53 protein-coding genes and 1 pseudogene (1 of these 54 cut by a window edge) are annotated in these 55,621 nt (G+C 72.5%); 34 read left to right on the top strand and 20 right to left on the bottom strand.

From position 1 onward, the window contains the following. The 4 genes from ADY59_RS05050 to ADY59_RS05035 all read right to left on the bottom strand — a co-directional run. Positions 1–16, bottom strand: the beginning of a protein-coding gene (locus ADY59_RS05050) for a (2Fe-2S)-binding protein (protein WP_049558267.1). 464 nt of this gene lie to the left of the window's left edge; the window shows 16 of its 480 coding nt (coding positions 1–16); it begins with the start codon at positions 14–16; the stop codon falls past the left edge of the window. Beyond that, positions 17–2,293: a molybdopterin cofactor-binding domain-containing protein gene (locus tag ADY59_RS05045; RefSeq protein WP_049558264.1), complete on the bottom strand. Its 2,277-nt coding sequence runs from the start codon at positions 2,291–2,293 to the stop codon at positions 17–19. Beyond that, positions 2,290–3,504, bottom strand: a complete 1,215-nt coding sequence (locus tag ADY59_RS05040) for an oxygenase MpaB family protein (RefSeq protein ID WP_049558261.1) — start codon at positions 3,502–3,504, stop codon at positions 2,290–2,292. The genes ADY59_RS05045 and ADY59_RS05040 overlap by 4 nt, the downstream gene beginning before the upstream one ends. 64 nt (positions 3,505–3,568) lie before the next feature. Beyond that, complete coding sequence (locus tag ADY59_RS05035; protein WP_049558260.1) at positions 3,569–4,792, bottom strand: oxygenase MpaB family protein; 1,224 nt, start codon at positions 4,790–4,792, stop codon at positions 3,569–3,571. A gap of 172 nt (positions 4,793–4,964) precedes the next feature. Between ADY59_RS05035 and ADY59_RS05030 the strand changes: the two genes are divergently transcribed. From ADY59_RS05030 to ADY59_RS05020, 3 genes are all read left to right on the top strand, one after another. Next, on the top strand, positions 4,965–5,609 hold the full coding sequence (locus ADY59_RS05030) for a TetR/AcrR family transcriptional regulator (RefSeq protein ID WP_197093447.1): 645 nt from the start codon (positions 4,965–4,967) through the stop codon (positions 5,607–5,609). 82 nt (positions 5,610–5,691) lie between these two features. Next, positions 5,692–6,717, top strand: a complete 1,026-nt coding sequence (locus tag ADY59_RS05025; protein WP_049558257.1) for a sigma-70 family RNA polymerase sigma factor — start codon at positions 5,692–5,694, stop codon at positions 6,715–6,717. Positions 6,718–6,785: 68 nt separating this feature from the next. After that, positions 6,786–8,213, top strand: a complete 1,428-nt coding sequence (locus ADY59_RS05020; RefSeq protein ID WP_197093440.1) for a DHA2 family efflux MFS transporter permease subunit — start codon at positions 6,786–6,788, stop codon at positions 8,211–8,213. Positions 8,214–8,250: 37 nt separating this feature from the next. Here the strand turns inward: ADY59_RS05020 and ADY59_RS05015 are convergent, their stop codons facing one another. Continuing rightward, positions 8,251–8,619 carry a winged helix-turn-helix transcriptional regulator gene (locus ADY59_RS05015; RefSeq protein ID WP_049558253.1) on the bottom strand — a complete coding sequence of 123 codons (369 nt, stop codon included), beginning with the start codon at positions 8,617–8,619 and terminating at the stop codon, positions 8,251–8,253. A 71-nt stretch (positions 8,620–8,690) separates the two neighbouring features. Between ADY59_RS05015 and ADY59_RS05010 the strand changes: the two genes are divergently transcribed. Both ADY59_RS05010 and ADY59_RS05005 read left to right on the top strand, forming a co-directional pair. After that, the gene (locus tag ADY59_RS05010; protein WP_049558251.1) at positions 8,691–9,659 is read left to right on the top strand and encodes an NADPH:quinone oxidoreductase family protein; all 969 of its coding nucleotides are present in this window, start codon (positions 8,691–8,693) and stop codon (positions 9,657–9,659) included. A gap of 35 nt (positions 9,660–9,694) precedes the next feature. Continuing rightward, on the top strand, positions 9,695–10,894 hold the full coding sequence (locus ADY59_RS05005) for an MFS transporter (protein WP_049558248.1): 1,200 nt from the start codon (positions 9,695–9,697) through the stop codon (positions 10,892–10,894). Here the strand turns inward: ADY59_RS05005 and ADY59_RS05000 are convergent. Continuing rightward, a complete protein-coding gene (locus ADY59_RS05000) occupies positions 10,866–11,288 on the bottom strand; it encodes a DUF6463 family protein (RefSeq protein WP_231618551.1) in 423 nt (140 codons plus the stop codon). The genes ADY59_RS05005 and ADY59_RS05000 overlap by 29 nt on opposite strands. Positions 11,289–11,452: 164 nt before the next feature. Between ADY59_RS05000 and ADY59_RS04995 the strand changes: the two genes are divergently transcribed. Next, a complete protein-coding gene (locus tag ADY59_RS04995; RefSeq protein ID WP_049558242.1) occupies positions 11,453–12,643 on the top strand; it encodes an erythromycin esterase family protein in 1,191 nt (396 codons plus the stop codon). 12 nt (positions 12,644–12,655) lie between these two features. Here the strand turns inward: ADY59_RS04995 and ADY59_RS04990 are convergent, their stop codons facing one another. Continuing rightward, on the bottom strand, positions 12,656–12,976 hold the full coding sequence (locus tag ADY59_RS04990; protein ID WP_049558240.1) for a DMT family transporter: 321 nt from the start codon (positions 12,974–12,976) through the stop codon (positions 12,656–12,658). Continuing rightward, positions 12,976–13,623: an FMN-dependent NADH-azoreductase gene (locus tag ADY59_RS04985; RefSeq protein WP_049558237.1), complete on the bottom strand. Its 648-nt coding sequence runs from the start codon at positions 13,621–13,623 to the stop codon at positions 12,976–12,978. The genes ADY59_RS04990 and ADY59_RS04985 overlap by 1 nt, the downstream gene beginning before the upstream one ends. Before the next feature lie 99 nt (positions 13,624–13,722). On the opposite strand from ADY59_RS04985, the gene ADY59_RS04980 reads away from it, so the two are divergent. Beyond that, on the top strand, positions 13,723–14,334 hold the full coding sequence (locus tag ADY59_RS04980; RefSeq protein ID WP_049558236.1) for a TetR/AcrR family transcriptional regulator: 612 nt from the start codon (positions 13,723–13,725) through the stop codon (positions 14,332–14,334). Between the two features lie 6 nt (positions 14,335–14,340). Here ADY59_RS04980 and ADY59_RS04975 read toward each other — a convergent pair whose 3' ends face one another. Genes ADY59_RS04975 through ADY59_RS04965 form a run of 3 tightly spaced genes read right to left on the bottom strand, consistent with a single transcriptional unit; the run spans position 14,341 to position 17,103 of the window. Next, on the bottom strand, positions 14,341–14,736 hold the full coding sequence (locus tag ADY59_RS04975) for an antibiotic biosynthesis monooxygenase family protein (protein WP_049558233.1): 396 nt from the start codon (positions 14,734–14,736) through the stop codon (positions 14,341–14,343). 15 nt (positions 14,737–14,751) lie between these two features. Continuing rightward, positions 14,752–16,158, bottom strand: a complete 1,407-nt coding sequence (locus ADY59_RS04970; RefSeq protein ID WP_049558230.1) for an MDR family MFS transporter — start codon at positions 16,156–16,158, stop codon at positions 14,752–14,754. A 3-nt stretch (positions 16,159–16,161) separates the two neighbouring features. Then, the gene (locus ADY59_RS04965) at positions 16,162–17,103 is read right to left on the bottom strand and encodes an NAD(P)/FAD-dependent oxidoreductase (RefSeq protein WP_049558228.1); all 942 of its coding nucleotides are present in this window, start codon (positions 17,101–17,103) and stop codon (positions 16,162–16,164) included. Positions 17,104–17,156: 53 nt separating this feature from the next. On the opposite strand from ADY59_RS04965, the gene ADY59_RS04960 reads away from it, so the two are divergent. Then, complete coding sequence (locus tag ADY59_RS04960) at positions 17,157–17,585, top strand: helix-turn-helix domain-containing protein (protein ID WP_049558226.1); 429 nt, start codon at positions 17,157–17,159, stop codon at positions 17,583–17,585. Positions 17,586–17,592: 7 nt separating this feature from the next. Here ADY59_RS04960 and ADY59_RS04955 read toward each other — a convergent pair whose 3' ends face one another. Then, the gene (locus ADY59_RS04955; protein WP_049558224.1) at positions 17,593–18,504 is read right to left on the bottom strand and encodes a VOC family protein; all 912 of its coding nucleotides are present in this window, start codon (positions 18,502–18,504) and stop codon (positions 17,593–17,595) included. A 76-nt stretch (positions 18,505–18,580) separates the two neighbouring features. Here ADY59_RS04955 and ADY59_RS04950 point away from each other — a divergent pair, with 76 nt between their 5' ends. Next, positions 18,581–19,159, top strand: coding sequence for a TetR family transcriptional regulator (locus ADY59_RS04950; RefSeq protein ID WP_049558221.1), 579 nt, complete (start codon positions 18,581–18,583; stop codon positions 19,157–19,159). 92 nt (positions 19,160–19,251) lie between these two features. Then, positions 19,252–20,091: an alpha/beta fold hydrolase gene (locus ADY59_RS04945; RefSeq protein ID WP_049558219.1), complete on the top strand. Its 840-nt coding sequence runs from the start codon at positions 19,252–19,254 to the stop codon at positions 20,089–20,091. 12 nt (positions 20,092–20,103) lie between these two features. On the opposite strand, the gene ADY59_RS04940 is transcribed toward ADY59_RS04945, so the two are convergent. Both ADY59_RS04940 and ADY59_RS04935 read right to left on the bottom strand, forming a co-directional pair. Continuing rightward, positions 20,104–20,814: a DJ-1/PfpI family protein gene (locus ADY59_RS04940; protein ID WP_049558216.1), complete on the bottom strand. Its 711-nt coding sequence runs from the start codon at positions 20,812–20,814 to the stop codon at positions 20,104–20,106. Between the two features lie 79 nt (positions 20,815–20,893). Continuing rightward, positions 20,894–21,859, bottom strand: a complete 966-nt coding sequence (locus ADY59_RS04935) for a GlxA family transcriptional regulator (protein ID WP_049558429.1) — start codon at positions 21,857–21,859, stop codon at positions 20,894–20,896. A gap of 90 nt (positions 21,860–21,949) precedes the next feature. Here ADY59_RS04935 and ADY59_RS04930 point away from each other — a divergent pair, with 90 nt between their 5' ends. From ADY59_RS04930 to ADY59_RS04910, 6 genes are all read left to right on the top strand, one after another. Continuing rightward, the gene (locus ADY59_RS04930) at positions 21,950–23,182 is read left to right on the top strand and encodes an MFS transporter (RefSeq protein ID WP_049558214.1); all 1,233 of its coding nucleotides are present in this window, start codon (positions 21,950–21,952) and stop codon (positions 23,180–23,182) included. Continuing rightward, complete coding sequence (locus tag ADY59_RS04925; RefSeq protein ID WP_049558212.1) at positions 23,179–23,478, top strand: antibiotic biosynthesis monooxygenase family protein; 300 nt, start codon at positions 23,179–23,181, stop codon at positions 23,476–23,478. Before ADY59_RS04930 ends, ADY59_RS04925 begins: the two co-directional genes overlap by 4 nt. A 256-nt stretch (positions 23,479–23,734) precedes the next feature. Next, positions 23,735–24,007 (top strand): hypothetical protein, encoded by a 273-nt coding sequence (locus ADY59_RS04920; RefSeq protein WP_049558205.1) that lies wholly within the window; start codon positions 23,735–23,737, stop codon positions 24,005–24,007. 13 nt (positions 24,008–24,020) lie between these two features. Continuing rightward, on the top strand, positions 24,021–24,173 hold the full coding sequence (locus ADY59_RS53885) for a phosphodiester glycosidase family protein (RefSeq protein ID WP_082309865.1): 153 nt from the start codon (positions 24,021–24,023) through the stop codon (positions 24,171–24,173). Positions 24,174–24,194: 21 nt separating this feature from the next. Then, a complete protein-coding gene (locus ADY59_RS04915; protein ID WP_156325306.1) occupies positions 24,195–24,461 on the top strand; it encodes a hypothetical protein in 267 nt (88 codons plus the stop codon). Positions 24,462–24,561: 100 nt separating this feature from the next. Then, positions 24,562–25,812 (top strand): PP2C family protein-serine/threonine phosphatase, encoded by a 1,251-nt coding sequence (locus ADY59_RS04910; protein WP_082309864.1) that lies wholly within the window; start codon positions 24,562–24,564, stop codon positions 25,810–25,812. A 105-nt stretch (positions 25,813–25,917) separates the two neighbouring features. On the opposite strand, the gene ADY59_RS04905 is transcribed toward ADY59_RS04910, so the two are convergent. Further along, positions 25,918–26,376 carry an Lrp/AsnC family transcriptional regulator gene (locus ADY59_RS04905; protein ID WP_049558202.1) on the bottom strand — a complete coding sequence of 153 codons (459 nt, stop codon included), beginning with the start codon at positions 26,374–26,376 and terminating at the stop codon, positions 25,918–25,920. A gap of 144 nt (positions 26,377–26,520) precedes the next feature. On the opposite strand from ADY59_RS04905, the gene ADY59_RS04900 reads away from it, so the two are divergent. The 7 genes from ADY59_RS04900 (at position 26,521) to ADY59_RS04870 (ending at position 38,519) form a co-directional block, all read left to right on the top strand. After that, entirely contained in the window at positions 26,521–27,327 is an 807-nt protein-coding gene (locus ADY59_RS04900; protein WP_231618550.1) for an LLM class flavin-dependent oxidoreductase, read from the top strand. Beyond that, a complete protein-coding gene (locus tag ADY59_RS04895; RefSeq protein WP_049558200.1) occupies positions 27,324–27,749 on the top strand; it encodes a nucleoside deaminase in 426 nt (141 codons plus the stop codon). The genes ADY59_RS04900 and ADY59_RS04895 overlap by 4 nt, the downstream gene beginning before the upstream one ends. Positions 27,750–27,964: 215 nt before the next feature. Then, complete coding sequence (locus tag ADY59_RS04890; protein ID WP_082309863.1) at positions 27,965–30,883, top strand: helix-turn-helix transcriptional regulator; 2,919 nt, start codon at positions 27,965–27,967, stop codon at positions 30,881–30,883. A 250-nt stretch (positions 30,884–31,133) separates the two neighbouring features. Further along, positions 31,134–33,584 carry a hypothetical protein gene (locus ADY59_RS04885; protein WP_049558193.1) on the top strand — a complete coding sequence of 817 codons (2,451 nt, stop codon included), beginning with the start codon at positions 31,134–31,136 and terminating at the stop codon, positions 33,582–33,584. Positions 33,585–33,599: 15 nt separating this feature from the next. Beyond that, positions 33,600–34,781 carry a S8 family serine peptidase gene (locus ADY59_RS04880; RefSeq protein ID WP_049558191.1) on the top strand — a complete coding sequence of 394 codons (1,182 nt, stop codon included), beginning with the start codon at positions 33,600–33,602 and terminating at the stop codon, positions 34,779–34,781. Positions 34,782–34,789: 8 nt separating this feature from the next. Next, positions 34,790–36,010: a hypothetical protein gene (locus tag ADY59_RS04875; RefSeq protein ID WP_156325305.1), complete on the top strand. Its 1,221-nt coding sequence runs from the start codon at positions 34,790–34,792 to the stop codon at positions 36,008–36,010. A 1-nt stretch (position 36,011) separates the two neighbouring features. Then, entirely contained in the window at positions 36,012–38,519 is a 2,508-nt protein-coding gene (locus ADY59_RS04870; RefSeq protein WP_053174437.1) for a S8 family serine peptidase, read from the top strand. Here ADY59_RS04870 and ADY59_RS48370 read toward each other — a convergent pair. Then, the gene (locus ADY59_RS48370; RefSeq protein WP_049558181.1) at positions 38,457–38,744 is read right to left on the bottom strand and encodes a hypothetical protein; all 288 of its coding nucleotides are present in this window, start codon (positions 38,742–38,744) and stop codon (positions 38,457–38,459) included. The genes ADY59_RS04870 and ADY59_RS48370 overlap by 63 nt on opposite strands. Before the next feature lie 562 nt (positions 38,745–39,306). Between ADY59_RS48370 and ADY59_RS04860 the strand changes: the two genes are divergently transcribed. The 6 genes from ADY59_RS04860 to ADY59_RS04835 are packed head-to-tail and all read left to right on the top strand — an operon-like array spanning position 39,307 to position 46,690. Then, positions 39,307–40,338: an ABC transporter substrate-binding protein gene (locus ADY59_RS04860; RefSeq protein WP_156325304.1), complete on the top strand. Its 1,032-nt coding sequence runs from the start codon at positions 39,307–39,309 to the stop codon at positions 40,336–40,338. Positions 40,339–40,347: 9 nt separating this feature from the next. Beyond that, positions 40,348–41,376 carry a FecCD family ABC transporter permease gene (locus ADY59_RS04855; protein WP_049558179.1) on the top strand — a complete coding sequence of 343 codons (1,029 nt, stop codon included), beginning with the start codon at positions 40,348–40,350 and terminating at the stop codon, positions 41,374–41,376. Positions 41,377–41,378: 2 nt separating this feature from the next. Further along, positions 41,379–42,431, top strand: coding sequence for a FecCD family ABC transporter permease (locus tag ADY59_RS04850; protein ID WP_197093439.1), 1,053 nt, complete (start codon positions 41,379–41,381; stop codon positions 42,429–42,431). Next, positions 42,428–43,201 (top strand): ABC transporter ATP-binding protein, encoded by a 774-nt coding sequence (locus ADY59_RS04845; RefSeq protein ID WP_049558178.1) that lies wholly within the window; start codon positions 42,428–42,430, stop codon positions 43,199–43,201. The genes ADY59_RS04850 and ADY59_RS04845 overlap by 4 nt, the downstream gene beginning before the upstream one ends. Next, positions 43,198–45,000, top strand: a complete 1,803-nt coding sequence (locus ADY59_RS04840; protein WP_049558177.1) for an ABC transporter ATP-binding protein — start codon at positions 43,198–43,200, stop codon at positions 44,998–45,000. Before ADY59_RS04845 ends, ADY59_RS04840 begins: the two co-directional genes overlap by 4 nt. A gap of 10 nt (positions 45,001–45,010) precedes the next feature. Further along, complete coding sequence (locus tag ADY59_RS04835) at positions 45,011–46,690, top strand: ABC transporter ATP-binding protein (RefSeq protein WP_049558175.1); 1,680 nt, start codon at positions 45,011–45,013, stop codon at positions 46,688–46,690. Positions 46,691–46,694: 4 nt separating this feature from the next. Here ADY59_RS04835 and ADY59_RS04830 read toward each other — a convergent pair whose 3' ends face one another. Beyond that, complete coding sequence (locus ADY59_RS04830) at positions 46,695–47,834, bottom strand: alpha/beta hydrolase family protein (protein ID WP_049558172.1); 1,140 nt, start codon at positions 47,832–47,834, stop codon at positions 46,695–46,697. 447 nt (positions 47,835–48,281) lie between these two features. On the opposite strand from ADY59_RS04830, the gene ADY59_RS04825 reads away from it, so the two are divergent. Beyond that, complete coding sequence (locus tag ADY59_RS04825; protein ID WP_049558169.1) at positions 48,282–51,095, top strand: AfsR/SARP family transcriptional regulator; 2,814 nt, start codon at positions 48,282–48,284, stop codon at positions 51,093–51,095. Positions 51,096–51,191: 96 nt separating this feature from the next. Here the strand turns inward: ADY59_RS04825 and ADY59_RS04820 are convergent, their stop codons facing one another. Beyond that, positions 51,192–51,467 carry a TniB family NTP-binding protein gene (locus tag ADY59_RS04820; RefSeq protein WP_197093438.1) on the bottom strand — a complete coding sequence of 92 codons (276 nt, stop codon included), beginning with the start codon at positions 51,465–51,467 and terminating at the stop codon, positions 51,192–51,194. Between the two features lie 10 nt (positions 51,468–51,477). Then, a complete protein-coding gene (locus tag ADY59_RS52310; RefSeq protein ID WP_231618548.1) occupies positions 51,478–51,834 on the bottom strand; it encodes a hypothetical protein in 357 nt (118 codons plus the stop codon). Positions 51,835–51,992: 158 nt separating this feature from the next. Here ADY59_RS52310 and ADY59_RS52305 point away from each other — a divergent pair, with 158 nt between their 5' ends. Further along, positions 51,993–52,367: a hypothetical protein gene (locus ADY59_RS52305; RefSeq protein WP_231618547.1), complete on the top strand. Its 375-nt coding sequence runs from the start codon at positions 51,993–51,995 to the stop codon at positions 52,365–52,367. Here the strand turns inward: ADY59_RS52305 and ADY59_RS53880 are convergent. After that, positions 52,286–52,450: pseudogene (locus tag ADY59_RS53880) on the bottom strand (DNA-binding domain-containing protein); the annotation flags it as partial. The gene ADY59_RS52305 and the pseudogene ADY59_RS53880 sit on opposite strands and share 82 nt — an antisense overlap. Here ADY59_RS53880 and ADY59_RS53220 point away from each other — a divergent pair. From ADY59_RS53220 to ADY59_RS04805, 3 genes are all read left to right on the top strand, one after another. Further along, entirely contained in the window at positions 52,413–52,547 is a 135-nt protein-coding gene (locus tag ADY59_RS53220) for a hypothetical protein (protein ID WP_269433550.1), read from the top strand. The pseudogene ADY59_RS53880 and the gene ADY59_RS53220 overlap by 38 nt on opposite strands. 355 nt (positions 52,548–52,902) lie before the next feature. Further along, positions 52,903–53,739, top strand: coding sequence for a permease-like cell division protein FtsX (locus tag ADY59_RS04810; RefSeq protein WP_049558164.1), 837 nt, complete (start codon positions 52,903–52,905; stop codon positions 53,737–53,739). A 162-nt stretch (positions 53,740–53,901) separates the two neighbouring features. After that, the gene (locus tag ADY59_RS04805; protein ID WP_049558163.1) at positions 53,902–55,515 is read left to right on the top strand and encodes a pectate lyase family protein; all 1,614 of its coding nucleotides are present in this window, start codon (positions 53,902–53,904) and stop codon (positions 55,513–55,515) included. Positions 55,516–55,621 lie beyond the last annotated feature (106 nt).

Here is a 55,621-nt window from a genome sequence, read left to right as displayed (position 1 = left end):
AGGTGTGCTCGGGCACTCAGGTCTCCTTCGTTCGGCGGGCGCGGTCCAGGCCGTCGGCCGGGGACGGGGGAATCGGGGGGATCGTCGGCTTGGGGGTGAAGGAGAGCGTGCCGTGGTTGATCGGGAAGCTGGACGGCATGGTCCCGGTCGCGCGGCCGTACGCGCAGGCGACCGCGGCCATCGACGCGGCGACGCCCAGCTCTCCCGCGCCGCCGGGCCGGTCGGAGGTGCTGGGCATGACGATGATCCGCAGGTCGGGCGGGGTGTTCCACTGCCGGGTGTAGAAGTAGTTGTCCCAGCTCGCCTCCAGGAAGTGGCCGTCGCGCAGGTGCAGGCTGGAGGTCAGGGCCAGCGCGATGCCGTCCATGACGCCGCCCATCATCTGCGCCTCCAGGCCCCGAGGGTTGACGGCGAGGCCGACGTCCACGGCGAAGACGGCCTTGGTGACGCGGGGCCCGGTCACGCCGTCGCGGATCGGCCGGTCGACGGTCTCCGGACGGCAGTCGATCTCCACCAGCGCGGCGCTGACGGCCTTGTACTCGCTGTGGAAGGCGATGCCCTGCGCGGTGCCCTCGGGCATCGGCCGGCCCCATTCGCCGGCCTCGGCCACCTTCGCCAGCACCGCCCGGGAGCGGTCGTCGCGCAGGAAGTCGTGCCGGAACCGGCGGGGGTCCTTGCCCATCCGCGCCGCGAGCTGGTCGACGATGAGCTCGCGGGCGCAGGTGACGTCGGGGGAGTAGACGTTGCGCATGCTGCCGGTGTTGAAGCCCTTGTCCGTCTCGCTGAGCAACCGGCTGCTGATGCCGAACTCGTACGGCATCGTCTGGCTGAGCTGGAAGAACGTCTGCGAGAACCCGATGTCGCCCACCGGCAGCCGCGCGGCCATGGCGGTGATGATCTCGCCGAGCCCGTGCCCGAGGTCGGTGGAGACGCTGGTGTGCCGCTGCTTGTAGCTCAGCACGGTGTCGCCGACGTAGGAGACGCGGACCCGCGAGATGGCCATCGGGTGGGTGCGGCCCTGGCGGGAGTCGTCGGCGCGGTGCCACATGAGCTTGACCGGCTTGCCCACCCGCTGCGACACCTCGGCGGCCTCCAGGGCCGCGTCGAAGAACAGCTTGCGCCCGAAGGAGCCGCCGCCCTCGGTGACGTGCACGGTGACCCGGCCGGGCGGCAGCCCCAGCTTGGCGGCGATGGCCTGCTGGGCGACGATCGGCGACTTCATCGCCGACCAGATCTCGGCGCGGCCGGTCCGCACGTCGGCGATGGCGCAGTTGGGTTCGAGCGCGCTGTTGCTGCGGAAGTAGAAGGTGAACGCGCCTTCGACGACCGGGGTCGGCGGCCGGATCCCCAGCGGCAGCTCCGCGGCCCGCAGTTCGCGGAGCACGGACTCGTCGGACTTCCCTTCCGCGGTGCCGGGCCTCCAGGAGACCCGCAGGGCGCGTACGGCGTCGACGCACTGGCCGAACGTCGCGGCGCGGACCGCGACGCCGGTGGAGATCACCACCACGTCGGTGACGCCCGGCATGGCGCGGACCTCGGCGAGGTTGGCCACCGAGCCGACCTCGCCGTTGATGGTCGGCGGGCGGCACACCATCGTCGGCTTCGCGTCCGGGACGTCCAGGTCCATGGCGAACTTCTTGCGCCCGGTCACCGCGTCCAGCGCGTCGATCCGGTTGTGCGGCCTGCCGATGACGGTGAAGCTCTCGCGCGCCGTGAGCTCGACGGCCACCCGCCGGGTCCGGGCGCTCGCGGCCTTCCCGGCGAGCGCGCCGATGTCGATGCCGTCGCCGCCCGGGCCGCTGATCACCCCGGCCTTCAGCGTCAGGTCGGCGACCGCCGAGCCGAGCTCGGCCGCCGCGGCCTCCAGCAGGCGCAGCCGGGCGACGGCGGCGGCCACCCGGATCGGGGTGTAGGTCGCGATGGTGGTGTTCGACCCGCCGGTGAGCTGGTTGAACACCAGCTCGGGGCGGGCGTCGGCGAGCGTGACCCGCACGCGTTCCAGTGGTACGGCCAGCTCTTCGGCGATGAGCATGGCCGTCGAGGTGGTGATGCCCTGGCCCACCTCGGCCCGCGGCAACGCGAACGACACCGTGCCGTCCCCGTCGACCTCGACCGAGATCAGGTTCGCGGTCGGCAGCGCCGCGGCGGTCATCAGGTCGTTGAGGTCCAGCAGGTCGGTGATCTCCGGCGACGGGAGCCCGGGGCCGGCCACCGGGCCGAGTTCGGCGGCCGTCAACAGCGTCGGGGCCGCCAGCACGTACCCGAGGAAGTGCCGCCGTCCGATGGCCGTCATGCGCCGGGGCGGTTGGTCGTGGGGATCTCGATCTTGGTTTCCGCGCCCTTGGTGAGAAAGAACATGATGTACCGCCGGGCGGCCTCGTCGATGACCCAGGCGACCTCGGGCACCAGCGGCAGCGGCACGAGGCCCTCGCGGAACCTCACCAGCCTCGGCCAGGCGGCCCTGATCAGGGGGTCCCACACCGGCTCGCGCTCGATGCCGTCCCAGTCGGCCACCTGGTCGCCGACCAGGTAGCGGGCCAGCGCGTTGCACAGGGGCCGGCTGACGCTCGCGGGGCTGGTCTGCTCGGCGAGCTGGTCCAGCAGGATGTCGGTCAGCGCCACGCCCTCGGGCGTCGGCCCGCTGTTGCGGGGCAGGACCTGGTCCGACTGGGCCTCGGCGGCGGCCCAGGTGGCGGGGATGTACTCGTCCCTGATGCCGAGCAGGTGCGCGGTCACCTGCCACACGTGCAGGTACGCCTCCGACTCGGCGGCGGTGATCGGCACCTTCCAGTCGCGCATCCTGCGCATCGCGAAGGTCGGCAACGTGTGCCAGGTGACCAGCATGTCCTCCTGGCTGATCGGGATGTCGCCGGTCCAGTGCGGCGACTGCTGGAGCAGGTGCCGGACCGCCGCGTGCACCAGCCGGGTCTTGACCGACTCGACCACGCAGGAGCCGCCGGGCCGGTAGGCGTTCAGGGAGCCGACGGCGAACCCCAGGATGCTGGTCTTGGCGACGCGATCCTCCATGTCGGCGCCGCCCTTGGAGTAGTAGACGGCGCGCGCCTCCTTGGGGATGGCGGTGCTCAGCATGCCGCCGCCCACGCCGTTGAGCAGGTTGAGGTAGAGCCCCCTGGCCTTGTTGAACTCGGCGGCCGTGGCCAGCTTGCCGTGGTCCGCCCACGACGGCAGCTGACGGGCCCGCTCCATGAAGTCGCGCAGGTCCGCCGGCAGCCCTTCGGGCAGCGGCTGGTCGTTGCGGTTCCAGTCCCACAGCAGGCGGTTGACCTCGGGGACCGCGCCGCGCTGGATCAGCGAGGCGACCAGCGGGTCGGCCTCCTCGTCCCACACCCAGCGCGGGTCGGCGCCCGCGCCGGTGCCCCCGACGGAGCCTTCGGGTGACCACGTCCACGGGCTCGCCTCGGCCGGGGACGCCATCCCCAGCGCGCCGAACGCGCCCAGGGCCCCGCCCGAGATCAACATCCTGCGCCTGCTCAGCTCCGCCATGCCGGGCACTCCTTTCCGGGTCGTGCCCCGGCCCGCGCGCGAGCGGGCCGGGGCGGAGTCGCGATCAGGACGGGCGGTTGGTGTCGGGGATCTCGATGCTGATCGGCCGCGCCTCCGACAGGAAGAGCAGGGCCGCCTTGCGGAGGAACTCGTCGAACAGCCAGTACGCCTCCGGCGCCGCCGGGAAGGGCAGCAGGCCCTCGCGGACGGCGATGAAGGGCTTCCAGCTCACCCTGAGGAGCGGGTCCCAGACGAGCTCCCTGCGGATCTTCAGCCAGCCGGCGATCTCGTCACCCAGCATGAAGCGGGTGAACGCGCCGAGGATGGGCTTGCTGAGGATGCCGCCGTCGACGCTGGAGCCCAGATTGAGCAGGATGTCGGCGAGCTTGACGCCCTCGGGGGTCGGCGCCAGCACCGGGTCCAGGACCTGGCCGGCCTGGGAGTTCGCCTCGGCCCACGACGCGGGGATGTACTCGTCCCTGATGCCGAGCATGTGCGCGCACAGTTGCCACGAGTGCAGGAAGGCGTCGGACTCGGCGGCCGGGATCGGCACCCCCCACCCGGTCATCTTCTGCATGACGGTCGTGGGCAGGCTGTGCCAGGTCACCATCATGTCCCGCTGGCTGATCGGGATCTCCTCGTCGGCGACCTGCGACCAGTGCGGTGACCGCGGCAGCAGGTGCCGCACCGCCGCGTGCACCAGCCGGGTCTTGACACAGGTCACGATCATCTCGCCGCCGGGGTCGTAGGCGTCGCGCGACATGATGTCGTAGCCGAGTTTGGCGGTCTTGGAGATGCGGTCCTTCATGTCCGCGCCGCCCTGGGAGTAGTAGACCGCGCGCGCCTCCTTGGGGATGACCGTGCTCATCATGCCGCTGGCCAGCCCGTACAGCAGGCCGAGGTAGAGCCCGCGCTTCTTGTTGAACTCGATCACCGTGGTGAGCTTGCCCCGGTCGGCCCAGGGCGGGAGCCGGCGGGCGCGCTCCATGAAGTCGCGCAGGTCCGCCGGCAGGCCGGCGGGTAACGGCTGGTCGTTCTTGGTCCAGGTCCGTAACAGCTCGTTGACCCGGGGCACGTCGCCGCGGTCGAGCACCGAGGCGACCAGCGGGTCGGCCTCCTCGTCCCACACCCATCTCGGGTCGACGCCCGCGCCCGTGCCTCCGACGGAGCCCTTGGGCGACCACGTCCACGGCACCTGCGCGTGCGCGGGGGCCGCGACGGTCAGCGCGCCGAGCGCGCCCAGCGCCCCGCCCGCCTTGAGCACGTTGCGCCTGCTGAGTTCGTCCACGCCTTCGTTCCTCCTCCCTCGATCGAGGCCGAGAGCACCTCCTGATACGATGAAACAGAACTTGAGTCTGCGTATCATCACAGCACAGTGTTCTGGTCATCACAAGACCCAGGTGATGGGGGCAGAATCAGTCACGGGAGGGGTGATCGTGGAATCTGCGCTGTCCGTGCTCATGACGCCGTCGGACTCCGAGTCGTTGCTGGAGCGCGCCTACACCGACGCCGTCGAACGGGTCGGCGCCGTGGACGAGACCCGCGCGCGCATCCTCGACGCGGCCTACGAGCAGTTCTGCCGCATGGGCATCCGCCGATCGACGATGGAGGACGTGGCCCGCCGGGCCGGGGTCTCGCGGATCACCGTCTACCGGCGCTTCGCCACCAAGGACGCCCTGGTCGAACATGTCGTACGACGGGAGTTCCGCCGCTACTTCGACCAGTTCCTCATCGACATCGAACACGCCCGCACCGCCGCCGACCGGGTGGTCCTGGGCTTCGTGAGCTCGTTGCGCGCCATCCGGCGCAACCCGCTGATCGGCGGCCTGATCGCCGCCGAGCCGGACCTGGTCGTGCCCTCCATGATCAGTGACGGCGGGCAGACCCTCGCCACCGTGCGCCAGTTCGTCGCGGGCCAGCTCCGCCGCGAGCAGCGCGCCGGCCACGTGTCCGCCGGCCTCGACACCGACCTCGTGGCCGAGCTGATGGTACGGGTCTCCGCCTCCTTCCTGGCGACCCCCAGCCAGCTCGTCGACCTCGACGACGACGCCCAGCTCGCCGCCGTGGCCAGGCAGTTCCTCGTGCCCATGCTCTCCCCGGCCTGACGTCTTCCCGGCGACCGACCACTTTCCGGCGTCGGCGGTGTCTGTCCCTTCGAGAGGCGCCGTGGGGAGAGAAGGAGCCACCATGCGAGGGAGCCCGTCGGCCGGAGATCTGCTGGCGCTGGCGCGGAGCGGGGACGGTGAGGCGTTCCGCGAGCTGGTCGAGCCGTACCGGCGTGAGCTCCAGGTGCACTGCTACCGCATCCTGGGGTCGGTGCAGGACGCCGAGGACCTGCTGCAGGAGACACTGCTGGCGGCCTGGCGCGCGATCGGCGGCTACGAGGAACGCGCGTCCGTGCGCACCTGGCTCTACCGCATCGCGACCAACCGCTGCCTCAACGCCCTGCGGGGCGGCGGCAGGCGTCCGCACGGCTACCCGGCCTACCGACCGGAGGTCCCGTTGCCCGAGCCGTCGCACCACCGGGCCGAGCCGAGCTGGCTGGAGCCGTACCCGGACATGCTGCTCGACGAGATCGCCGACCAGGTGCCCGGGCCGGAGGCGCGCTACGAGCTCAGGGAGTCGGTGTCGCTGGCGTTCCTGGCGGCGCTGCAGCAACTGCCGCCCAGGCAGCGGGCCGTGCTGGTGCTGCGGGACGTGCTGGGGTTCCGGGCCGGCGAGGTGGCGGGCATCCTCGACACGACCGAGAACGCGGTGGCCATGGCGCTGAAACGGGCCCGGGCCGCGCTGGCACGCGAGCTGCCCGGCCGGGAGGGCGCGCCGCTGCCGAACTCCCCGCGGGAACGCCGCCTCGTGGACGCGTTCGCGCGGGCGTTCGAGGCGGGCGATGTCGACGCGATCGTGGCGCTGCTGACCGACGACGCGTGGCTGACCATGCCGCCGCTCCCGCTGGAGTACCAGGGCCCGGACGTCATCCGGAGCTTCCTGGAGACCATCGCCATGCGCCGGGGCACCGGGCGCGTGCTGATCCCGACGCGGGCCAACGGCCAGCCGGCGTTCGGCTGCTACATCCGCGACCGGCGGACGCCGATCATGCACGCGCACGGCGTGCTCGTGCTGACCCTGGCCGGCGACCGGATCTCCATGGTGACCCGCTTCCTGGACAACTCGCTGCTGACGACGTTCGGGCTGCCGCGCTCGCTGCGCGTCTGACCGGTTCCCGACTCCCGGGTGGAGCGGCGGCGGAGCCATGCCACAAATCTTCCGAGCAAGGAGAAGCAATGAGTGCCGACGGAGAACGGATGACGTCCAAGCAGGCCTGGGTACTGGGGCTCGCTTCGCTGGCGTCGTTCATGATGTCCCTGGACGCCCTGGTGGTGACGACCGCGCTGAGCACGATCCGGCAGGATCTGACGGCCTCGATCGAAGCGCTCGAATGGAGCGTCAACGCCTACAGCCTGACGTTCGCCGTCCTGCTGCTGACCGGGGCGGCGCTGGGGGACCGGTTCGGCCGGCGACGCGTCTTCGTCACCGGCCTGGCGGTGTTCACGGTCGCGTCGGTGGCCTGCGCGCTGTCGCCGGACATCGGCACGCTGATCGCGTCGCGGGCGCTGCAGGGCGTGGGGGGCGCGATGGTGCTGCCGCTGTCGCTCACCCTGATCACCGCGATGTTCCCGCCGGAGCGGCGGGGCAAGGCGATGGGGCTGTATCTGGGCATCACCGGCCTGGCGACGCTCAGCGGCCCGTTCGTCGGCGGCGTCATCGCCGAGGGGCTGGCCTGGCAGTGGATCTTCTGGCTGAACCTGCCGATCGGGCTGATCGCGATCGCGCTCACCACCCGGCGCGTCGAGGAGGGCTTCGGCCCGAACAACCGGCTCGACCTGGGCGGGGCCGGGCTGGTGACCCTGGGCGCGTTCGGTGTCGTGTGGGGCCTGGTGCGGGGGAACGCGGCGGGCTGGGGCAGCGCCGAAGTGCTGGGCGCGCTGGTGCTCGGCGTCGCCCTGCTGATCGCGTTCGTGCTGTGGGAGCGACGGGCGGACGCGCCGATGCTGCCGATGCGGTTCTTCCGGCTGCGCGGCTTCGCCACGGCCAACCCGGCGAACTTCCTGGTCTTCGCCTCGCTCTACGGCACGATGTTCTTCCTGGCGCAGTACTTCCAGACCGTGCACGGCGACGGGCCGCTCGGCGCGGGACTGCGGCTGATGCCGTGGACCGCGACGCTGATGGTGTGCGCGCCGATCGCCGGCCGGCTGGCCGACAGGGTCGGCGAGCGGAAGCTCGTCGTCGGCGGGCTGCTGCTGCAGACGCTCGGCATGGGGTGGATCGCCGTCGCCGCCGGGCCCGGCACCGGCTACCTCGAACTGCTGCCCGCGCTGATCGCCGGCGGGGCCGGGCTGAGCATGGCCATGCCGGCGGCGCAGAAGGCGGTGGTCGGCGCGGTGCGGCCGCAGGAGATCGGCCAGGCGTCCGGCGCGTTCATGATGTTGCGGATCTTCGGCGGGGTGTTCGGCGTCGCGGTCTCGGTCGCCGTCTTCGCCGCCGCCGGGGGGTACGCGTCGGCCGCGGAGTTCAGCGCCGGTTTCACGGCGGCGATGGGCGCGGTCACCGGGCTCGCCTTCGCCGGCCTGCTCATCGCGCTCGGCATGCCGGGCAGGCGACCGGCCGCCGCGGCGGGCCCGGCCGCCGCGCCGCAGGAAGCCGTTCGATGACGACCTACGGGAGGACGCCCCCGCGGGTGAGGTGCGTTCAGGAGATTCCCATGCGGTCCTGAGCTTCGAGGACCGCGTCGGCGTTCGCCTCGGCCCAGCGGCTGAGCATGGTGACCGGTTCCAGCAGGGTTTCGCCGAGTGCCGTCAGGGAGTACTCGACCCGGGGCGGCACCTCCGCGAAAGCGTGCCGCTGAATGAGCCCGTGATGCTGAAGCCTGCGCAGCGTCTGCGTCAGCATCTTGGAGCTGATGCCGCCGATGAGCGCTTTGAGCTCGCCATGGCGGCGCGGGCCCCTGCCGAGCGCGTAGACGGTGACGACCGCCCATTTGTCGGCGATGACCTCGACGGCCAACCTGGCGGGGCAATCGGCGAGGAAAACGTCGCCGGGCCGGTCGAAGGAACTCATGGGAACCAAGGTACCCGGAGGTTCCTGTCGGACTTTTACCGTGATGTTGTCGCGAAATACGGAGGAGACATATGCGCGTCCTTGCCCCCCGCCGGCCCGGCGGGCCCGACCAGCTCACACTGTTGCAGTTGCCCGACCCTGTGCTCGCCGACGGGGAAGTCCGGGTGTCGGTTTCGGCGATCGGCCTCAATTTCGCCGAACTCGTCCAGCTCGCCGGCGACTTCCAGATTCCCGCTCCCGAGCCGCCCGTGCCCGGGTTCGAGGTCGCGGGCACCGTCGCCGAGATCGGGCCCGGCGTCACCGGGCTCACCGCCGGGCAGCGGGTCATCGCCCTGGTCGCCTGGGGCGCCTACGCCGACCAGCTCGTCGTCGACGCCGGCCGGGTCCTTCCCGTTCCCGACGCCATGGACGACCTGACCGCCGCGGCCTTCCCCGTCGCCTACGCGACCGCGCACGTGTCGCTGGTGCATCGCGGCCTGCTGCGAGCGGGGGAGAGCGTGGTGGTCACCGGAGCCACGGGCAACGTGGGACGGGCGGCCCTGCAGGTGGCCCGCGCCGTCGGCGCCCGGGTGATCGCCGTCGACCGCTCCGGCGCCCTCCCGGCCGAGGCGGCCGATCACCTGGTGCCCCCGGCGGACCTGGCCCGGGCGGTCCGGGAGGTGACCGGCGGGCGGGGCGCCGATCTCGCGCTCGACCTCGTGGGCGGGGAGCTCACGGCCGACCTGATCGGCGGCCTCGCCTGGGAGGGGCGGCTGGTGACCACCGGGTTCGCGAGCGGCGACGTTCCCCGCGTCAGCCTGCTCGACGTGCTCCTGGGCAACATCTCGATCATCGGCGAGGACATCGCCGGTTACGCGGTCCGGGATGCCGGGACCGCCATGCGGGCCCTGCGTCAGTGCCTGGAGTGGTACTCCCAGGGGCTCGTGACCCCGCGCGAGCCCGTCGCGTACCCGTTCGGCAAGGCCCCGGAGGCCCTGGGCGCCATCGCCGCGAACACGGCTGCGGGCAAACTGGTGCTGGATGTGGGGACCCACGGTTGAGGCCGGTGCCGTGATCCGAGAGGATCGGCAGCCGGATGAACCTCTTTCGCAACCGTAACTTCAACATCTTCCTGACCGTCCAGGCGCTGTCGGTGGCGGGCGACTCGTTCTCGGCGCTCGCCATCCCGCTGCTGGTCCTGCACGCGACCGGCTCCGTCGTGCAGATGGGCGTCCTCACCGGGCTGTCCGGCGCCGCGTCGCTCGTCACGGGCGTGTTCGCCGGATACCTCGCCGATCGCCTGGACCGCCGTACCCTGCTCATCGCCTGTGACCTGGCGCGGGCCGCGCTCTACGCCGCCATCCCGATCGTGTGGATCTCCGGCCCGCAGATCTGGCTGCTGTACGTGATCGTCCCCGTGGGCGCCGCGCTGGGCATGATCTTCCAGGTCACGTACGTCACCGTGGTGCCCAGCCTGGTCGAACCCGGTCAGATCACCCAGGCCAACGGCCGCCTGTACGCCATCTACGCCGCGGGCGGCATCGGCGGCCCGGCACTGGTCGGAGTGATCTCCCAGGCGTACGGCCCGGTGGTCGCGATCGGCCTCGACGCCGCCACCTTCGTGGTGTCGGCGCTCGGCCTCATGCTGGTCCGGCTGCGGCCGGCCGCGGCGCCGCAGGACCGGGGCGGCCTGCTCGAAGGCGCCAGGTTCCTGTGGCGGCAGCCGGTGCTGCGCTCGCTGACGATCCTGCTGACGTTCTTCATCTTCCTGACGGCCGGGGTGGACGACATCGTCATCTACCACCTCAAGCACGACCTGTCCCAGAACGACGACGCCGTCGGTCTCGTCCTGGCCTGCGCGGCCGTCGGCACCATCCTGGGCGCCCCGCTGATCGCCCGCATCCGCAAGGCGATCGGGTTCGGCCACACCTGGGTGAGCGCCACCACGCTGTCCGGGCTGGCGATGGGCGGCGTCGGGCTGGCCACCGGCGTGCCGGTGATCGCCGTCCTCATGGCGCTGTTCGTGTTCGGCACGGCCGTGGCGGGGATCTGCTCGCAGTCCTTCCGCCAGGAGATCACCCCCAGCCACCTCCTGGGCCGGGTCACCGCCGCCTTCTGGACCATCCACTACGTGCTCGGCCCGGCCGGCGCCGCGCTCCTCACCCTCGGCGCCGCCCGGTTCGGCGTCGCCACCGTGGCGGTCATCGCCGGAGCGGGCTGCGTGCTCGTCTCACTGTCGGGCCTCCTGACCCCGATCCGCCGGCCGCTCACGCCCGGGAACCCCGCCGGGCGGTGACGCCGGCCGCGATGAGCAGCCCGGCGGGGACGACCGCCAGGAGGAATCCGCTCGGCCCGATCAGGGTGACGCCCAGCGCTCCCCAGGCCAGGATCGCCCAGCCGACGTACGCGGGAACGGCGTGCCCGAGCCGCCCTGCCCGCGCGACGAGCAGCCCCAGCAGCACCAGCACCACGACGAACCCGCCGGGCAGCGCCCAGAACGTGACCAGCGAGTCACTCACCCCGGAACGGTCGCGCAGTTCCCCGGCGAACCAGCTGGACCAGGGGGCGATGGGGGCGAACACGAGGGTGTGCCCGGCGGCGATCAGGATCATCATCCGGCCGGCCCAGACCGTGAGCCGGGCCGTGGGTGTGGCCGATGCGGGTGGGCGGGTCGCAGGTGTGACGTTCATGGGGCCATCGTGTCCGCGCCGCCCCCGGTCGACTTCCCCCGGTGGAGCGAGGCGGCTCCCCCGGACGGGGGAGTGCTACCGGCTGTTTTGAAGGTTCCGCGCGTAAGAACTGCTGGATCGGCAGGAAAGTCTCAACAAAGAACTTCAACGATATTGTCGAAGGCATGGCTACCACCCACGCCTTCGAGGCTGCCGCCGTCCTGGGGCTGCTCCCGGCCCGGCCGAGGATCCTCGCCCTGGGCGAGCCCACCCACGGCGAGGATGCGCTGCTCGACCTCCGCAACGGGCTCTTCCGGCAGCTCGTGGAGCAGGCGGGCCACCGGTGGATCGCGATCGAGAGCGACTGCCTGAAGGCCCTGGTCGTGGACGACTACGTCACCTGGGGCACCGGCACCCTCGACGAGGTCATGGAGCGCGGCTTCTCCCACGGCTTCGGCGAGTCCGCCGCCAACCGGGAGCTCGTCCGCTGGATGCGCGCGTACAACGAGGCCAGGCCCGTGTCCGAGCGGCTGCGCTTCGCCGGGATCGACGGCCCGCTGGAGATGAGCGGGCCCGGTGCGCCCCGGGAGGCGCTCACCGCGCTGCACGGCTATCTGGCCGCCCGGGTCGACGCCGACCTGCTGCCCTGCACCGTGCGGACGCTCGACCGCCTGCTCGGCGACGACGGCCGGTGGACCGACCCGGCCACGCTGCTGGACCCGTCCCGATCCATCGGGCGGTCGGCCGGGGCCGGGGAGCTGCTGCTGCTCGCGGAGGACCTGGTGGCGCTGCTCGGCGCGCGGACGCCGCACCTGATCGAGACGTCCTCCCGGGACGACTGGCACCGGGCCCGCCTGTACGGGCGCACCGCCACCGGCCTGCTGCGCTACCACTACTGGATGGCCGACACCTCGCCGGGCCGCATGCCACGGCTGATGGGCCAGCGGGACACGATGATGGCCGCCAACCTGCTCGCCGTCGCCGAGCGGGGCCCGGGGCTGGTCCACGCCCACAACCGCCATCTGCAGCGGGAGTTGAGCACGATGGAGCTGGCCGGCACGCACCTGGAGTGGTGGAGCGCCGGCGCGATCGTGAGCGCCTGCCTCGGCGAGGCGTACGCCTTCGTGGCCACGGGCGTCGGCACGATCCGGCACCGGGGGGTCGGCGCCCCGCCCGCCGGCACCGTCGAAGGGCACCTGTACGCGCTTCCCGCGGACCACTGCCTCGTCGACCCCCGGCAACTGGCCGCCGCCGTCGGGGAGGCGGTCCCCCGCGTGTCGCCCTGGTTCGGCTATTTCCCGCTGGACCCGGCCCACCTGACGAGGGCCGACGGCATCGCGTTCGTCAAGGACCTCCCGCGGGAGCAGGTCACCTGAGCAGGAGCGGGGTCACTCGGGGCTGGTGACGCGGGCCAGGACGATGCCGGCGACGATGAGCGTCAGCGCGATCAGGCGGCCGGCCGACAGCGGGTCCTTGTGGACGACGATCCCCAGGGCGATCGCGCCGACCGCGCCGATGCCGGTGAAGACCGCGTACGCGGTGCCGACCGGGAGGGTCCGCATCGCGTACGACAGCAGCCAGACCGCGACCGCCATCAGGGCCAGGGAGAGCAGGGTCGGCAGCGGCCTGGTGAAGTTCTGCGTGGGCTTGATGCTCTGCGCCCAGGCGATCTCGACCAGCCCGGCCAGCCCGAGGACGAACCAGTTCATCAGTACTCCTTGCCGAGGTCGTGCGCGTTCCGCAGCGCGGCGGCGTACAGCTCGTCGTGCGTGGGGCGCAGGTGGGCGAGATGCGGGTCGATCCGGGAGTTGGACAGGTCGGCGGTGACGAAGGCGGTGTCCTCGACGGCGAAGTGGCCGGCGAAGAAGTCGCGCAGGAACCGCTCCTGGTAGTCGAACCTGGCCTTGGGGGCGCCGGGGGAGTAGGCCCCGCCGCGGGCGGTGGCGACCACGAAGCGCCGCCCGGCGAGCGACATCCGCGGGAAGGTCACCTGGTCGAGCCACGCCTTCAGCGACGACGGGACCGAGTAGTTGTACATCGGGGTCGCGATCAGCACCACGTCGGCGGCCACCAGCTCGGCCAGCAGCGGCTCGACGATCGCCCAGGCGGCGGCCTGCTCCGGGGTCCGGACGGCGTCCTTGTAGCGGTCGATCTCGGTGACGCCGTTCGCCAGCACGTAGTCGCACAGCTCGGTCCACGCCTCGCCGATGTGCGGCACCGGCTCGGCCGCCAGGTCGCGGCGGACATGCGTGCCGCCGGGGTGGGCGGCGCGCCACGACGCGGCGAAGGCGTCACCCACCTCGCGGCTGATCGAACGGCGGCGGGCACTCGCGTCGAGGTGCAGCAACATGGCCATGACAGAACTCCTCAGAACTGGACATCGTGCCCGCTTGAGACGGTAGCAACGATGTGGACATGTTGTCCACTTCGCTTCCCGTCGATTAGAGTCGCCGCCATGAAGCCGCGTACCGACCTGCTCACCGGACGTCCCGCCGACGAGGAGGGGCGTCCGCGCGAGCGGGCGGACGCGGCCCGCAACCGGGCCAAGGTGCTCGCCGCCGCCGCCGGGCTGTTCGCCGCCCGTGACCCGCGCGGCGTGACGATGGACGACATCGCCAAGGCCGCGGGCGTGGGCCGGGGGACGCTCTACCGCCGCTACCCCGACACGGTCTCGATCGCGCGGGCGCTGCTGGACGAGCACGAGCGCGCGCTGCAGGAGCGGCTGCTGCGGGGTGAGCCGCCGCTCGGGCCGGGCGCGCCTCCGGGGGAGCGGCTGGCCGCCTTCTACGGCGCGATGGTCGACCTGCTCGAAGGGCACATCGCGCTCGTCCTGGGGGCCGAGCAGGGCGCGGCGCGCTTCGCCGCCGGCGCGTACGGGTTCTGGCGCGCGCACGTGCGGGCGCTGCTGGCCGAGGCGGGGGTCCCGGACCCGGAGGCGCTCGTCGACATCCTGCTCGCCCCGCTGGGCCCGGACGTCTACGCCGAGCAGCGCGCGCGTGGTCTCGCCCCGGAGCGGATCGCCGCGGCGCTGGCCCGCCTGGCCCGGGGGGTCGTCGCGCCGGGCTGACCGGGCCTAGTCGCTCATCGCGCGCCACAGGGCGGCCCGGTCCAGGGTTTCCAGTATCCAGGTGCGGGAGTGGAGCGCGCCCCGGTGGCGGTAGTCGCGCATGATCCGCACGTGCTCGGGGAGCCGTACGAACGCCCGGAGATCGTCCTCGCTCCGCCACACCGACAGCGAGCCGGCCCGGCGGCCACCCAGGTCGGCCCAGAGCCACATGCCGACCGCGCCGGGCAGGACCGGCCACAGGCGGCTCAGCGACCAGCCGCGACGGGCGATGCCGGGCAGGTCGAGCAGCCGCTGTGCCCGGTAGTCGGTCAGGGTGGCCACCAGCGGCCCCGGGCTGTCGCTCGCCGGGCCGGTGATCCAGCGTGACCTGAAGCCGGGCGGTCGCCGGTCGTCGTTCGTCATGACGGCCAAACTATATTAACGACCGATCGGTTGCATAGTTGGGGTGTCGACGGCCCGGGGTAGCAGGGCCAGCAGCGCCACGAGGACGGCCGCGGCCGGCGCGCCCCAGAACAGCACGTCGGGGATGGCCTCGGCCGTCGCCTGCGGGCCCGGGGCCACACCCTGGAGTTCGCGCGTGAGCAGGCTGCCGGACACCGCCACGCCGAACGAGAGCCCCAGGCCGCGCACGGACACCACGGCGGACGTGGTGGCCGCCAGGTCCGCGGGGGAGACGGCGTTCTGCGCGACCACCACGAGGTTCTGCATCAGCAGCCCGAAACCGGCCCCCAGCACGCCCATCCCCACGGCGAGCAGGACATACGACGTGCCCGGTCCGGCACCGCCCAGCAGGACGAACCCCAGCACCGCGACGAGCGACCCGGCCAGCAGGTACGGCTTCACCCGCCGGCCGCCCCCGGCCACGAAGGACACCACCATGAACGTCAGGACGTACGGGTTGAGCGCCAGGCCCGCCGTGGTCGCCCCCATCCCGTACGCGGCCTGCAGGAAGGTGGGCAGGTAGACGATCGACCCGACCAGCAGCGCGCCGAGCAGCGCGGTCGCGGGCAGCACGACGCGCAGGACCGGGTCGGCGAACAGTCTCGGCGGCAGCAGCGGGTTCGCCGCGCGCCGCTCCCGCCACACGAACAGCGCCGCCAGGGCCACCGCCGCCCCGGCCGGCGCGAGGATCACAGGGGAGTGCCACGCGTGGGCGCGGCCGCCCCACTCGGCCACCAGGAGGAGGCTCACCGTCGCGCCCGCGATCAGGGCGGCCCCGGTCAGGTCGACCCTGCCGTCCCCGCCGGTCCGGGGCAGCCGCAGCGCGTACGCGGTGAGCGCCAGGCCGATCAGGCCCAGCGGCAGGTTGACGTAGAAGATCCAGCGCCAGCCCCAGGCGTCCGTGATCGCGCCGCCGACGAGCGGCCCGCCCACGCCGGCCAGCGCGAAGACGCCGCCGGTGAGGCCCTGGACCCGGCCGCGCAGCCGCTGCGGGTACAGCTCCGACAGCGCGATCGTCGGCAGCACGAAGAGCGCGCCCGCGCCGACGCCCTGCAAAGTCCTGGCGGCGATCAGCTCGGGCATCGTCCGGGCCAGGCCGCACAGCGCGGAGCCGGCGAGGAAGACGGTGACCGCCGTGACGAAGACCGCCCGCCGGCCGAACCGGTCGCTGAGGCGTCCGTACAGCGCGCCGGTCGCCGTCGAGGCCAGCACGTAGGAGGTGATGATCCAGCCGATCGCGTCCATGCCGCCCAGGTCGGCGGCGATGCCGGGCAGCGCGATGGCCACCACGGTCTGGTCCAGGACCGACAGCAGCATGCCGATCAGCAGGCCGGCCGTGGCGAGCGGCACGTTGCTCCGGCTCGCCGTGGTGACGTCCGCCATCGCTCAGCCCCTCGCCCGGGCGAACGGGTCGGGCAGGCCGAAGTCGGCGCCCACCAGGTCCTGGTCGATGACCGCCCCGGCCAGCATGCCGCTCGCCGCGGCCCAGACGACCGCGGACATCGGCATCGGCATCGTGGCCCGCCGCGCCATGTCGCCGGCCGCGTACACGCCGGGCACGCCGGTCCTGCCGAACTCGTCCACCTCCACGCAGCCGTCGGCGAAGGACCCGCAGCCGAGGCGATCGGCCAGGTCGGAGCGCCGGCGCGGCACGTTGACGACGAACACCGCGTCCCCGGCCAGGGGTGGTCCGCCCTCGAACGCGATCCGCTCCAGCCGGCCGTCCGTCCCTTCCAGCCGGGCGACGGGCTCGCAGCGCACGCCCACGCCGTTCGCCGTCAGCGTCGCCCGCGCCTCCGGGCCGAGCGGCCCGCCGCCGGTGCAGAGCGTGACCTCGGCGGCGAAGCGGCTCAGCTGCAGCGCCAGCCGCACCCGGGCCGCGTCCGCCCCGAGCACCGCGACGCGCCTGCCGGTGCACTCGTAGCCGTGGCAGTAGGGGCAGTGGAAGGCGGAACGGCCCCACAGCGCGTCCACCCCGCGCGGCCCGGGGAGCTCGTCGGCCAGCCCGGTGGCCAGCAGCAGCCGCCGGGCGTCCACGGTGCCGCCGCCGGCCAGCTCCAGACGGAAGCCATCGGCGGTCGTGCCCGCACCGGCGACCGTGTCCGTACGCGCCTGGACCGTCGGGTACGAGGCCAGTTCCGCCCGGCCGAGTTCGCGCAGCTCGGCCGGGGGCGTGCCGTCGCGGGTCAGGAAGTTGTGGACGTTCTCGGCGCGGGCGTTGCGGCCCTGGCCGGCGTCGATCAGCAGCACCGTGCGGTGCATCCGGCCCAGGGTCAGGCCCGCGGCCATCCCGGCCGGGCCTCCGCCGGCAATGACGGCGTCGTACATGTCTGCCTCCGTGATCGCTTGACGTGGAGGCAAGTCTGCAAGTTAATGTCAACATGAAGTCAAGCGATTCCATCCGGATCGGGGAGCTCGCCGAGCGGTTCGACCTCGCCCCGCACGTCCTGCGGCACTGGGAGGCGATGGGATTGCTGGCGCCCGCCGCCAGGGTCAACGGCCGGCGCCGCTACACCCGCGACCACCTGATCCGCGTCCTGACGATCATCCGCGCGAAGTCGGCGGGCATGAGCCTGGAGCAGATCCGGGAGATCCTCGCCGCCACCGGCCAGGCCGGGCGTCAAGCGCTGCTCCGGCGGCACCACGCGGAACTGGAACGGCGGCTTCAGGAAATATCGGCATCCAAGGCGCTGATCGAACACCTCATGCGGTGCACGGCCGACGACTTCTCCCAATGCCCTGCGTACCGGCGCATCGCGGAGAGCACCACCGGCCTCCCCGGCCCGCACCAGGACGGCTGCGTGATCTGAGAGCGCCTCAGCCGTGCCGGCGGAAGACGATCGCGGTGCCGAGGGCGGCTCCGGAAGGCACGACGATCTCTCCGGAGCCGGTCCGGGCGAGCGGGACGTCGTTGCCGCGCAGGAACCGCTCGGTGGCGGCGACGTCGCGCACCGACACCGTGTAGGCGGCGAACGCCGGCAGCGCCGCCGGGCGCTCGCCGGGCAGCAGGCCGTCGAGCGCCGACGCGGGCACGACGGTGACGCCCGCGGCCCCCGGCGCCGTCCGGCCGAAGTAGCCGCCGTAGCGCCGCTCCACCTCGGGCAACGCCTCGTCGGCGACGCACAGCACGCAGCCGGTCAGGCCGGTCGCCCCGTTGGGGTGGCCCGGGTGCCGCTGGTCGCCGACCGGCGCGTTCTGGGCGAACCCGACCCTGCCCTCCGGCACGCGCCCCGGCGGCAGGCCGGGATCGGAGATCTCCAGGTAGCGGGCGGGCTCCATCCGGGTCCCCGTGGCGGTCTCGACGGGCCGCTGGACGTCGTGCACGCCGCCGTGCACGACGCCGCCGCCCGTCAGCCGCGCGGCGACGGCGTCGATGTCCGGCGTGTCGAGGATCATGATGTGCAGGCCCTCGAACCGCTGGAGAAAGGCCGTGATGTTCGCGGCGGTGGCGCGGATCGCGGCCACCAGTCCCGGCAGCTTGTCGCCGGGCACCCGCAGCGGGATCGGGCGGGCCCCGGCGGGCACGCGCCCGACCGCCACCAGCTCGATGAAGGCGCCGGGGAAGTACACATGGGTGTTGACCAGCCCGAACGGCTCGGCCATCCCCGGCAGGACGGGACAGGCGGGCTCCGACACGGTGAAGCCGAGCCTTCGATAGCGCTCCATCGCCTGCTCCAGGTCCCGCACGAGGTGCCCCACATGATGCAGGCCGTCGACGTCGCCACCCATGAGGGGCCTCCTGAAATGAGATAACACCCTTATTTGATAGCAAGCTATCATTTGGTGGCGCGGTAAAGTCCGATGCATGAGTGACGGCGGGTTGCGCGAGCGCAAGAAGGCCAGGACCAGGGAGACGATCCTGCGCGAGGCGTTCCGGCTCTTCCGGGAGCGTGGCTACAACGCCACCACCGTCGAGCAGATCGCCGAGGCCGCCGAGATCTCTCCCGCGACCTTCTTCCGCTATTTCCCGACGAAAGAGCATCTGGTCACCCTCGACCGGTTCCCGCCTCTTTTCGAAGCCCTGGCCGCACAGCCGCCCGGCGCACCGGTCACCGTGCTGCGCGGCGCGTTCCGGGCGGCGTTCGCCGAGCTGTCCGCCGAGGAGATCACCGCAGGGCACGCGCGGGAGGTGTTCGCCGCCACCGTGCCCGAGCTGCTGGTGGCCAACCTGCGCAGGAGCCCCGGCCTGATCCGCGAGGTCCGCGAGCTCGTGGCCGCCAAGGCCGGCTGCGGCGCCGACGACCCGCGCGTACGCGACGCCGTCGGCGCGGTCTTCGGCGTCGTCGCCATGGTCTGGCTGGAATGGGCACATGACGGGCAGATGGACGGGCCCGCCGAGGTCGACAGCGCACTGGCACACCTGGAGTCCGGCCTCGGCCTCTAGGTGATCCCCGCAGATCGCGGCGCGGACGTGTCACAGCCGCTCGCGCCCGGGCGTCTCCGAGAGCGGCACACGTCCGACGTCGAGGAGTATCGATGCGTACCCCATTGCTGTTCGTTCACGGTTTCTGGCACGGCACCTGGTGCTGGAGCGAGGTCCTGGCCCGCGTGGCGGAGACCGGCCGCCCGGCCCTGGCCGTCGACCTGCCGGGGCACGGGCTGCGCGCCCGGCGGCCCCGATCGGTCACCGGACGCCCCTTCGACCCCGACCACCTGGCGACGGAGCCGTCGCCCGTGGCGGGGGTCGGCCTCGACGAGGCGGGTGAGGCGCTCGTCTCACAGCTGAAGCGGCTGGGGCGCGGCGGTCCGGTGACGGTCGTGGCGCACAGCATGGGCGGCACGGTGCTGACCAGGGCCGCCGAGCAGGCGCCCGAGCTGGTGGCGCACGCGGTCTACCTGGCCGCCTTCATGCCGGCGTCCGGGGTTTCCGCGTTCGCCTGCGCCGAGATGCCGGAGAACGCGGGGGAGCTCATCGCGCCGTCGGTGCGCGCCGACCCCGCCGTCGTCGGCGCGTTGCGGCTGGACCTCGGCTCGGCCGACGCCGCCTACCGGCAGCAGCTCCGGGAGGCGTTCTACGGCGACGTCAGCCCGGAGGCCGCCGACGCCGCGATCGGCCTGATGACGCCCGACGCCCCGGCCAGGATCGCCCTCGGCACCACCACGCTGACCCGGCAGGGCTGGGGCGGCGTCCCGCGGACGTACGTCGGCTGCTCGCGCGACATGACCATCCGGCCGCCCCTGCAGCGCAGATTCGTGGCCGAGGCCGACGCCGCCTTCCCGGGCAACCCGACCTCGACCGTCACGCTGGACGCCGCCCACTCGCCGTTCCTGTCGCAGCCCGGCCGGGTCGCCGAGATCGTCGGCGGGCTGGGCTGACCCGGCGAAGTCTCAGCCGTCGTCGCCCAGGCGGGCGATCAGCCGCTCGGCGAGCGGGGTCGCGCCCAGGGCCTCGCGCACCCAGCGCCGGGTGACGACGGCGTACGCCGCCCGGGGCGCCCGGTCCCAGTCCAGCGCCCCGAGCGGCGGCTCCGGGTCGTACTCCAGGCCGAACTGCACGGCGCGCGCGGTCTGCTCGCCGGAGAGCTCCGCGGCCAGGTGCAGCGCCATGTCGATGCCGGCGGAGACGCCGGCGGCGGTGAGCACCGGCCCGTCCGCCACCCACCGCTCGCGGGTGGGCACCGCGCCGAACTCCGCCAGCGCGTCCAGCATCGCCCAGTGCGAGGTGGCCCGGCGCCCTTCGAGCAGCCCGGCGGCCCCCAGGATGAAGGAGCCGGTGCACACCGAGGCCACCGTCCGGGCGCCGGCCGCGGCCCCGCGCACGTAGGCCAGCAGGGTCTCGTCGGCCGTCGCGCGCATCGTCGCCTCCTCGCCGCCCGGCACCACGAGCACGTCCGGCGCGGGCACCTCGCCGAAGGTGTGGCCCGCCTGTACGCGCAGCGGGGTGTCGGTCTCCGCGGCCTCCAGCCGCTCGGCGACCACGACCACCCGGAACTCCGGGCGGATCGCCGCGAGCGTGGAGAGCACCTGCAGCGGGCCCACCAGGTCCAGGATGGTGCAGCCGGGGTAGAGCACGAACGCGATCGTCTTCTCGGTTGCCATACCGGCATCCTGACCGCCCGGCCCCGGCCGCGTCCGCGTCGTGTCCGGAATCCCGCGATACGTGTCCGGCCCGCCGGGCTCAGGGCCCGACGGCCTGCCGCCCCCGGGCGGGGCTGGTCCCGTAGCGGTCGCGGAAGGCCTCGCGCAACGTCTCGGTCGAGCCGAAGCCGCAGCGCCGGGCGATCGTGTCCAGCGGCAGATCGCTGGAGGACAGTAACTGCGCGACCGCCTCGGTACGCGCCGCGCGGACGTACCGGCCGGGCGTGGTGTCCAGCTGGCCGCTGAACAGCCTGCGCAGATGCCGCACGCTGATCCCGGCGCGGGCGGCGAGCGAGGCCGCCGACAGGTCGGCGTCGAGGTTGCCGGTGATGTACCCGACCAGGTCCCGCACCACCCGGTTGCCGGGCGGCGAGGTGGACAGGAACATGCTGATCTGCGCCTGGTTCCCCGGCCGGTGCAGGTAGGTCACCAGCGTCTGCGCCACCTGCCTGGCCAGCGTCGGGCCGTGATCGTCGGCGATCAGGCTGAGGCTCAGGTCGAGCCCGCTGGTCACCCCGGCCGACGTGTGCAGCCGGCCGTCCGAGATGTACAGCGGCACCGGGTCGAAGGTGACGGCGGGGAAGCGCCCGGCGATCTCGGCGGCGTGCCGCCAGTGGGTCGCCACCCGCCTGCCGTCGAGGAGCCCGGTGGCGGCGAGCACCGAGACGCCGGTGCAGATCGACACGATGCGCCTGCTGCCCCGCGCGATCCGCCGTACCTCGTCCACGACGCGCCGGTCCTCGCGGGCGGCCACGTGCCCGTGCCCGCCGGCGACGATCAGCGTGTCGACCGGGCCCGTCACCCGTTCCAGCTCCCGCTGCGCCACCAGCGTGATCCCGCACGAGCTGCGGATGGCGGTCCCCCGCACGGTGGCGAGCTCGACGGTGTATGCCGGTTTCGCGCCCGCCCGGTTGGCCGAGGCGAACGCGTCGCCCGGGGAGGCCACGTCGAGCAGTTCGACGTCGGGATAGCCGACGATCACGACACGGCGCTTCACGGTACTCATCTGGCGTGTGTCCTCCATAACGGACCTAACACTCAGGATTGCGGACATCTGCCGCGTCCGCGAACCGCCGCCGCGCCCACAATGAGCCGCATGTCAGGGGGAGAGACGCCGCGGGCCGGATACCCGCTGCTGGCGGCGCTGTACACCACGCAATTCCTGGGCACCGCGTTCTTCGGCACCGCCCTCGCGGCCATCCTGCGCGAGCGCGGCGCCGGCCTGGAGGAACTGGGTCTCCTCCAGGCCGTGTGGATGCTCACGGCGCTGCGGATGCTGTGGGCGCCGCTGGTCGACCGCTTCGGCTCCGCCCGGCGGGGGCACTACCGATCCTGGCTGCTGATCCTGCAACCGGCGCTGGCGCTGACCCTGCTGACCCTGATCGCGCTCGACCCGGTCGACGACCTCGGCCTCGTCCTGTTCGCCGCGGCGGCCACCGGGGTGCTCTCGGCCACCCAGGACATCGCCGTCGACGCGCTCGTGGTGCGGCTGCTGCGCGCCGACCAGCGCGGGATGGCGAACGGGATCCAGGTCGCCGGCGGCTACGTCGGCAGCGTCGTCGGCGGAGGCGTCTCCCTGCTCGTCTACGCCGAGTTCGGCTGGGCGCCGGCCCTGCTCACGCTGGCGGCCCTGACCGCGTGGCCGGCCTTCCAGGTGCTGCGGATGTCCGAGGGGCCGGGCCCCGCCCCGCGTCCCGGCCTGCGGCAGCGGTACGCCGAGCTGCTCGTCGTGTTCACCGAACGCGACAGGGCGCGGTGGACGCTCCTCGTGCAGCCGTGCTTCCTCGCAGGGATCTTCGCGGCGTACGCCCTGGTCGGCCCCATGCTGGTGGACGCGGGCTGGTCGCTGTCGTCGATCGGCCTCGTCACCAGCCTGCTCGGCGACACGGTGGCGATCCTGGGCGCGCTGCTGGCCGGCGCCCTGCTCGCGCGGCTCGGCACGCGCGCCTGCCTGATCCTGTCCGGCCTCGCCCTGCTGGTGAGCGTGCTGGCGCTGCTGCCGCCGGCCTCCGGCCCGGCCTGGCCGCCGATGACCGGCGCGGCGATCCTGCTCTTCAAGGCCGCCTACGCGGCGGCGGCCACGGTCGTCTCGGCCGAGACGATGCGGCTGTCGCGCCCGGCCACGGCGGGCGCGGACTACAGCGCCATGTCGAGCGCCGGCTCCGTGGTCGCGTTCGGCGTGGGCGCGGTCACGCTGACGGTGGCCGCCGCCGTGGGCTACCCGATCGCCCTGGCCGGGGCCGCGGCGCTCATCGGAGCCGGGATGCTCACCTGCCTGCTGGTCGCCAATAGTGTCGTCACCGGACCACGACCGAGGAGGACCCCATGAGCACCGCCGTCGAACTGACCCGCTTCAAGGTGCGCCCCGACCGGGAGGAGGAGATGCTGGCGGCGCGCCCCGGCATGCTGGCCGACTTCCGCGCCGACCGGGAGGGCTTCCTCGGCGCCCGCCTGGTGCGGCTGCCCGGCGACGAATGGCTGGACGTCGTCGAATGGCGCTCCGCGGCGGACTTCGCCGCCTCGCGGGCCAAAGGCGCCAACCTGCCGGGCATCGCCGCCTTCTTCGACACCATCGCGGAGTTGGTCAGCGCCGAAGAGGGCGTCGTGGCTGACGCCGGCCTGTGACGGTGACCGTCGCCCACACCGGGCGAATCAGTGACAATCCCTGAAACTCAGCGAACGGCACGAGCCGCGCGTCGAGGAGGTCGTCGCGCCCGCCTTCGCCGACCGCCCCGCGGGCACGCTCGGCTGGATCGTCCGCGCCGGGCCGTACGCCACGAGCGCGGAGGCGTCCGGACGCGCTCACCCGCGTCCGGGCGCCCGGGCTCGCCGGCGGCACGGTCGGCACCGACGTCGGCCCGGCGCTGAACGGCATCCAGAAGTGACCGACCGCGCCGCGCCCAACACCTCGCGCGCCGCCTGGCTGCTCGCGCACGCCGAGCCGGGTAAGCGGCTGCGGGTGAGCGAGCGGGTCGAGGACCGCAGGGGCCGCCGGGTCCCGCTCGCCCGGGACACCACGATCCTCCAGGTCGGCCCGACGCTCGTACGGGACGGCCGGATCCCGGTGAACGCCGCGGCCGGCGGCCTCATCCGCAAGGGCGACGACCAGAGGTTCACCTACAACTGGCCCCTGCGCAGCAACCCCGGTCCATGATCGGCGGGAGGCGATGAACCTGGACGGCGGCGGTTCCAGCGTCATGATGACCTCCGGCGCCATCGTGAACCGGCCCTCCGACGCGGCCGGGCAGTGGGCACGCGCGTGGTGCGGAAGCCGTCGGCGACGGGCCGATGCAGGACGGGCGGAGTCGCGCCGGAGCTGATCATGGGTCACGATGGCCACTATGAGCAACGATGACGCCGCGCGTGCCGAACTGGAGGAATGGAGCGAGTTCATCGGCCGGATTCGTTACGACGGTCCAGGCCCTGGCGAAGCCGGCGACGAGCGGTTGGCCGACGAGGCGGTGTCCAGCGAGTTCTCCAGCTGGGGACGGCTCGACGGCTCCGCCGAGATGAACAACTTGATCTGCCGCGCCTTGGAGATCGGCTATCTGCGTGCCCTTCAGGACGTGCGTGAGCGACGCGTTCCCGGGTTGGGGCCCACGGACTGACATCGGCACGAACATTCGCGCATCGTGCCAGGATGCGGATGACAGACAGCGCTGATCGTCACGCCTGTCAGGAAAGCCCGCCGGGCAGGAAGGTGGGCGGATGCTAGAGAGCGGTGACCGGATGCTGGGTGGCTTGCTGGAGGCCGCTCACCTGGCCGCGATGGAGGAGTTGCCTGCCCTGGTGGCCGAGCATGCGCGACCGGCCGGGTTCTCCCAGACGATGATCTACGTGGCCGACCTTCAGCAGCAGTTCCTGGTGCCGCTGCCCGGGCAGCATGGCGTGGCGGGCGGGGAACTCGGCCGGATCCGGGTCGATTCCACCATGGCCGGGCGTGCCTTCCGTGCCTTCGAGGTCGTGGAATCCCGCTACGTGAGGGACCTCATCGCGGGCGAGACGGCCGTGCCGCTCGTCGCGGAGGGGATGCGGCGGCTGTGGCTGCCCCTGCTGGACGGCACCGAGCGGGTCGGCGTGCTCGGGGTGACCGTCCCACAGGGCGGGCCGGACATCGAGTCCCAGGCCAAGCACCTGGCGTCGCTGATCGCGGTGCTGGTGGTCAGCAAGCGCCCGCACAGTGACTCGTACGCCCGCCTGGTCCGCACCGAGCCGATGACCTTGTCGGCCGAGGTGCTGTGGAACCTGCTGCCGCCCGGCGTCTTCGCCAACAACGACGTGGTGGTCAGCGCGGGGCTGGAGCCCGCTTACCAGGTGGGCGGGGACGCCTACGACTACGCGATCGACGGCGACACCCTGCATGTGTCGATCTTCGATGCGATGGGGCACGACACCTCGGCCGGGCTGACCGCCACCATCGCGATGGGAGCCGGCCGCAGGAGCCGGCGGAAGGGAATGAATCTGACGGCGGCCGCCGAGGCGATCGACGTGGCGATCGCCGAGCAGTTCACCGGCCGCTTCGCCACCGGCATCCTGGCCGACCTGGATGTGCGCACCGGGCGGCTGAGCTGGGTCAACCGAGGGCACCATCCGCCGTTGGTGATCCGCCAGGGCCGGATGGTGGCCAGCCTGGGCGCCGGCAGCGTCCCCGATCCGCCGATGGGGTTGCGGCTGGACCTGAACACAGGGCTGCAGCATTATCAACTGGAACCCGGTGACCGGCTGTTGTTCTACACCGACGGCGTCATCGAGGCCCAGAGCCCCGCAGGAGAGCAGTTCGGGCTGGAGCGTTTCATCCACTTCATCGTCCGCCGGGAGGCCGACGGCATACCTGCTCCCGAAACGCTGCGCCGGCTGATCCAGGCCATCCTGGACCACCAGCACGGCCGGCTCCAGGACGACGCCACCGTGCTGACGGCCGAGTGGCGCAGCTCCCGCCGCAGCCAGCTGACCTTGTGACGACGCCGGAAGCGAGGTCGCCGAGGCCCCGGAGATCCCGTACGGCACTGCCCGCCAGGGCAATTCCGCCGGGACCCTGGCGGTCGGCGCGCGCTGACGGTCCGGTCAGGCCGGGGGTTCGGGCCTCGTCGCGCCCCGGTAGGGGAGCGGCTGGCTGTAGACCAGGCTGGTGGTCGTGCTCCCGTACGCGCAGATCTCGTCCACCAGGGTTTCCAGCCGGGCCATCGAGGCCGTCGACACCTTCAGCAGGTAGCAGTCCTCGCCGGTGATGCGCAGGCACTCCACGATCTCGGGACGCTCGTGGACGAACCGGCGGAACGGCTCGTGCCGGCGGTCGTGGTACTTCATCCGGATCACGGCGAGCACGGGCAGGCCGACCTTCTCCAGGTCCACCGTGGCCTGGTAGCCGGTGATGACGCCCGCCGCCTCCAGCCGCCTGACCCGCTCGGTCGCCGCGGAGGAGCTGAGGCTGACCCGGCGGCCGAGCTCGGTGAGCGGGATCCGCCCGTCCTTCTGCAGCTCGGTCAGGATCGCCCAGTCCGTCGCGTCGAGGCTCTCGGTCATCTCCCCAAATTACCGGCAAATGCCCGGTCGAAGCCGCCCAACGCAGGCAGGACTCTCTTCTCGCCCCAACGGCCGCTGGATAGCCTGTGAGCTGTGAATATCGGGGTGAACGTACCGAATTTCGGCCCAGGGACCACACCTGACATGCTCCGCCAGTGGGCGCGGACGGTGGAGGGGCTCGGCTTCGACCTGTTGATGGTCTCCGACCACGTGGTGATAACACCTGACGTGGCCGAGCAGTATCCGGCGCCGTTCTACGAACCGTTCACCACGCTGTCGTGGCTGGCCGGGATCACCGACCGGATCCGGCTGGGCACCACCGTGCTCATCATGCCGTACCGGCACCCGCTGCTCACGGCGCGGATGGCCGCCAACCTCAACCAGCTCAGCGGCGGACGGCTGATCCTCGGCGTGGGCGTCGGCTGGGCGCGGCAGGAGTACGCGGCCCTCGGCGTGCCGTTCGAGCGGCGCGGCCGGCTCACCGACGAATACCTGCGCGCCATGCGCGAGGCGTGGGCGGACGACGCCGACTACCGCAGCGGCGACATCCCGCTGTGGATCGGCGGCAACAGCGACGCCGGGCTGCGCCGTGCCGTCCGCATGGGCGACGCCTGGCACCCGCTGCGCTTCACGCTGCCGTACCTGCGCGAGGCGCTCGACCGGCTGGCGGCGATCGCGGACGAGGAAGGCCGCCCGATGCCCGCGCTGGCGCCGCGCATTCTCCTCAACCTCACCGAGACCCCGGTCACCGGGCCGGAGCGTCGCGCCGGCGAGGGCACGATCGAGCAGATACTCGACGACGTCGACCAGCTCCGCCGGCTCGGCGCGGGCACCGTCGTGCTCGACCCGTTCGTCGGCGATGCCCGGGAGACCGAACGACCCGAGGCCGCCTGGCAGGCGCTCGCCACCGTGGCCACCCACCTGAAGAACCCCCGATCGGAGCAGTCATGACCATGGATGACGAGAAGCACCTGCGCAGGGCCATCGAGCTCGCCGTCGGCGCCCGGGCGTCGGGAGACGCGCCCTTCGGTTCGCTGCTCGTCGGCCCCGACGGCGCCGTCCTGGCCGAGGACCACAACACCGTGCTCCGCGACGGCGACATCACCGCCCACCCCGAGCTGAAGCTGGCCAGGTGGGCGGCCCACAAGCTGGCCCCGGAGACGGCCGCCGGCACCACGATGTACACCAGCTGCCAGCCGTGCGGCATGTGCCAGGGCGCGATCGAGCGCTCGGGCCTGGGCCGCGTGGTGTTCGCGCTGTCGAACGAGCAGCTCGGCGAGCTCAAGCGGACGGTCACGACCACGACGCCGATCCTCGACGGCCCCGCCCTCTACGACGAGGCCAGCGCGGCCGTGGCCGGCTATTACGTCTGACCGGGCTCGCCGAACGCGCCCGCCCGCCTGCCCGCGCTGGTGTACCTGGACGCCATGGTGCCCGGCGACGGCGACTCCTGCTGGAACCTGCTCACCGACCGGGAGCGGCGAGCCGCCCTTCACCCCGGTGTGCCGGCGGCGCCGCCGCAGGAGTCGTCACAGGGTCGCCGCTTCCGCAGGGAAGATAGTCACGTGCCGAAACATGCGATATATGCATGTACAGAATGGATGATGCCCAAGCGACAGAAGGTGTAGCGCCGGGCGCCGAGGGTCCGGCGTTCATCGGCCGGGGCGCCGCCATGGCGACGGTGGTCGACACGCTCGACCGGCCCGCCGCGCTCATCCTGGTCGAGGGCGAGGCGGGCATCGGCAAGTCCCGCCTGATCGACGAGTGTCTCGCCACCCCGGCGCTGTCCGGCCTGCAGGTGCTGATGGCGGTGTGCCCGGATCTGCGGGAGCCCTTCCCGCTCGGCGCCGTGGTCGACGGGCTGCGGCACTTCCACGATCGGCTGGGCGGGCTCGCGCTGAGCCCGCTGGCCGGCGCGCTGCGACCGCTGTTCCCGGAGTGGAGCACGGTGCTGCCGCCCGCGCTGGAGTCGCTCGCCGATCCGCAGGAGACCCGCCACCGGCTGTTCCGCGCGCTCACCGAACTGATCGACGCCCTCGGCATCGACGTGCTGGTCGTCGAGGACGCGCACTGGGCGGACGCCGCGACCCTCGACTGGCTGCTCATGCTCTGCGCGTCGGGCGCGGGCAGGCGTTCGATCGTGGCCACCTACCGCCCGGCGGACGTCAGCGACCGATCGCCGCTGTTACGCCTGACCTCGCGCCTGCCCAGGAAGATGACCCAGGTGCGCGTCTCCCTGGAACCCCTGGACGTGCCGCAGACGCGGGCGTTCGTGGCGTCGATGTTCGCGGACACGCAGGTGTCGGAGACGTTCGCGGCGTTCCTGCACGAGCACACCGGCGGCATCCCGCTGGCCGTGGAGGAGACCGTAAGGCTGCTGCGTGACCGGCGCGACATCTTCCGGGACGCGACCGGGTGGCGGCGGCGGGTCGTGAAGGAGCTCCAGGTGCCGCCCACGGTGCGGGACTCGGTCCTGGAACGCGTCGCCCGGCTCTCCCCGGCCACGCGGGCGGTGCTGGAGGCGGCCGCGGTCCTGGAGACGCCCGCGGGCGAGTGCCTGATAGCCGCGGTGGCCGGCCTGGACGAGCACGCCGCGCGCGGCAGCCTGGCCGAAGCCCTCGCCTGCGGCCTGATGCGCGAGACCGCGCGCGGCGCCTTCACCTTCCGCCACGTGCTGGCCTCGCGCGCGGTGGCGACCGCGATCCCGGTCCCGCTGCGGCGCCTGCTGCACCGGCGGGCGGCCGAGTCGCTCCGCGACTCCGAACACCCTCCCGCCGTACGGCTGTGCCGCCACTTCCGGGAGGCCGGCGACGTGGGGGAGTGGAGCCGCTACGCCGAGGCCAGCGCCGGACTCGCCCTCGAATCGGGTGACGACCAGACCGGCGTCGCCCTGCTCCACGAACTGCTGACCACGGCGGAGCATCCCGTGGACCGGCGGGTGCGCCTGGCCCGCAAGCTCGGCCGGGCGGCGACGCTGACCGCCGAGCCGCTGTTCGAGCTGGGCGAGCTGGTCTGCGAAGCGCTGAAACAGGTGCTCGCCGACCCCGGCCTGCCCGAGGAGGAGCGCGGGGAGATCAGGCTGCGCCTGGGCCAGGTGGTCCTGCATCTCGGCAGGTTCGAGGAAGGCATGGCCGACGTGGAGACGGCGGTGTCGGAGCTGGAGCACCGCCCCGAGCTGGCCGTGCAGGCGATGCTCCTGCTCGCCGTCCCCTTCACCGCGGCCTGGCCGGCCGCCCGGCACCTGGCCTGGATGGACCGCGCCGTGGCCCGGATCCGGCACGTACGGGATCCGATCGAGCGCACGACCTTCCGCACCGGCCACGTCCTGTCGCTGCTCATGCTCGGCGAGCAGGAGGGCTGGCGGGTCGCGCAGACGATCCCGCTGACGGCGGAGACCCAGGTGGAACGCCGGGAGATCGTCAGGGCGCGGCTGATCGTGGCCCAGACCGCGCTGCTCTGGGGGCGTTACGCGGAGGCGCGCGAGGGCCTGGCCGCCATCGACGCCATCGTGAGGGAGATCGGCTACCGGCGGGTCGCCGACAACGTGCGGATCGGGCAGGCGCGGCTGGCCTGGCACACCGGCGACTGGCAGGGCCTGGACGAGATCGTGAAGGACGTCGCCACCTCGGAGTCGGCCGACACGGTGGTCCGTCTGGAGGCCAGGGTCATCCAGGGGCAGCTCGACCTCGCGTCCGGCATGCTGCCACGGGCCCGGAACCGGCTCCGGCTGGTGCTGGAGGCGAACACGCCGCGTGGCAGCGCGGATCCGTACGTGCTGCCCAACGCCGCGCTGGCCAGGATCGCCCTGTCCGAGGGCGACCACCGGGCCGCGATCGAGCTCACCGGGCCGATCGTGCGCATGATCGCCCACAAGGGGGTCTGGCTGTGGGCCACCGACGTCATGCCCGTCCACCTGGACGCCCTCATCGCCGCCGGACGGGCCGGTGAGGCGCACGCGCTCGTGTCCGCCTTCGCCGAGGGGCTGGCCGGCCGGGACGCCGCCGCCCCGGCCGCGTCCCTGGCCACCTGCCGGGCGATCGTCGCCGAGGACGCGGAGATGCCGTTCGCCGAGGCCGCACGGGCCTGGGCGGCCCTGCCGCAGCCGTACGACGAACTCCTGACCCTGGAGCGCCAGGGGCGGTTCCTGCTCGGCGCGGGGGCGGCCGGACGGGGGCTGGAAATCCTCGCGGACGCGCAGCACCGGCTGCGGGACCTCGGCGCGCGCTGGGACGCCGACCGGGTCGCCGGCCTGCTCCGCGGGCACGGCGTGGAGGTGGCCCGCACCTGGCGCGGCGGCCGCAAGGGCTACGGCGACCAGCTGTCGCCCCGCGAGATGGAGATCGTGAACCTGCTCGTGCGCGGCTGGACCAACAAGAGGATCGCCGAGCAGCTGCAGCTGTCGCCGCGCACGGTGGAGCGGCACCTGAGCGCAGCCATGCGCAAGACCGGCGTCGAGTCGCGCACCGCGCTGGTCATGGCTGTGTCGGGCGGCCAGGAACCGACATAGGTAAGTAACCCCGTACCGGCATTAAATGGGTGATCTGCCGACTCGCAGCGGTGGTCGCGCCACGCTGATGCTGATCTCTGTGGAAGACGATCAGCCAGAGCCCGAGCCCCCGGTGGAAGCTCCCGAGGAGCCTCCCCAGGAGGAACCGCCGCCCATGGGCGAGCACGAACCGCTGTAACCACCGCGCGGATCCTTACCCCCTCACGTTCGCGTGCCCGCCTGGTGGCACGGGACAGAAAGCCGGGAATCCATGAGATTTCTCAGAAACCAGCCTGCCCGGGCGGCCGCGGCCGGCGCGGCGCTCGCCCTGGCGGCAGTGACGGGCGGGGGAGGGGCGGGCACCGCCGCCGACCTGGCCACCCCACCGGATGTCCGGATCGACGCCCCGCAGAGCCCGCCCGGCGACCGCGCCGACCACGCCGACCACGCCGACCACGCCGACCACGCCGACCACGGCGCCCCCGGCAGGACGAGGACGTCCACGGTGACGCTGCTGACAGGTGACCGCTTCCGCGTCGAGACGGCGGAGGACGGCACCCAGCAGGTCAACCTGCTGCCGGAGGCCCGCGACGCCGCCGGTGGCACGTTCTCCCAGTTCAGCTTCGGCGGCGACACGTACGTGGTGCCGTCGGAGGCGGTGCCGTACGTCGGCGGGACGATCGACCTGAGCCTGTTCAACGTCAGCTACCTGGTGCGTGCCGAGCTGGACGACGAGCGCAGCGAGACCCTGCCGGTGAAGGTCACGGCCACCGCGGCGAAGGCGGAGAAACTACCCGCGACCAGTGTCTCGGCCATGGCCGGCGACGTCGCCAAGGCGAAGGTGACCAAGAAGGACGCCGACGGCCTCGGCAAGCTGCTGGCCCAGCGGTGGCGCGGCTCGGACGGCGCCGCGACCGGCACCCTCCCCGGGGTGGAGCGGATCGAGCTCGCGGTGCCCAAGGGCGCGCCCCAGCCGCCCGCCGCGCCGCTGGGGGCGGGCACCGTCAAGACGTCGGGCAAGGGAGTGCGCTTCCACCGGCTGACCATCGACGCGATCGGCCGCGACGGCAAGCCGGGGGTCATGCTCGGCGCGGTGACCAACGTCGCCGACGGGCAACTGGCCAACTTCGGCTTCGCCTACCCGGGCGAGGGCAAGAAGTCGTTCATGGTGCCCGAGGGCACCTACAACATCATGGCCAGCGTCCTCACCGGCCCGGCCACCGACCTCAGCTCCCAGATGGCACTGGTGACGAAGCCCGAGGTGCGGGTCAGCGGCTCGACGACCGTCGTCCTGGACGCCCGCGCCGCCGTGCCCTACCGGGCGAACCTGGAGACCCCGCCGCAGGCGGACCTGCAGCGGCTCGACGCGTTCACCTTCCTGCGCACCACCGCCGCGGGCGACCAGAGCGGCGTGAAGCCGGCCGGCCTGCTCTACGGCCTCCTCTGGAAGACGATCTCCTACCCGCCGAACGGCAACCCCGGCCTGTTCGCCATCCCGACCCGGCCGGTGACCAAGGGCCGCTTCGACTTCCTGGCGATGACCTCGCTGGCCGAGAACGCGGTCTCCGGTCCGGAGATGGGCTCCACCTACGAGCTGCTGTTCCCGTACGGCGGCGCGGTCCCCGCCTCGATGACCCATACGGTCAAGGCCGCCGACCTGACCACGGTGCGGTCGGTCCTGCACGACGCGCCGTCGGACAGCGGGTCCGAGGGCCCGGTCAACCGGCACAACTTCGCCTACCTGCCGTGGGGATGGACCGATTTCGGCTACGGCGGCCAGCCGGTCAAGGGCGAGCGCACCGACTACGTCTACAGCAGCCGCCCCGACCAGGTGATCTGGCAGAGCATCATGGGCCCCGACCGAGGCGCGCGGCTCCACGGCCCGCGCAGGAAGCTCCTGCCCGGTCAGGTGGTCAAGGAGGAGTGGAACCGCGGCCCGGACGTGCCGTCGAACGCCGCCACCTACGTCCAGCGCGCGCAGCACGGCATGCTCGGCACCGCCGACTCGGAGGTGCGGGATCCGCTGCGCCAGGTGTGCGTCGCCTGCAGGCAGGGTGACCTGGGCATGGTCTACCTCCAGGGGTTCGGCGACTCGGATCCGCTGCACTTCACCGAATGGGGGTGGACCTCCTCCGAGCTGTCGTTCCACCGGGACGGCAGGCCGGCCTTCGGCACGGGATACCAGAAGTACGCACCGGGCCCGGAGTCGCTCCCCCTGCTGCCGCACCCGGCGGAGTACCGGCTGAAGTGGACCACGGCCCATGAGGCGACTCCCGACTCGCCGGGCACCACGGAGTGGACGTTCCGCTCCGGGCCTCAGGACGCCGCGGCGGCCCTGCCGGACAGCGTGCAGTGCGCGGACCCGTCGATGCCGTGCTCGTTCCTGCCGCTGCTGTTCGTGCACTGGGACCTGGCCCTGGACCACGACTCGCGGGCCGACGCCGGCCGGTCGTTCGACGTGGGATTCCGGGTGTCGCGCCAGGAGCACCAGGCCGCGCCCGCCGGCGTGACGGCCACGGCCGAGGTTTCCTACGACGACGGCCAGACCTGGTCGGAGCCGAAGGCGGCCACGCGGAAGGCGGACGGCACGTTCACCGCGCCGATCACGCACCCGGACTACGCCGAGGCGGTCCGGTGGGTGTCGCTGCGCGTCAAGGCGCACGACGCGGACGGCAGCACCGTCACCCAGACCAACATCCGCGCCTACCGGCTCAACAGCTGACCGGGAGAGACGAACATGCGCACCAAACGGATCATGACGCTGACGGGCCTGGTGGCCGCCCTGCTCACCGTGCTCGCCCCCGCCGCCATCGGCGCACCGGAGCCGGCCACCCGGGCCATCTGCCCGGAGGGCGCCGACCCGGCCGCCTGCCTGCTGCGGGTGGCCGTCGACGGCGCCGGCCGCACCCTGGGCCCCGCCGAGGCCGCGAAGGTCACCTCGGGACCGCTGACCGCCAAGGATTTGCAGGAGGCCTACCGGCTGCCGTCCGACCTCCTCGGCGGCGGCCGGACCGTCGCCGTCGTCGTGCCGTTCGACATCGCCTCGGCGGAGCAGGACCTGGCCGTCTACAGGAAGACCAACGGCCTGCCCGCCTGCGACGAGGTCTTCCCCTGCTTCAGGAAGGTCAACCAGCGCGGCGGTGACACGCCGCCGCCGGGCAACTCCGGCTACGCGGTGCACGCCGCGGCCGGTCTGGACCTGGCCTCGGCCGCCTGCCCCAACTGCAAGCTGCTGCTGGTGCAGGCGGACGACGCCACCTTCGCCAACCTCGCCCTGGCCGTGGACCAGGCCGTCGCCCAGGGCGCGGACGCCGTCGTCCCCATGTGGGGAGTCCCGGAGTTCGAGGAGCAGGCCGCGCACGCGGCGTACTTCAAGCACCGGGGCGTCGCGATCACCTCGGCGTCGGGGAGCGGCTTCAACACCGACGGACGGTCACTGGTCCCGGCGGCCTACCCCACGGTGATCGCGGTGGGCGGGACCGAGCTGTGGCGTGACCCGGCCACCGAACGAGGCTGGAGCGAGAGCGTCTGGCGGGAGACCGGCTCGGGCTGCTCCCTCTACGAGACGCGCCCGTCCTGGCAGCGCAGCGGCGCCTGCGGGGACCAGCGGACCGTGGCCGACGTGGCGTCGGTGAGCTCGTCCCACACCCCGGTCCAGATCTACACCAGCGCGCTCGGCGGCTGGGCCGCGGCCTCCGGCACCCCGCTGTCGGCGGCGTTCGTCGCCGGCGTGTACGGCCTGGCCGGCACCGACTCGACCACCTCCGCAGGCCGGCGCCTGTACCGCGGCTCGCGCTACCTGTTCGACGTCACCACCGGAGCCAACGGCGCCTGCGCCGGCAGCAACGTGTGCGCGGGCAGTCCCGGCTACGACGGGCCCAGCGGCATGGGCACCCCCAACGGCACCGGCGCCTTCTAGGAGAATCCATGCGACCATCACGACTTCTTCGCGGGCGCCTCCGGCGCGCCACCACCATGGCCGGGCTCACCGCGCTGCTCAGCACCGCCGTCACGACGGCCACCCTCGCCCCGGCCAGTGCGGGCCCCGGCTGCGCTCCGGCCTGGAGCGTCATGCCGGCGGCGGCCGTCGACGCCGAGGCCGTCGACGTCACCGTCGTCGCCCCCGGCGATGTCAGGTTCACCGAGAACCTCTCCTTCGCCGGCGTCCGGACGCTGCGCTGGGACGGCCGGACGCTGGCCGAGGACGGCCCGCAGATCGCCGTGCCGCCGCGCACCTCCGCCTCGTTCAGCGCGGGTCACAGCTCCTTCGACTCGGCCGGCAGCGGCTGGGCCGACGTCCAGATGCACGGCTCGGGCGCCGCCGACGGAGCGAGCATGATCGCCCGGTGGTCCGGCGGCCGGTGGACGCTCACCCCGACCGCGACGACCGACCCGGCCGCCGGCGCGCCCAGGCTGAGCGACATCGCCTCGCTGACGCCGGACCTGGCGTGGGCGGTCGGCACCATCCACGGCGCCGGGTACCAGGCCCTGATCGAACGCTGGGACGGCACGGAATGGACGGTGGCCGACCATCCCGCCGCCGATCTTCCGACCGCCGAGCTGAGCGCCGTCGAGGCCGTGTCGGCCACCGACGTGTGGGCGGTCGGCTACTCGCGGAGCGAAGGCGCCTACCACCCCCTGGTGCTGCACCACGACGGCACCGCCTGGACGGAGAGCCCGCTGCCGGACATCGGGCCGAGCGGCTACCTCAAGACGATCAGCGCGACCGGGCCCGACGACGTGTGGATCGGCGGATTCTCCGGTGACGAGTTCAGGTCCGCGCCGCTCCTGCTGCACTGGGACGGGCGGAGCTGGAGCTCGATGCCCACCCCCGCGCCCGGACCGCTGGGCACGGAGATCATGCGCCTGTACGCCGCGGCGCCCGGCGACCTCTGGGCCATCGGGACCGACACCGCGCAGGTCAACGGGTTCCGGCTGATGCACTGGGACGGCACCCTCTGGCAGGAGGTCAAGCCCCAGGGGTCCCAGCCGCCGGCCTACGGTTTCAACTTCCTCGACGTGGACGGCAGCGGCCCGGACGACGTGTGGGTGGTGGGCACCTCCACCTTCACCGAACCCTCCGGCATCGAATATCCCTACCTGCGGTCGCGACGGATGATCGCCCACCTGAGCTGCGGGGGCAAGTGAGATGAGACTGACGAACCTGGCGACGGCGGCCGCCTGCGCCCTGACGCTGGTCGCGGGGACGCTCGCCGTCACCCCCGGTGCGGCACAGGCCGACCCGCCCGCGAACGAGCCGAAGATCGCCCAGGACCTGATGACGACCTTCGGCAAGGCCGGCACCGCGGACTTCTGGGTACGCCTGTCCGACAAGGCGGACCTCGCCACCGCGAGCAAGATCCGCAGCAGGACGCCCCGCGGCCAGGAGGTCGTGGCACGGCTCAAGGCCACCGCCGACAGCTCCCAGAAGTCGTTACGCGAACTCCTGAAGGCCGAAGGGGTGAAGTCGACCTCGTTCTGGGCCACCAACGCGGTCCACGTCAAGGACGCCCCCGAAGCCCTCGCCAGGAAGATCGCCGGAATGCAGGGCGTCGAGGAGATCCGCGCGCCCAAGACCTACAAGATCCCCGAGCCGGTGCGGACCGAGGCCCTGTCGGCCACCGTCCAGGGCCTCGCCTGGGGCGTGAGCAACATCAACGCCGACGACGTGTGGGCCGAGACCGGCCGCCGAGGCGAGGACATCGTGGTCGCCAACGTCGACTCGGGGGTCCAGTTCGACCATCCCGCCCTGGTCAGGTCCTACCGGGGCAACAACGGCGACGGCACCTTCACCCATGACCACAACTGGATCGATCCGCTCGGCGACTGCGACACGGCCGCGCCCTGCGACAAGCACGGGCACGGCACCCACACGATGGGCACCATCGCCGGCGACGACGGCGCGGGCACCCGGATCGGCGTCGCCCCCGGCGTGAAATGGATCGCCGGCGTCGGCTGCCCGGACGGGTCGTGCCCGGAAGAGGCCCTGATCAAGTCGTCGCAGTGGATGCTCGCCCCCACCGACCTGTCCGGCCAGAACCCCGACGCGTCCAAGCGGCCGCACATCGTCAACAACTCCTGGGGCTCCGACCCCTCGAACGACCCCCTGATGGAGGACATCCAGCTGGCATGGGCGGCGTCGGGGATCATGGGCATCTGGTCCAACGGGAACGCCGGTCCCGGCTGCAACACCTCCGGCGCCCCCGGCAGCCGCACCATCAACTACTCCGTCGGCGCCCACGACGTCAACAACCGGATCGCGAGCTTCTCCAGCCGGGGCGACGGCCAGGACGGCCAGGTCAAGCCGGACATCTCCGCCCCCGGCGTCGCCGTGCTGTCCGCCCTGCCCGGTAACGCGTACGAAGCCTGGAACGGCACCTCGATGGCGGCGCCGCACGTCACCGGAGCGGTGGCCCTGCTGTGGTCGGCACGCCCCGAATACGTGCGCGACCTGGACGGCACCCGGCTGCTGCTGGACCTGTCGGCCATCGACACCGACGACAGGAGCTGCGGAGGCACCGCCGGCGACAACAACGTGTACGGCGAGGGCCGCCTGGACGCGCTGGGCCTGCTCCACGCCGGCACCGCCGGCACCGCCACCCTGTCGGGAACCGTCACCGACGCGGCCACCGGGCAGCCCGTCGCCGGAGCCACCGTCGCCCTGACCGGCCCGACCAGCCGCACCTTCACGGTCGGCGCCGACGCCGCGTACGCCTTCACCCTCGCCGCCGGCGAGTATCAGGTGCGGGTGACGGCCTTCGGTTACCGGACCACCACCCAGACCGTCACCCTGGCCAAGGAAGGCGCGATCACCCACGACGTGGCCCTGCCTCCCACCGAGAGGATCGACCTGACCGGCACGGTCGCCGACGGGTCCGGCCTGGGCCGCCCGCTGGGCGCGAAGATCACCGCCGACGACGGCGCCGGCCACCGCTGGACCGCCGAGGCCGACGCGGCCACCGGCGCCTACACCCTGCCCCTGCTCCCCGCCACGACCTACACCGTCACCTACACCACCGCCGAGCCAGGCTACGAGCCGGCCACCCGCCAGGTGGTCATGGGTGACGCCGATCAGCGCCTCGACGTGGGCCTGACGGTGTCGCTCGCGTGCACGGCCGCCGGCTACGAGGTGACCCGCGAGGGCAGCACCCAGCGCTTCAAGGACAGCAGGAAGCCCCGGGGGTGGACGGTCAGCAACGTCAGGCTGGGCATCCCCAACTACGACTACGATCCCGGCTGGGTGTTCTCCGACCACGGCAGGCGGGGCAACGACACCGGGGGTGACGGCGGGTTCGCGATCGTCGACTCCCTCAAGTCCGGCAAGGGCCACATCCAGAACAGCTACCTCACCAGCCCGGCGTACGACCTGACCGGCAGGGGCAGAGCCACCCTGGAGTTCGCCCACGACCTGGAACCGGCCGTCAACTCCACCACCTCGGTGGACCTCAGCCTGGACGGTGGCCGCACCTGGAAGACGGTCTGGAGCGTCAAGGGCTACCCCGGCGCGCCCGGGCCGGCGACGCAGGTCATCCCCGTCCCCCAGGCCTCGGGGCAGGCCGACGTCAAGTTCCGCCTGCACTACCTGGGCCAGCACTCAGGCTGGTGGGCCGTCGACGACGTCTTCATCGGCGACCGCACCTGCGCCGTCGCGAGCTGATCCCCTTCCGCCACGCCGGGCCGCCCCCGGCGTGGCGGCCTGCTCCAGCCGGGCGCGGAGGGTGGCGCAGCAGGCCAGGACCTGATCCCGGCTCTTGGCGTACTTCAGCCACGCCGGGAGCCTGCTGGCCAGGCTCCCGTTGCGGTTGGGCTCCCGCTCCCGGATGGACGCCCGGACGTACCGCTCCAGGAAGTCCAGGTGCTCCGCGTCATAGGCCCACAGCACCTGGTTCCGGCACGGCGTCTGCAGCCACAGCTCGAACCCGGCATGGCGGGCGACGCCCGTGCGATCCCCGGGCCACCAGCCGGGGAGGGAGGCCGGTCACGGCGCCGCAGCCGGGACACTTCACCGCCATCCGCGACGGCGGCGGGCCGCCGGGCCGGGAGCCACGGCGATGGATCTCGCGGCCGCAGCGGCGGCACCGCCCGCCGGCGACGATCTCCAGGCGGCCCGTCCGGGCCGGACCGGCCGCCTGGCCGGCGTGGCCGCAGGACAGGCAGGTCACGCGGCCCCCGCTCACGACGGCGCAGGCCGCGCAGCGCGGGCAGCGGACCAGGACCCTGGTCGCCCGCAGGTACTGTCGGGGGTCGCCACGGTCGGAGAACCGGCGAGGATCCGCGCTCATGCCGGCACGATGCCATCGCGGACGGCTTCCCGGCACCCCGATCCGGCTCGACGGCGTGAACCCGATCACATCCGTCTAGCCAGATGCCCAAACTATGGTTAGCCTTGCCTAACTGTTGAATTTTGGGCGGCAATGCCCGAACACGAGAACGGAAGCACCACCATGCGCGCATGGCGCCCGGTCCTGGCATTCGCCGCGTTGAGCGTCGTGCTCGCTGGTTGCGGGTCGGCGGACACCGCCGGCACCACCGGCACCGCCGCCTCCGCGGCGGCCTCCGCCGCGCCCGCCGGCCCCTGGTCGTTCACCAGCGGCAACGGCGAGGTCGTCAAGGCGGACAAGACCCCGACGCGGATCATCGCGCACGCCGGTGAGGCGGCCGCGCTGATGTCCTTCGGCATCAAGCCGGTCGGCATCTACGCCGACGAATCAGTCAAGACCGACGCGAACCTCAAGGACCTCGACCTTACCGGCATCGAGATCCTGGGCCAGGAGTGGGGCAAGATCGACGTGGAGAAGGCCGCGGCCCTGCGCCCCGACCTGATCGTCGGCGACTGGTGGCCGGTGGAGAAGGCGTACAGCGGCCTTGAGGAAGGCGTCGACGAGAAGAGCAAGAAGCTCACCGAGCTGGCGCCGATCGTCGGGGTCGCCCAGGGCAAGTCGATCGTCGATCTCGCGAAGGGCTACGAGGACCTGGCCAAGAGCCTGGGCGCCGACGTCGACGCCCCGGAGATCGCCGCGCACAAGAAGCGCTTCGACGAGGCGCTCGCCGCCTTCAAGGAGGCGGTCGCCGCCAAGCCGGGCCTCACGGCGGCCGCGATGCTGGCCGCCGACGACAAGGTCTACGTGGCCAACCCCGCGTACGCGCCCGAGCTGCTGGACTTCCAGAGCTGGGGGCTGAAGGTCGTCAACCCGGACAGCCCCGACCCCGGATTCCCCTACTGGGAGAACCTGAGCTGGGAGAACGCCGACAAGTACCAGCCCGACCTGATCCTGTACGACGGCCGCAGCTACAAGCCGACCTCCAACGCCGAGTGGGGCAAGAAGCAGCCCACCTGGTTCAAGATCAAGGCGGCCAAGGCGGGAGCCGTCGTGGCGTGGCCGGCGTACTGGCTGCACACCTACGGCGACTTCGCCGACGAGCTGGACAACCTGACCACGGCGATCAAGGCCGCGGACCCGAACATCGGCGACTGATCGCCGCCGATGAGCAGTTCGACACCTCTCGCACGCCGAGCCTCGGCCCTCGGGCCGGGGCTCGCCCTGCTGTGCGTGCTCCTGGCCCTGGTCGCCTTCCTCAGCGTCACCCTCGGCTCGCGCTCGATCGGCCTGCCGGAGGTGCTGCGCGCCCTGGCGAGCCTCGACGCCGACGCGTCGATCAACAGCACCGTGACGCTGGAACTGCGCGTGCCCCGCACGCTGCTCGGCATCCTGGTGGGCGCCGCCCTCGGCGTGGCAGGCGCCATCCTTCAGGGCGTCACCCGCAACCCGCTCGCCGACACGGGCATCATGGGCGTCAACTCCGGCGCGGCCGTCTGCGTGGTCTTCGCCATCACGGTGCTCGGCGTGCGCGGCGCGGGCCTGTACGTCTGGTTCGCCTTCGCCGGCGCGATCGGGGCCCTCGTGCTGGTGTACGCGATCGCGTCGCTCGGCAGGGAGGGCGCCACCCCGGTCAAGCTCGCCCTGGCCGGCGCGGCCGTCACCGCCGGCCTGGCCTCGGTGACCACCGGCATCGTGATGACCAACGTGGACGCGCTCAACGAGCTGCGGTTCTGGCAGGTGGGCTCGCTCGCCGGGCGATACGCCCCGATCCTGACCGGGGTCGCGCCGTTCCTCATCCTCGGCCTGATCGTCTCGCTGGGTTTCGGGCGCACGCTCAACGGGCTCGCGCTCGGCGAGGACATGGCCCGCGGCCTCGGCCAGCGGGTCACCCGGACCCGGGCGGTGGCGTTCGCCGTGGTCGCGGTGCTCGCCGGCGCCGCCACGGCCGCCTGCGGGCCGATCGTCTTCGTCGGGCTGGTCGTCCCGCACGTCGCACGGTTCATCTGCGGCCCGGACTACCGGTGGATCCTGCCGTACTCCATGCTGCTGGCCCCCATCGTGCTGCTGCTCGCCGACGTGCTCGGCCGGGTGGTGGCCGCGCCCGACGAGCTGCAGGTCGGGGTGGTCCTCGGCGTGCTCGGGGCGCCGGCCTTCGTCGGCATCGTCCGCTACGGCCGGATGTCGGAGGCCTGATCGTGAAGACGTCCACCGCCCCGCGGCCGACCACCAGCGCCTTCCGCGTCATCCGGCGCCGCCGCAACACCCGTGCGCTGGTGGTGACCTGCTCGCTGACGCTGGCCGTCGGCGCGCTGTTCGTGCTCACCATGATGGTGGGCAGCTTCCAGCTCACCGCGGGCGAGGTCATCGCCTCGGTGCTGCACCTGCGCGAGGACCCCAGCGTCGACTTCGTCGTCCAGGGGCTGCGGCTGCCCACCGCGGCGTCCGCGCTGGCCGTCGGCCTCGCGCTCGGCGCCGCCGGGACGATCTTCCAGCAGTTGCTGCGCAACCCTCTCGCGTCCCCGGACTTCGTCGGCATCAACTCCGGCGCCGGGCTCGCCGCCATCACCGGGATCGTGCTCCTGCAGGCCGGCGGGCTGGCCGTGAGCGGGCTCGCGCTCGCCGGGGCCGTCGTCGCCGCCCTGCTGATGTACGTGCTCGCCTGGCGCGACGGGGTGGCCGGATACCGGTTCATCCTCATCGGCATCGGCGCCACGCTCTTCTTCGACGGGCTGATCGGCTACATGCTGACCCGGGCGCAACTGTCCGACGCCCGGCAGGCGATGCACTGGCTGACCGGCTCCGTGGGGCAGGCCGACGCCGCCGAACTGCGGCTCCTGCTCGGCGCCGTGGTCGTCCTGCTGCCCGTCGCGCTCGTCCTGCAGAGGCAGCTACGGGCGCTCGAACTCGGCGACGACGCCGCCCGGGCGCTGGGCATCCGCACCGAGCTCAGCCGCGCCGGCCTCCTCGCCACGGCGGTGGTGCTGACGGCCCTGGCCGTCGCCGTGGCCGGGCCCATCGTCTTCGTCGCGCTCATCGCCGGGCCGATCGCCAACCGGCTGCTCGGCCCCGCCACGGGCGGGATCGTCCCCGCCGCGCTGGTCGGCGCCGCGCTGCTGCTCGTCGCCGACCTCGTCGCCGTCCACCTGCTGCCCACGCCGCTGCCCACCGGCGTCGTGACCGGCGCGGTCGGTGCGCCCTACCTGCTGTGGCTGCTGGCCACCACCAACCGGCAAGGAGCGGGTGGATGACCCGACTGCACGCCGAGGGTGTGACCCTCGGATACGACGACCGGCCGATCGTGACCGGCCTCGACGTCCAGATCCCCGACGGCCGGGTCACGGCCATCGTGGGCGCCAACGCGTGCGGCAAGTCCACGCTGCTGCGCGGCCTGGCCAGGCTGCTCAGGCCGCGTGACGGCGCCGTCTACCTCGACGGCAAGGCGATGACCGGGCTGAGCACCCACGAGGTGGCCAAGACGCTCGGGCTGCTGCCGCAGACGCCGCTCGCGCCCGACGGCATCACCGTCGCCGACCTGGTCGCCCGCGGCCGCTACCCGCACCAGGGCTGGTTCCGCCGCTGGACCGGGGACGACGACGACGCGGTAACCCGCGCCCTCGACGCCACCGGCACCTCCGACCTGGTCAACCGCCCGATCCGGCAGCTCTCCGGCGGCCAGCGGCAGCGCGTCTGGGTGGCGATGGCGCTCGCCCAGGACACCGACCTGCTGCTCCTCGACGAGCCCACCACCTACCTGGACATCAACCACCAGGTGGAGCTGCTGCGGCTGCTGCGGAAGCTGAACGCGGAGTCCGGCAAGACCATCGTGGTCGTCCTGCACGACCTCAACCTCGCCTGCCGCTTCTGCGACCACGTCATCGCGATGGCGGACGGCGCCATCGTCGCCGAGGGCGCCCCCACCGCGGTGATCACCGCCGAGCTGGTGGAGAAGGTCTTCGGCCTCGCCTGCGTCGTGGTGCCCGACCCGGTCGCCGGCACGCCGATGGTGGTGCCGTCCTGACCGCCCCGGCGGCCTCCCTGCCCACGGCCACCCCGTCCCCGGCCACCCTGCGCACGGCGACCGGCGGGGAGGCCACCCGCTGGGTCGCCGCGCACTGCCGCCGGGCGCCGTGGCTGACGGCCGCCACCGCGCTCACCACGGTGGCCGGGGCGGCGCTCGCCGTGCTGCCGGTGCTCCTGCTCGGCCAGGTGGTCGACGGGGTGATCGAGGGCGAGCCGCAGTCGATCCTGGTCACGATCGGCGTGCTCATGGTGGCCGCCGCGCTGCTCGGCGCCGCGGCCACCGCGGCCTCGACGTACCTGATCGGGCGGCTGGGCGCGGACCTGCTCGCCACGCTGCGGGAGGCCGCCGTCCGGGCGGTGCTGGGGATGCCGAGCGCGCGGATCGAGCAGGTCGGCAGAGGGGACGTGCTCTCCAGGGTCGGCGACGACGTGGCCGTGCTGTCCAAGGGCATCCGCACGGCCGTCCCCACGGTGTTCTCGGCGGGGGTGCTGGTCGTCATCGCCACGGCCGGCATGTTCGGGCTGGACTGGCGGCTCGGCCTCGCGGGCGCCGGCGCGCTGCCCGCGTACGCGCTGGCCCTGCGCTGGTACCTGCCCCGCTCCGCCCCGCTCTACCGGCGGCAGCGCGCCGCCCAGGCGGACCGCGCGCAGGCGCTGATCAGCGGTCTGAACGGGATCGACACGGTACGGGCCTACCGCCTGGAGGGGGCCTTCCGCGAGGAGGTCACCCGTGAGTCGTGGCGGGTGCGCGATCTGGGCATCGAGGTGTTCCGGTTCTTCGGCAGGTTCGTCGGCAGGGAGAACCGCGCCGAGTTCATCGGCCTGACGCTGATCATCGTGGTCGGCTACGCCCTGCTGGAGGCCGACGCCGCCACGCTGGGCGAGGTGTCGGCGGCCCCGCTGCTGTTCCACCGGCTGTTCAACCCGCTGGGCGCCATCATGTTCACCTTCGACGAGGCGCAGAAGTCCGGCGCGAGCCTGACGCGGCTGGTCGGGGTGCTGGGCGAGGCCGCCGAGGATCGGCTGGTGGGCAGCGCCGCCCCCGTGCCGGCCGGCGTCACGCCCTACCCGGTGACGATCGAGGGGCTGACGTTCGGCTATCCCGGGACGGATGAGCCGGTGCTGCGGGACATCGACCTGGCGATCCCGGCCGGCGGCTCGCTCGCGCTGGTGGGCGCGACGGGCGCGGGCAAGACCACCCTGGCCGCGCTGGTCGCGGGCATCGGCGCACCGCAGGCCGGATCGGTGCGCGTCGGCCCGGCCGACCTCGCGGACCTGGACGAGGCCGGGGCCCGCGCCCTGGTGAGCATCCTGACGCAGGAGACGCACGTGTTCTCCGGCCCGCTTGCCGACGACCTGCGGCTGGCCGCGCCGGAGGCGACCGACGCCGAGCTGATGGACGCGCTGCGCACGGTCGGCGCCGACGGCTGGGCCGAGGCGCTGCCCGACGGGCTGGACACCAAGATCGGCGAGGGCGGGGAACGCCTGGACGTCACCAAGGTCGCCCGGCTCGCGCTGGCCCGGCTGGTGCTGGCCCGCTCACCGGTGGTGGTGCTGGACGAGTCGACCGCCGAGGCGGGCAGCGAGGGCGCCGCCGAGCTGGAACGAGCCGTGCAGGCCGCGTGCCGGGGCCGCACCACGCTGCTCGTCGCGCACCGGCTGACGCAGGCGATGGCCGCGGACCGGATCGCGGTGCTGGACGCGGGACGCGTCGTGGAGCAGGGAACCCACGAGGAACTGGTGGCCCTGGGCGGCCGGTACGCGCGCCTGTGGCGAGCCTGGCGCGAGGGAAGTTAGGAGCGAGCGCATGTCCCTCACGGGTTCCGGCATTCTCCGGACCGCGCTGCGGCGCAACCTCGGCGCCATGACCTGGGGCACCGTCCTCATGGGCATGTACCAGGCGGGCGAGACCGCCTTCCCCATCGCGCTCGGCCTCATCGTCGAGCACACCATGCGGGACCGGAACCCCGGCTCGCTCGCCCTGTCGATCGCCGCGCTGCTCGTGATCATCACCACCGTGTCGCTGTCGTGGCGCTTCGGGATGCGCATCCTGCAGAAGGCCAACACGACCGAGGCGCACCGCTGGCGGGTGGACGTCGCCGCCTGCGGGCTCCAGCCGGTGGCCAGGGACGTCGACCTCAAGTCCGGCGAGGTGCTGACCATCGCCACCGAGGACGCCGACCAGACCGCCGACATCATCGAGGTGGTGCCGCTGCTGATCAGCTCACTGGTCGCGGTGCTCGTCACGGCGGTGGCGCTGGGCCTGGCCAGCGTCTGGCTCGGCCTGCTGGTGATCGTGGGGACCGTCGCGATCCTGACGATCCTGAGCGTGATGTCCAGGCGGATCGGCGAGGGGACCCGCGAACAGCAGGCACGCGTGGCGCGGGCGGGCGCGAAGGTCGCCGACCTGATCTCCGGCCTGCGCCCGCTGCACGGCTTCGGCGGCAACGCGGCGGCGTTCCTGTCCTACCGGCAGGTCAGCACCGAGGCGAAGCACCAGTCGATCACCGTCGCCCGGGCGAACGGCGCCTACGCCGGCGCCGCGCAGGGCCTCAACGCGATCCTCGCCGCGATCGTGACCCTGGCGGCCGGCTGGCTCGCGTTCCGGGGCCAGATCGGCATCGGGCAGCTCGTCATGGCCGTGGGGCTGGCGCAGTTCATCATCGAACCGCTCAAGCTGTTCTCGGAGATGCCGAAATACGTGATGGTCGCGCGCGCGTCGGCCGAGCGGATGGCCCTCGTCCTGGCCGCGCCGCCGGTGATGACCCCGGGACGGGACCGCCCGGCCCCAGGCGGGGACCTGGAGGTCGACTGTGTCCGGTACGGGGCCCTGCGCAAGGTGAAGTTCCGGGTGCCGGCCGGCGAGTTCGTCGCGATCGCCGCCTACCAGCCGCGCGCCGCCGCCGACCTGGCCTCGGTCCTGGCCGTACGCGTCCCGCCCGGCGCGTACGAGGGCGTGGTGCGGATCGGCGGGCGGGAGACGGCGGACCTGGCGATCGAGGCGGTCCGCGAGCACCTGCTGGTGAACCCTTACGACGGGGAGATCTTCGCGGGCACCCTGCGCACGAACATCGACCCGTCGGGGACCAGCCGTATGGTCCCCGAGGCCGTCGCGGCGTCGATGCTGACCGACGTGGTCGCACTTCACCGCGAAGGGCTCGACCACGGCGTCCGCGACCGTGGCGCGAACCTGTCCGGCGGGCAGCGCCAGCGGCTGTCCCTGGCCCGCGCCCTCGCCGCCGACACCGACGTCCTGGTCCTGCACGACCCGACGACGGCGGTGGACGCGGTCACCGAGCAGCTCATCGCCCGTGGCATCGCCGACCTGCGCCGGGGCCGCACCACCGTGGTGATCACCAGCAGCCCGGCCTTCCTGGACGCCGCCGACCGGGTGCTCGTCCTGGACGACGGCGTCATCACCGCCGAGGACACGCACCGGAACCTGCTCACCACCGACGAGCACTACCGCCTGGCCGTGGCCCGCTGACGGCCTACCAGAACCTCACTTCGGGGTAGTCGCCCGACGGCTTGTCCAGCAGCGGCTGACGCTTGCCCTTGAGGTGCAGGTCCAGGAAGGCGGTGACGTACGTGCGAGTGATCTTGAGGGCGCGCTCGCCGTCGATCGGGAACTCCGGCAGGCCGAGCTGCGGCAGCGTCACCGCGTAGTCGACGAAGCTCATGTGCTCGGCGCCGGTCACGGTCAGCCAGCGCTTCCAGTCGCTCTTCACGTGCGGCCAGAACGCGTCCCACGAGCCGTCCTTGCCCCCGGCCTCCGGCTGGTGCCTGGGGTTGCCGATCATCATGAAGGGCTTGTCCAGCGGTTCGGCCGGGATCTGCGGGTTGTAGGTGCCGTCGAGGTTGACCGCGGCCCTGACCCGGCGGGAGGCGGGCAGCAGCTGCGCGGCGCTCTGGCCGCCGACCGAGTGCCCCACCATCGCGATCCGCTTCTCGTCGATCAGCGGGTTCCAGCGCTTGCTGCGCTCCAGCTGCTTCAGGACGAACTCGGTGTCGGCGGCCCGTACGCGAGCCACCTTCTCTCCCGTCTGCGGCGTCTGACCGGCCTTCCCGGCCTCGAAGGTGGTGGTCCGGCCGTCGGGGAAGGTGGTCGCGATCGACTCGTAGGTGTGCTCGATCCCCGCCACCACGTAGCCGCGGCTGGCGAACTCCTCGGCCAGCGAGGTCATCGTCGCGCGGGGCATCGTCATGCCGGGGGACAGGACCACCAGCGGCCGGCCGCCCTTCCGCTTCGACGCGGGAGCGCCGGCGCGGGCGTGCGTCCTGGTCCTGGCGAGCGTGTCCGGCGGTACGTCGGCCAGCCGCGGCTCGCTTCTGATGAGCAGCTCCGATTCCTTCGGCGTGAGGTACGGCGCGGGCTTGCCGCCGCCCTTGCGCGCCGGGTACCAGAGCGAGACCATCAGCTCCCGCGCCTTCACGGTGGGCACCCAGGGGTCGGGACGGCTGGTGTCGATCAGGTGGAGGTCCTGCTTGCCGACAGGGTGTTCGCCGGTCGGCGCCGGCAGGGCGGTCACGGGCACGGCGGTCACGGGGACGGCGGCCTGGGCCGGGAGGGCGGTCAGAGTGGTCAGTGATGCGGAGAGCGCGAGCGCGCTCGCGGCCACGGTCTTCTTCATGTGCTCCACCGTGCCGTGCGATCACGCCGGACCGTCACCGGCGAAGGTCGCGGCGCATCCGCGACTTTCGTAGGGGTGCCGGGGCTTCCCGTGTCGGTTTTCGAAGTCGTCTGCACGGATGTCCGAAGTCCTGTGCACGACGGCTTGCGGGAAGGCACACTGCACAACTAACGCCAAGCTGCAGGAGTGCTCTCCGCCCTGCACATGGGGCAGCGCATGGCGACTGGAACGTCCCTCCGCGCCGGGGCGGGAGAGCCAGTGTCCCCAGTGATCGGCAACGTGACGAGTCAGCTACAAGTCACGTGTAAGTCAGCACGTCTAGACATACATATGTAAGCTAAAACGCCGAATTGTCGCGAGGACGGCATTCCGTTCCTCATCGCCGCGAACGAGCCGGATCATCTCGATACACTGCCGACTCCGTTGAAACGTGGGGAGACGCTTCGCATGGCGCTGGAGATCAGATTCCTCGGCCCGTGGCAGGTCCTGGCCGCCGGCGAACCGGTCCGGTTCGCCGGGCAACGACGGATCGGCGTGCTGGCCAGACTCGCCCTGAACGCCGGGCAGACCGTACACGCCGAGCGGATCCTCACCGACATCTGGGCAGACAGCATCACGGCGACCGCGGCCAAACAACTCCACATCGTGATCTCCAAACTCCGCGAAACCCTCGGACCGCACACCACCGAAGAGATCATCCAGACCACGCAGGGCGGTTACCGGCTCGCGCTCGAACCCGACCACATCGACGCCCACCTGTTCACCCGCCTGGCCAAACGCGCCCGCACCGCCCAGGCGCAAGGAGGCAGGGCCGCCGCGGACGCCCTGTTCCGCACAGCCCTGGAGCTGTGGCGAGGCGAACCCCTGGCCGGGCTGACCGGTGCCTGGGCACGCATCGAAGCCACCCGTTTGGAAGAGGAACACCGCACCGTCCTGGAAGACCACGCCGATCTCCGCCTCGCCGCCGGCGACCACCACGCGCTGGCCACCGACCTGGCCGCGCACGTGCGGGCCCACCCTCTGCGCGAACGCCCCGCTGCCCAGCTCATGCTCGCCCTGCACCGCGCCGGCCGCCCGTCCGAGGCGCTGGCCGTCTACCAGAACACCCGCAAGATCATGGTCTCCGAGCTCGGCATCGAACCCGGCGCCGAAGTACGCCGCCTGCACCAGGCCGTCCTGGTCAATGACCCCGTCCTCGACCTGACCACGCCGGCCCAGCAGGTCACGGTCAGTGGGCCTTACATCCCGGCCGAGCTGCCCGCCGACACCCACACCTTCACCGCCCGCGTCGCCGAGATCGGCCGCCTGCGCACCGCACTCGGCCCCACCGGCAGGCCCGCCGTCACCGTGATCGACGGACCCGGCGGCATCGGCAAATCCGCCCTGGCCGTCCACGTCGCCCACGCCCTGGCCGCCCGGTTCACCGACGGCGTCATCTACCTCAACCTGCACGGATCCACCCCCGGCCTCGCCCCGCTGGCTCCAGCCCGGGCCTTGCGCCACCTGCTGCGCTCCCTGGGCCTGGACGGTGCCGCCGTTCCCACCGACCCGGGCGAGGCCGCCGCCCGCTACCGCTCCTTGACCGCGACCTGCAACCTGCTGCTCATCTTGGACAACGCCCGCGACGTCCACCAGGTCCGCCCGCTCATCCCGGCCGGCCCCGGCTGCCGGGTCCTGATCACCAGCCGGGACCCGCTGGCCACCCTGGACAACGCTACCCACCTCCACCTGGGCACCCTGGATGCCGCCGACGCCGCCGCGCTGCTGTACCGCCTGGCTGGACCCGACCGGGCCCGCGCCGAACCCCAGGCGATCGAACAGGTCGTGCACCTGTGCGGCGGCTTCCCTCTCGCCCTGCGCATCGTCGGCGCCCGCCTGGCCGCCCGCCCCGACTGGACCCTGTCCGACCTGGCCAAACGCCTGGCCGACGCCACCCGCCGCCTGGATGTGCTGGAGTACGCCGACCTGGCCGTACGCGCCAGCATCTCCGTCAGCCACCACCACCTCCGAGAAGAACCCGCCGGCCACGACGCCGCCCACCTGCTGCCCTTGCTCGGGCTGCTCGACCTGCCCAGTCGCACCCCCGCCGCCACCGCCGCCCTGACCGGCTGGCCCCGCCACCGCGCCGAGGCCGCCCTGGAACGCCTTCAAGACGCCCGCCTCCTCGAACCCGCCGGACCCGACCGCTACCAGTTCCACGACCTGGCCGGCCTCTACGCCCGCGAACGCGCACACCAGGACCTGCCGGAGCAGGAACGCACCGCCGCCGTACGGCGCGCGCTCCACCACTACCTGACCACCGCCTGGATGGCGACCACCCTGTTCCACAACGACCCCGTAGTGCGATGCCCCGTTGAGCTACCCGACAACACCTTCAAGGACCCGGCCGAGGCGGGACGATGGGCCCAGGACGAGCGGGACAACTTGCTCGCCGCCGCCCAGCAGGCGCTGGCCGGCCCCGACCCGGAGACCGCCATCGGCCTGGCCATCGGCCTCCACTGGCCTTCCTACTACCAGGGCTGGCACACCCAACTGGCCGACATCTACGCGCGCGCCATCGAGGTGGCCGACCGCATCGGCGCATGGGAGGACAAGGCCCAGCTCCGCAGCTTCCTCGGCTGGGTCTACCGGGACCAGGGTCGTCACGACGCCGGGATCGCGCAGTTGAAGACGGCTCTCACCGACTGGGACCGCGCTGGCCTGCCCAGCCGCAAGGCCGGGGCGTTCAACAACCTCGGCGTCATCCACACACTCGTGGGCCGTCTCGACGAGGCACTCGGCTACTTCGAGTCCGCGTTGAAGCTCAACAACGACGCCGGACGCCCTGGGGCCGCGGCCGCGGTCCGCAACAACCGGATGCACGTCTACTACCGTCAGGGGCGCTTCGACGAAGCGATCGCGGAAGCCCGCCGATTGGTGGAGCTGTGGCAGAAGATGGACCCGCGCGCCGGTGCGGGCTCAGCATACGAATCGCTGGGCGACGCCTGCCGCCACGCCGGCCGCCTGACCGAGGCAATGGAAAGCTACACCACAGCCGTGCGACTGCTCCACGAATCGGGATACCGCCTGAAGGAAGCCGTGTGCCGCTGGAGGCTCGGCACCACGCTGCACGACCTCGGACGGAACGGCGAAGCGCGGAAACAGTGGGCGGAGTCCGTCCGCCTCCTGCGCGAGGCCCGGATACTCACGTCCGGGGAGGCGAGCGAGATCCTCGCCCCGGCCGTGCCGGAAACACCCCAGCCGATCAAGAACATGCTCTGACCGGCAAGGACGTCGCCTAACAGCCGGTCACCCCCAACGCCTACGCCGGTGCGAGATCGGCGGGTGCGAGCGCCGGAACTTCTCCACGATCATTGACTAGCCGTTGTTGGACGGCCCGATCACCAGCAGGTTCGGCATCCGCTGCTTGGCCGGCCAGTCCAGCAGCGTGTGCAACTGCTCCAGTGCCTGGGTGGCGCGGGTGTAGCCGATCCACCGATCCGCCCGGACCCGGGCCAGCCGCTCGGCGGCAGGCAACCGGGCTATCGGCTGGGCGCTTTCATGCAGGTGCGACAGATCCTCCACCCGCCCTGGCTCCAACTTGATCTCGAACTCCGGCGCTATGTCCGGCGTGACGTCCGGCTCGTGGCTCACCACTGCTCGATCACCTCGAACGGCCGCACCGGCTCCCCGTCCGCGCACCCCTCGACCGGCGGTGGAGGTGGCGGCGCAGCTGCTCGCGGCGCGGGCGTCGCCAAGCGGCGCTCGACCTCCCGGCATGGTCGATCAGGAACGCCGTCTCGCTGGTCACCGTCGCGGGGCGGCCGTCGGCCGCGATACCTTCGGTCCACCGCCCGGCCGGGGTCTGGCCCAGCGTGCTGTGTACCTGGCCGTGGTAGGCGGCCGCCGCCAGGGCCAGCCACCGGTTCAGCTCGGCGACGGTCAGCACCGCGCTGGCCTGGCTGTCGTAGCTGCCGCGCTCGGCCGGGTTGGAGAAGGTGGTGCCGGGCAGTTCGTGCACCATTGGGCCGGTACGTCAGCGTGATGCCGTGCTGAGCGCAGCCCCGGCGCAGCGCCTCACTGTGGAACTCGGTGGCGTTGTCCACGTGGATCTCGTGCGGTTTGCCGCTCATCGGCCAGGCCACCGCCTGCAGGCCGAGCCGTTCCAGCCACGGCCGCTTGTCGCACACCGTGTGCGCCAGGCACAGCCCGGCCGACAACGCCGAGGGCGCCTCCAGCGTGACCAACAAGCCGACCACGCACCGGCTGGCCACGTCGATCGCCGCGGTGACGTACGGGCGGCCGATCGGCAGCCGATGCTGCTCATCGACCACCTCCAGGTCGACCGACGTGTGGTCGATCTGCACCTGCTGCAGCAGGCCCTCGATGCTCGGCGGATCGCCACCCGCCGACCGCAGGCGGCGTGCCCCGTCGGCGCCCTTTCGTGCCGTGGCGGCCGCCGCCGGATCCAGCGCCTCAATCCGCCGCTCCAGCGTTTTACGCGCCGGCACCGGCAGCCCACCGGTCCGGCACCGGCGTACGACCTCCCGGTAGACCGCCGCCACCGTGCGCCGCTGCCGGTTCAGATACCGCGCTTCGATGACCTCTCGCAGGATCGCCTCGACCGCCGCCGGCAACCGGCCTTGCCCCCGCCCGCCGCTGGAGCGCCGGGGCAGCAGGTCCGACACGACGCCCTCACCCGCGCGCCACCGGCCCAGCAGCACGTACACCTGACGCTGAGAGATCCCCAGCGCGCCCGCCGCCGCGTCCGCGGCCGCCTATCCCACCCGCGGCTCGGCGGCCAACCGGCCGATTACCTCCGCCTGGCGTACCGCCACGTCCCACGCCTCGTCCGAGGCGGTCAGCACGCCCCGCTCAATGATCTGCGCCCGCCCGCCATCCATGCCCGGACCTCACCGTCGCGCACGCGAGTAGGGGAACATCTGCACCGTAGCGCAGAGAACTACGGACAAGCCGGTGCTTGATAGTCCTCTGCACAGACGCCCGAAGGCCCAGGACAGCCCTGCACACAACTTGGGAAAGTGACATCCCGGTTGACTCCGGGCCCCTGATCACGGACGTTGCTTCTGTGGTCTCATCTTCGCCCAGGGTCCCCGGCCGCAGGGCGGTCGTCCTCATCGCGCTCGGCGCCGTCGTGCTCCTCCTGGCGGGCCTGCCGGCCGTCTACTGGCTGATCCCCCGGAGTCCGGCCAAGCTGACCGCCGTTCCGCAGGGGGCGCTGCCCCAGCAGACCCGGATCTGGGTGATCCTCTGCGGGGCGGGCAGTCCGCAGGAGACCTGCGCCGGCGACTTCGGAGCGGACGGCGTCAAGATCGCGGTCGAGGAGGTGCTCAAGGAGCAGACCTATGTCACGTCGGTCAGGTTCGTCTCCAGCGAGGACGCCTTCCGCTGGAGCAGGCTGGCCAAGCTGCCCGAGGAGATGGCGACCGGTGAGCACGACGGCCCGCAGTGGTTCGAGGTCACCCTGAAGGACTCCGCAACGGCCGATGCGGTGGCGAAGGTCATGGACGACTTCCCCGGCGTCGCCGCCACCACCAAGTTCCCCGTCGACTTCTGGGCGGGTAAGGCGGAGATCAACGTCATGCTCTGCCCGCGCAAGCAGTCGGCCACCCTGCCCGCCGCCTCGTGCACGGGCAGGGGAGCGGCGACGGTGGACGAGAAGCGGGCCATCGGCGAGCTCCTCGGCGCCCTGCCCCAGGTTCAGCGCTTCTACTTCGTCAATCACGCCAGGGCGACACTCGAGGACGACAACCAGAGCACGGTCTTCTCCGCCGGACGGACCCACCCGGACGAGATCGAGGAATCGTTCAAGATCAAGCTGGCCGCGGCGCGGCCCTCGGATGATCTGATCAGGAAACTCAAGGCCATGCCCGGAGTGGCGACGCTCGGGCCGATCTTCCCCTGATTCGGCAAACGCTTGCAGGATGACGCACAAATGGCGGACCGATTCCCGTGATGTCGCCGCCCACAACCTGGGTAAATGCAAAGAAACTGCACAGTCGACGCATTGACGGCTCCGACAAACGGTTGCATAAAGAAGGGAACCGCCAGATCGGAGGCCTGGATCATGCAAAGCAGGACTGCGGGCAGAACCGGCTCGGTGATCGGCGCGTGCGCCGCGGCCGTCGCCATCGCGACGGTCGCGGCGTCGGTGCTGCTGGGAGCGCCGGGCGCCGCCGCGGCGACGCTGTTCGGCGACGACTTCGAGGACGGCGACGCCGCCGGCTGGTCGAAGTCCGGGGGCAGCTGGTCGGTCGTGACCGACGGCTCGCGCGCCTACCGCCAGTCCGGCACCAGCGCCGACGCCCGCGCCGTGGCCGGAGCCGCGTGGACGGGCCAGTCCGTGCAGGCGCGGGTGAAGCCGGTCGCCTTCAACGGCCCAGGCCGCCACGTCGCGGTGCTGGCCAGGGCGCAGAACACCAGCAGCTACTACTACCTGGGACTCGGCGACGCCGGCACGGTCGTGCTCGGCAAGCGCTCCGGCGGCTCGCCCGCGACGCTGGACTCCGCCGCGGCCGCGGTCGGCACCGGCACCTGGTACACGCTGCGCCTGGAGGTCTTCGGCACGACCCTGCGCGGGTTCGTCGACGGTGTGGAGGTCGTCTCGGCCACCGACTCCGCCTTCGCCTCCGGCCGGGCCGGGCTCGCCACCCACTACGCGAGCGCCGTGTTCGACGACGTGCTGGTCAGCGACGTGGGCGGCCCCACGGACCCGCCCACCGGCCCGACCGACCCGCCGACCACGCCCCCGCCCGGCACCTGCGCGTCGCCGGGCTCGCCCACCGGGTTCGCCTCGGTGAACGCCTGGGGGCAGAACGGCACCACCGGAGGCGCCGGCGGACCGGTCGTCGAGGCCGACACCGCCGCCGAACTGCTCTCCGCGATCGGTCAGAGCGGCCCGCTGACCGTCTGCGTACGCGGCATGATCACCGTCCCGGCCGGGATGCACAACGTGACCTCGGACAAGACGATCCTGGGCGTCGGCTCCACGGCCGGCATCAGCGGCGGCGGCCTCAACATCGGCCTGCCCGCCGACGACGCGATCACCTCCCCGCCCGCGGACGCGGTGCACAACGTCATCATCCGCAACCTGCTGTTCAGGAACGCCTCCGACGACTCGGTCAACGTGCAGATGTTCTCCCACCACGTCTGGATCGACCACAACGACTTCGCCGACGGCTACGACGGCCTGCTCGACATCAAGCGCGGCTCCTCGTACGTGACCGTCTCGTGGAACCACACGCACGACCACACCAAGAACATGCTGCTCGGCCACGACGACGACAACGACGCCCAGGACGCCGGCCGGCTGAAGGTCACCTACCACCACAACTGGTTCGACCGGACGCCGCAGCGCAACCCCCGGGTGCGGTTCGGGGAGCCGGTGCACGTGTTCAACAACTACTACGTCTACAACACCGACACCGGGGTGGCCTGCCAGGCCGACGCCGGGTGCCTGGTCGAGGGCAACTACTTCGAGCGCGTCGAGGAGCCGGTGACCAACTCGTACGCGGGCCCCGGCGGCCGGTGCGTCGCGCGGAACAACGTCTTCGTCGACTCCGGAGTCCCCGACTGCGGCGGGACCGTCCAGGAGGCGTCCGCCTACTACGCCTACACGCTGGACGACCCGAACACCGTCAAGGCCACCGTCACAGCCGGCGCCGGCGTCGGCAGGATCTGAGGAGCGCACCGTGCCCGCTCTCCCGCGCAGACCGCTGCGCCTGATCGCCGCCGCCCTGCTGACCATGGCCCTGTCCCCGGCCGCGGCCGCGCCGCCGGTGGTGCCG

This window comes from Nonomuraea sp. SBT364 (genome assembly GCF_001083785.1).
In the GTDB taxonomy this organism is placed as follows: Bacteria; Actinomycetota; Actinomycetes; order Streptosporangiales; family Streptosporangiaceae; genus Nonomuraea.
The sequence above is the reverse complement of the archived record's forward strand: the minus strand, read 5'-3'. Positions and strand labels throughout refer to the sequence as shown.

Coding starts and splice junctions, on each gene's coding strand:
- ADY59_RS04870 (WP_053174437.1), top strand. CDS start 36,012: ATGAGACTGACGAACCTGGCGACGGCGGCCGCCTGCGCCCTGACGCTG.
- ADY59_RS04900 (WP_231618550.1), top strand. CDS start 26,521: ATGCTCCGCCAGTGGGCGCGGACGGTGGAGGGGCTCGGCTTCGACCTG.
- ADY59_RS05005 (WP_049558248.1), top strand. CDS start 9,695: ATGAACCTCTTTCGCAACCGTAACTTCAACATCTTCCTGACCGTCCAG.
- ADY59_RS04975 (WP_049558233.1), bottom strand. CDS start 14,736: ATGACGAACGACGACCGGCGACCGCCCGGCTTCAGGTCACGCTGGATC.
- ADY59_RS53885 (WP_082309865.1), top strand. CDS start 24,021: ATGAACCTGGACGGCGGCGGTTCCAGCGTCATGATGACCTCCGGCGCC.
- ADY59_RS04825 (WP_049558169.1), top strand. CDS start 48,282: ATGGCGCTGGAGATCAGATTCCTCGGCCCGTGGCAGGTCCTGGCCGCC.
- ADY59_RS04965 (WP_049558228.1), bottom strand. CDS start 17,103: ATGTACGACGCCGTCATTGCCGGCGGAGGCCCGGCCGGGATGGCCGCG.
- ADY59_RS04845 (WP_049558178.1), top strand. CDS start 42,428: ATGACCCGACTGCACGCCGAGGGTGTGACCCTCGGATACGACGACCGG.
- ADY59_RS04885 (WP_049558193.1), top strand. CDS start 31,134: ATGAGATTTCTCAGAAACCAGCCTGCCCGGGCGGCCGCGGCCGGCGCG.
- ADY59_RS04970 (WP_049558230.1), bottom strand. CDS start 16,158: ATGGCGGACGTCACCACGGCGAGCCGGAGCAACGTGCCGCTCGCCACG.
- ADY59_RS04945 (WP_049558219.1), top strand. CDS start 19,252: ATGCGTACCCCATTGCTGTTCGTTCACGGTTTCTGGCACGGCACCTGG.
- ADY59_RS05000 (WP_231618551.1), bottom strand. CDS start 11,288: ATGAACGTCACACCTGCGACCCGCCCACCCGCATCGGCCACACCCACG.
- ADY59_RS04950 (WP_049558221.1), top strand. CDS start 18,581: ATGAGTGACGGCGGGTTGCGCGAGCGCAAGAAGGCCAGGACCAGGGAG.
- ADY59_RS05040 (WP_049558261.1), bottom strand. CDS start 3,504: ATGGCGGAGCTGAGCAGGCGCAGGATGTTGATCTCGGGCGGGGCCCTG.
- ADY59_RS04980 (WP_049558236.1), top strand. CDS start 13,723: ATGAAGCCGCGTACCGACCTGCTCACCGGACGTCCCGCCGACGAGGAG.
- ADY59_RS04960 (WP_049558226.1), top strand. CDS start 17,157: ATGAAGTCAAGCGATTCCATCCGGATCGGGGAGCTCGCCGAGCGGTTC.
- ADY59_RS04910 (WP_082309864.1), top strand. CDS start 24,562: ATGCTAGAGAGCGGTGACCGGATGCTGGGTGGCTTGCTGGAGGCCGCT.
- ADY59_RS04860 (WP_156325304.1), top strand. CDS start 39,307: ATGCGCGCATGGCGCCCGGTCCTGGCATTCGCCGCGTTGAGCGTCGTG.
- ADY59_RS04895 (WP_049558200.1), top strand. CDS start 27,324: ATGACCATGGATGACGAGAAGCACCTGCGCAGGGCCATCGAGCTCGCC.
- ADY59_RS04890 (WP_082309863.1), top strand. CDS start 27,965: ATGTACAGAATGGATGATGCCCAAGCGACAGAAGGTGTAGCGCCGGGC.
- ADY59_RS04915 (WP_156325306.1), top strand. CDS start 24,195: ATGAGCAACGATGACGCCGCGCGTGCCGAACTGGAGGAATGGAGCGAG.
- ADY59_RS53220 (WP_269433550.1), top strand. CDS start 52,413: ATGACCTCTCGCAGGATCGCCTCGACCGCCGCCGGCAACCGGCCTTGC.
- ADY59_RS04955 (WP_049558224.1), bottom strand. CDS start 18,504: ATGGGTGGCGACGTCGACGGCCTGCATCATGTGGGGCACCTCGTGCGG.
- ADY59_RS05025 (WP_049558257.1), top strand. CDS start 5,692: ATGCGAGGGAGCCCGTCGGCCGGAGATCTGCTGGCGCTGGCGCGGAGC.
- ADY59_RS04880 (WP_049558191.1), top strand. CDS start 33,600: ATGCGCACCAAACGGATCATGACGCTGACGGGCCTGGTGGCCGCCCTG.
- ADY59_RS04940 (WP_049558216.1), bottom strand. CDS start 20,814: ATGGCAACCGAGAAGACGATCGCGTTCGTGCTCTACCCCGGCTGCACC.
- ADY59_RS04985 (WP_049558237.1), bottom strand. CDS start 13,623: ATGGCCATGTTGCTGCACCTCGACGCGAGTGCCCGCCGCCGTTCGATC.
- ADY59_RS04925 (WP_049558212.1), top strand. CDS start 23,179: ATGAGCACCGCCGTCGAACTGACCCGCTTCAAGGTGCGCCCCGACCGG.
- ADY59_RS04990 (WP_049558240.1), bottom strand. CDS start 12,976: ATGAACTGGTTCGTCCTCGGGCTGGCCGGGCTGGTCGAGATCGCCTGG.
- ADY59_RS04905 (WP_049558202.1), bottom strand. CDS start 26,376: ATGACCGAGAGCCTCGACGCGACGGACTGGGCGATCCTGACCGAGCTG.
- ADY59_RS04935 (WP_049558429.1), bottom strand. CDS start 21,859: ATGAGTACCGTGAAGCGCCGTGTCGTGATCGTCGGCTATCCCGACGTC.
- ADY59_RS05045 (WP_049558264.1), bottom strand. CDS start 2,293: ATGACGGCCATCGGACGGCGGCACTTCCTCGGGTACGTGCTGGCGGCC.
- ADY59_RS04875 (WP_156325305.1), top strand. CDS start 34,790: ATGCGACCATCACGACTTCTTCGCGGGCGCCTCCGGCGCGCCACCACC.
- ADY59_RS05020 (WP_197093440.1), top strand. CDS start 6,786: ATGAGTGCCGACGGAGAACGGATGACGTCCAAGCAGGCCTGGGTACTG.
- ADY59_RS04805 (WP_049558163.1), top strand. CDS start 53,902: ATGCAAAGCAGGACTGCGGGCAGAACCGGCTCGGTGATCGGCGCGTGC.
- ADY59_RS04830 (WP_049558172.1), bottom strand. CDS start 47,834: ATGAAGAAGACCGTGGCCGCGAGCGCGCTCGCGCTCTCCGCATCACTG.
- ADY59_RS05015 (WP_049558253.1), bottom strand. CDS start 8,619: ATGAGTTCCTTCGACCGGCCCGGCGACGTTTTCCTCGCCGATTGCCCC.
- ADY59_RS04835 (WP_049558175.1), top strand. CDS start 45,011: ATGTCCCTCACGGGTTCCGGCATTCTCCGGACCGCGCTGCGGCGCAAC.
- ADY59_RS05010 (WP_049558251.1), top strand. CDS start 8,691: ATGCGCGTCCTTGCCCCCCGCCGGCCCGGCGGGCCCGACCAGCTCACA.
- ADY59_RS05030 (WP_197093447.1), top strand. CDS start 4,965: ATGACGCCGTCGGACTCCGAGTCGTTGCTGGAGCGCGCCTACACCGAC.
- ADY59_RS04995 (WP_049558242.1), top strand. CDS start 11,453: ATGGCTACCACCCACGCCTTCGAGGCTGCCGCCGTCCTGGGGCTGCTC.
- ADY59_RS04855 (WP_049558179.1), top strand. CDS start 40,348: ATGAGCAGTTCGACACCTCTCGCACGCCGAGCCTCGGCCCTCGGGCCG.
- ADY59_RS04930 (WP_049558214.1), top strand. CDS start 21,950: ATGTCAGGGGGAGAGACGCCGCGGGCCGGATACCCGCTGCTGGCGGCG.